Source organism: Nocardioides sp. (assembly GCF_035576065.1).
GTDB lineage: Bacteria > Actinomycetota > Actinomycetes > Propionibacteriales > Nocardioidaceae > Nocardioides.
Map to the genome: position 1 here is coordinate 1 of NZ_DATLWX010000028.1, position 56,439 is coordinate 56,439.

54 protein-coding genes, 2 tRNA genes and 3 riboswitches (1 of these 59 only partly in view) are annotated in these 56,439 nt (G+C 70.3%); of the genes, 21 read left to right on the forward strand and 35 right to left on the reverse strand.

Features of this window, described 5'->3' with window-relative positions:
* Positions 1-603: 603 nt before the first annotated feature.
* Positions 604-1,869, reverse strand: a complete 1,266-nt coding sequence (tyrS, locus tag VNJ48_RS13100) for a tyrosine--tRNA ligase (RefSeq protein WP_325602787.1) — start codon at positions 1,867-1,869, stop codon at positions 604-606.
* A gap of 106 nt (positions 1,870-1,975) precedes the next feature.
* Between tyrS and VNJ48_RS13105 the strand changes: the two genes are divergently transcribed.
* Complete coding sequence (locus VNJ48_RS13105) at positions 1,976-3,469, forward strand: serine/threonine-protein kinase (RefSeq protein WP_325602788.1); 1,494 nt, start codon at positions 1,976-1,978, stop codon at positions 3,467-3,469.
* A 255-nt stretch (positions 3,470-3,724) separates the two neighbouring features.
* Positions 3,725-4,300, forward strand: coding sequence for a response regulator transcription factor (locus tag VNJ48_RS13110; protein WP_325602789.1), 576 nt, complete (start codon positions 3,725-3,727; stop codon positions 4,298-4,300).
* An 8-nt stretch (positions 4,301-4,308) separates the two neighbouring features.
* Here VNJ48_RS13110 and VNJ48_RS13115 read toward each other — a convergent pair.
* The 3 genes from VNJ48_RS13115 to VNJ48_RS13125 all read right to left on the reverse strand — a co-directional run bounded on the left by VNJ48_RS13115 (position 4,309) and on the right by VNJ48_RS13125 (position 5,939).
* A tRNA-Ile gene (locus tag VNJ48_RS13115) sits at positions 4,309-4,382 on the reverse strand.
* 136 nt (positions 4,383-4,518) lie between these two features.
* Positions 4,519-5,229: a GAF and ANTAR domain-containing protein gene (locus VNJ48_RS13120; RefSeq protein WP_325602791.1), complete on the reverse strand. Its 711-nt coding sequence runs from the start codon at positions 5,227-5,229 to the stop codon at positions 4,519-4,521.
* Between the two features lie 77 nt (positions 5,230-5,306).
* Positions 5,307-5,939, reverse strand: coding sequence for a response regulator transcription factor (locus VNJ48_RS13125; RefSeq protein WP_325602793.1), 633 nt, complete (start codon positions 5,937-5,939; stop codon positions 5,307-5,309).
* Positions 5,940-6,077: 138 nt separating this feature from the next.
* On the opposite strand from VNJ48_RS13125, the gene VNJ48_RS13130 reads away from it, so the two are divergent.
* Positions 6,078-6,830: a thermonuclease family protein gene (locus VNJ48_RS13130; protein WP_325602795.1), complete on the forward strand. Its 753-nt coding sequence runs from the start codon at positions 6,078-6,080 to the stop codon at positions 6,828-6,830.
* 9 nt (positions 6,831-6,839) lie between these two features.
* On the opposite strand, the gene VNJ48_RS13135 is transcribed toward VNJ48_RS13130, so the two are convergent.
* Complete coding sequence (locus tag VNJ48_RS13135; protein WP_325602797.1) at positions 6,840-7,814, reverse strand: GNAT family N-acetyltransferase; 975 nt, start codon at positions 7,812-7,814, stop codon at positions 6,840-6,842.
* A 59-nt stretch (positions 7,815-7,873) separates the two neighbouring features.
* On the opposite strand from VNJ48_RS13135, the gene VNJ48_RS13140 reads away from it, so the two are divergent.
* Positions 7,874-8,620 (forward strand): PIG-L deacetylase family protein, encoded by a 747-nt coding sequence (locus VNJ48_RS13140; RefSeq protein WP_325602799.1) that lies wholly within the window; start codon positions 7,874-7,876, stop codon positions 8,618-8,620.
* A 13-nt stretch (positions 8,621-8,633) separates the two neighbouring features.
* Here VNJ48_RS13140 and VNJ48_RS13145 read toward each other — a convergent pair whose 3' ends face one another.
* The gene (locus VNJ48_RS13145) at positions 8,634-9,221 is read right to left on the reverse strand and encodes a histidine phosphatase family protein (RefSeq protein WP_325602801.1); all 588 of its coding nucleotides are present in this window, start codon (positions 9,219-9,221) and stop codon (positions 8,634-8,636) included.
* 17 nt (positions 9,222-9,238) lie between these two features.
* Positions 9,239-9,368, forward strand: a riboswitch (cobalamin riboswitch).
* A 36-nt stretch (positions 9,369-9,404) separates the two neighbouring features.
* On the opposite strand from VNJ48_RS13145, the gene cobN reads away from it, so the two are divergent.
* From cobN to VNJ48_RS13180, 7 genes are read left to right on the forward strand one after another with little or no spacing between them, the layout of a single operon-like run.
* Positions 9,405-13,046: a cobaltochelatase subunit CobN gene (cobN, locus tag VNJ48_RS13150; protein ID WP_325602803.1), complete on the forward strand. Its 3,642-nt coding sequence runs from the start codon at positions 9,405-9,407 to the stop codon at positions 13,044-13,046.
* The gene (cobF, locus tag VNJ48_RS13155) at positions 13,043-13,768 is read left to right on the forward strand and encodes a precorrin-6A synthase (deacetylating) (RefSeq protein WP_325602805.1); all 726 of its coding nucleotides are present in this window, start codon (positions 13,043-13,045) and stop codon (positions 13,766-13,768) included. The genes cobN and cobF overlap by 4 nt, the downstream gene beginning before the upstream one ends.
* Positions 13,765-14,295, forward strand: a complete 531-nt coding sequence (locus VNJ48_RS13160) for a 2'-5' RNA ligase family protein (RefSeq protein ID WP_325602807.1) — start codon at positions 13,765-13,767, stop codon at positions 14,293-14,295. The genes cobF and VNJ48_RS13160 overlap by 4 nt, the downstream gene beginning before the upstream one ends.
* Positions 14,292-15,770, forward strand: coding sequence for a cobyric acid synthase (locus VNJ48_RS13165; protein WP_325602809.1), 1,479 nt, complete (start codon positions 14,292-14,294; stop codon positions 15,768-15,770). Before VNJ48_RS13160 ends, VNJ48_RS13165 begins: the two co-directional genes overlap by 4 nt.
* Positions 15,767-16,489: a cobalt-precorrin-6A reductase gene (locus VNJ48_RS13170; RefSeq protein WP_325602811.1), complete on the forward strand. Its 723-nt coding sequence runs from the start codon at positions 15,767-15,769 to the stop codon at positions 16,487-16,489. The genes VNJ48_RS13165 and VNJ48_RS13170 overlap by 4 nt, the downstream gene beginning before the upstream one ends.
* The gene (locus VNJ48_RS13175; protein ID WP_325602813.1) at positions 16,483-17,007 is read left to right on the forward strand and encodes a bifunctional adenosylcobinamide kinase/adenosylcobinamide-phosphate guanylyltransferase; all 525 of its coding nucleotides are present in this window, start codon (positions 16,483-16,485) and stop codon (positions 17,005-17,007) included. Before VNJ48_RS13170 ends, VNJ48_RS13175 begins: the two co-directional genes overlap by 7 nt.
* Complete coding sequence (locus VNJ48_RS13180) at positions 17,004-17,681, forward strand: (2Fe-2S) ferredoxin domain-containing protein (RefSeq protein WP_325602815.1); 678 nt, start codon at positions 17,004-17,006, stop codon at positions 17,679-17,681. Before VNJ48_RS13175 ends, VNJ48_RS13180 begins: the two co-directional genes overlap by 4 nt.
* 25 nt (positions 17,682-17,706) lie before the next feature.
* Here the strand turns inward: VNJ48_RS13180 and VNJ48_RS13185 are convergent, their stop codons facing one another.
* The 8 genes from VNJ48_RS13185 to VNJ48_RS13220 form a co-directional block, all read right to left on the reverse strand.
* Positions 17,707-18,504 (reverse strand): CbtA family protein, encoded by a 798-nt coding sequence (locus VNJ48_RS13185; RefSeq protein WP_325602817.1) that lies wholly within the window; start codon positions 18,502-18,504, stop codon positions 17,707-17,709.
* 118 nt (positions 18,505-18,622) lie between these two features.
* On the reverse strand, positions 18,623-18,853 hold the full coding sequence (locus VNJ48_RS13190) for a CbtB domain-containing protein (RefSeq protein WP_325602819.1): 231 nt from the start codon (positions 18,851-18,853) through the stop codon (positions 18,623-18,625).
* Positions 18,854-19,003: 150 nt separating this feature from the next.
* Positions 19,004-19,966, reverse strand: coding sequence for a cobalamin biosynthesis protein (locus VNJ48_RS13195; protein ID WP_325602821.1), 963 nt, complete (start codon positions 19,964-19,966; stop codon positions 19,004-19,006).
* Entirely contained in the window at positions 19,963-20,742 is a 780-nt protein-coding gene (locus tag VNJ48_RS13200) for an adenosylcobinamide-GDP ribazoletransferase (protein ID WP_325602823.1), read from the reverse strand. The genes VNJ48_RS13195 and VNJ48_RS13200 overlap by 4 nt, the downstream gene beginning before the upstream one ends.
* Positions 20,742-21,782 carry a nicotinate-nucleotide--dimethylbenzimidazole phosphoribosyltransferase gene (gene cobT / locus VNJ48_RS13205; RefSeq protein WP_325602825.1) on the reverse strand — a complete coding sequence of 347 codons (1,041 nt, stop codon included), beginning with the start codon at positions 21,780-21,782 and terminating at the stop codon, positions 20,742-20,744. The genes VNJ48_RS13200 and cobT overlap by 1 nt, the downstream gene beginning before the upstream one ends.
* A 16-nt stretch (positions 21,783-21,798) precedes the next feature.
* Positions 21,799-24,246, reverse strand: a complete 2,448-nt coding sequence (locus VNJ48_RS13210) for a cobyrinate a,c-diamide synthase (RefSeq protein ID WP_414689952.1) — start codon at positions 24,244-24,246, stop codon at positions 21,799-21,801.
* A gap of 52 nt (positions 24,247-24,298) precedes the next feature.
* Positions 24,299-24,913 (reverse strand): cob(I)yrinic acid a,c-diamide adenosyltransferase, encoded by a 615-nt coding sequence (cobO, locus tag VNJ48_RS13215; RefSeq protein ID WP_325602829.1) that lies wholly within the window; start codon positions 24,911-24,913, stop codon positions 24,299-24,301.
* Positions 24,913-27,003 carry a VWA domain-containing protein gene (locus tag VNJ48_RS13220; protein ID WP_325602831.1) on the reverse strand — a complete coding sequence of 697 codons (2,091 nt, stop codon included), beginning with the start codon at positions 27,001-27,003 and terminating at the stop codon, positions 24,913-24,915. Before VNJ48_RS13220 ends, cobO begins: the two co-directional genes overlap by 1 nt.
* Before the next feature lie 27 nt (positions 27,004-27,030).
* Positions 27,031-27,177, reverse strand: a riboswitch (cobalamin riboswitch).
* Positions 27,178-27,222: 45 nt separating this feature from the next.
* Here VNJ48_RS13220 and cbiE point away from each other — a divergent pair.
* Positions 27,223-28,449 (forward strand): precorrin-6y C5,15-methyltransferase (decarboxylating) subunit CbiE, encoded by a 1,227-nt coding sequence (gene cbiE, locus VNJ48_RS13225; protein WP_325602833.1) that lies wholly within the window; start codon positions 27,223-27,225, stop codon positions 28,447-28,449.
* Here cbiE and bluB read toward each other — a convergent pair.
* The 7 genes from bluB to VNJ48_RS13260 all read right to left on the reverse strand — a co-directional run bounded on the left by bluB (position 28,431) and on the right by VNJ48_RS13260 (position 34,968).
* A complete protein-coding gene (bluB, locus tag VNJ48_RS13230) occupies positions 28,431-29,060 on the reverse strand; it encodes a 5,6-dimethylbenzimidazole synthase (RefSeq protein WP_325602835.1) in 630 nt (209 codons plus the stop codon). The genes cbiE and bluB overlap by 19 nt on opposite strands.
* Positions 29,057-29,809, reverse strand: coding sequence for a precorrin-4 C(11)-methyltransferase (gene cobM / locus VNJ48_RS13235; protein WP_325602837.1), 753 nt, complete (start codon positions 29,807-29,809; stop codon positions 29,057-29,059). The genes bluB and cobM overlap by 4 nt, the downstream gene beginning before the upstream one ends.
* Positions 29,806-31,320 (reverse strand): precorrin-2 C(20)-methyltransferase, encoded by a 1,515-nt coding sequence (locus tag VNJ48_RS13240; RefSeq protein WP_325602839.1) that lies wholly within the window; start codon positions 31,318-31,320, stop codon positions 29,806-29,808. Before VNJ48_RS13240 ends, cobM begins: the two co-directional genes overlap by 4 nt.
* Positions 31,317-31,991 (reverse strand): precorrin-8X methylmutase, encoded by a 675-nt coding sequence (locus tag VNJ48_RS13245; RefSeq protein WP_325602905.1) that lies wholly within the window; start codon positions 31,989-31,991, stop codon positions 31,317-31,319. Before VNJ48_RS13245 ends, VNJ48_RS13240 begins: the two co-directional genes overlap by 4 nt.
* A 35-nt stretch (positions 31,992-32,026) precedes the next feature.
* Positions 32,027-32,869: a nitrite reductase gene (locus tag VNJ48_RS13250; protein ID WP_325602841.1), complete on the reverse strand. Its 843-nt coding sequence runs from the start codon at positions 32,867-32,869 to the stop codon at positions 32,027-32,029.
* Between the two features lie 55 nt (positions 32,870-32,924).
* A riboswitch (cobalamin riboswitch) is annotated at positions 32,925-33,124 on the reverse strand.
* A 52-nt stretch (positions 33,125-33,176) separates the two neighbouring features.
* Positions 33,177-33,932: a class F sortase gene (locus VNJ48_RS13255; protein ID WP_325602843.1), complete on the reverse strand. Its 756-nt coding sequence runs from the start codon at positions 33,930-33,932 to the stop codon at positions 33,177-33,179.
* Between the two features lie 7 nt (positions 33,933-33,939).
* On the reverse strand, positions 33,940-34,968 hold the full coding sequence (locus tag VNJ48_RS13260) for an ice-binding family protein (protein ID WP_325602845.1): 1,029 nt from the start codon (positions 34,966-34,968) through the stop codon (positions 33,940-33,942).
* Between the two features lie 252 nt (positions 34,969-35,220).
* On the opposite strand from VNJ48_RS13260, the gene VNJ48_RS13265 reads away from it, so the two are divergent.
* Positions 35,221-36,084 carry an alpha/beta hydrolase gene (locus VNJ48_RS13265; protein ID WP_325602846.1) on the forward strand — a complete coding sequence of 288 codons (864 nt, stop codon included), beginning with the start codon at positions 35,221-35,223 and terminating at the stop codon, positions 36,082-36,084.
* Between the two features lie 352 nt (positions 36,085-36,436).
* Positions 36,437-36,601, forward strand: a complete 165-nt coding sequence (locus tag VNJ48_RS13270) for a hypothetical protein (RefSeq protein WP_325602848.1) — start codon at positions 36,437-36,439, stop codon at positions 36,599-36,601.
* 37 nt (positions 36,602-36,638) lie between these two features.
* Here VNJ48_RS13270 and VNJ48_RS13275 read toward each other — a convergent pair whose 3' ends face one another.
* The 4 genes from VNJ48_RS13275 to dnaG form a co-directional block, all read right to left on the reverse strand.
* Entirely contained in the window at positions 36,639-38,009 is a 1,371-nt protein-coding gene (locus tag VNJ48_RS13275; RefSeq protein WP_325602850.1) for an amidase, read from the reverse strand.
* 110 nt (positions 38,010-38,119) lie between these two features.
* A tRNA-Asn gene (locus VNJ48_RS13280) sits at positions 38,120-38,192 on the reverse strand.
* Positions 38,193-38,255: 63 nt separating this feature from the next.
* Positions 38,256-38,741, reverse strand: a complete 486-nt coding sequence (locus tag VNJ48_RS13285) for a hypothetical protein (protein ID WP_325602852.1) — start codon at positions 38,739-38,741, stop codon at positions 38,256-38,258.
* Positions 38,738-40,612 carry a DNA primase gene (gene dnaG, locus VNJ48_RS13290; protein ID WP_325602854.1) on the reverse strand — a complete coding sequence of 625 codons (1,875 nt, stop codon included), beginning with the start codon at positions 40,610-40,612 and terminating at the stop codon, positions 38,738-38,740. The genes VNJ48_RS13285 and dnaG overlap by 4 nt, the downstream gene beginning before the upstream one ends.
* 136 nt (positions 40,613-40,748) lie before the next feature.
* Here dnaG and VNJ48_RS13295 point away from each other — a divergent pair, with 136 nt between their 5' ends.
* Positions 40,749-41,105, forward strand: coding sequence for a hypothetical protein (locus VNJ48_RS13295; RefSeq protein WP_325602856.1), 357 nt, complete (start codon positions 40,749-40,751; stop codon positions 41,103-41,105).
* A gap of 14 nt (positions 41,106-41,119) precedes the next feature.
* Here the strand turns inward: VNJ48_RS13295 and VNJ48_RS13300 are convergent, their stop codons facing one another.
* On the reverse strand, positions 41,120-42,385 hold the full coding sequence (locus VNJ48_RS13300; RefSeq protein WP_325602858.1) for a deoxyguanosinetriphosphate triphosphohydrolase: 1,266 nt from the start codon (positions 42,383-42,385) through the stop codon (positions 41,120-41,122).
* Positions 42,386-42,777: 392 nt separating this feature from the next.
* Here VNJ48_RS13300 and VNJ48_RS13305 point away from each other — a divergent pair, with 392 nt between their 5' ends.
* A complete protein-coding gene (locus VNJ48_RS13305; protein WP_325602860.1) occupies positions 42,778-43,611 on the forward strand; it encodes a hypothetical protein in 834 nt (277 codons plus the stop codon).
* A 57-nt stretch (positions 43,612-43,668) separates the two neighbouring features.
* On the opposite strand, the gene VNJ48_RS13310 is transcribed toward VNJ48_RS13305, so the two are convergent.
* From VNJ48_RS13310 to VNJ48_RS13330, 5 genes are all read right to left on the reverse strand, one after another.
* Complete coding sequence (locus tag VNJ48_RS13310; protein ID WP_325602862.1) at positions 43,669-44,607, reverse strand: hypothetical protein; 939 nt, start codon at positions 44,605-44,607, stop codon at positions 43,669-43,671.
* Between the two features lie 201 nt (positions 44,608-44,808).
* On the reverse strand, positions 44,809-45,945 hold the full coding sequence (dusB, locus tag VNJ48_RS13315; protein WP_325602864.1) for a tRNA dihydrouridine synthase DusB: 1,137 nt from the start codon (positions 45,943-45,945) through the stop codon (positions 44,809-44,811).
* Positions 45,946-45,982: 37 nt separating this feature from the next.
* Complete coding sequence (locus VNJ48_RS13320; RefSeq protein ID WP_325602866.1) at positions 45,983-46,621, reverse strand: hypothetical protein; 639 nt, start codon at positions 46,619-46,621, stop codon at positions 45,983-45,985.
* 26 nt (positions 46,622-46,647) lie between these two features.
* Positions 46,648-48,048, reverse strand: coding sequence for a glycine--tRNA ligase (locus VNJ48_RS13325; RefSeq protein ID WP_325602867.1), 1,401 nt, complete (start codon positions 48,046-48,048; stop codon positions 46,648-46,650).
* A 52-nt stretch (positions 48,049-48,100) separates the two neighbouring features.
* On the reverse strand, positions 48,101-48,421 hold the full coding sequence (locus tag VNJ48_RS13330; protein WP_325602869.1) for an antibiotic biosynthesis monooxygenase family protein: 321 nt from the start codon (positions 48,419-48,421) through the stop codon (positions 48,101-48,103).
* A 161-nt stretch (positions 48,422-48,582) separates the two neighbouring features.
* On the opposite strand from VNJ48_RS13330, the gene VNJ48_RS13335 reads away from it, so the two are divergent.
* From VNJ48_RS13335 to VNJ48_RS13350, 4 genes are read left to right on the forward strand one after another with little or no spacing between them, the layout of a single operon-like run.
* Positions 48,583-49,530 carry a metal ABC transporter substrate-binding protein gene (locus VNJ48_RS13335; RefSeq protein WP_325602871.1) on the forward strand — a complete coding sequence of 316 codons (948 nt, stop codon included), beginning with the start codon at positions 48,583-48,585 and terminating at the stop codon, positions 49,528-49,530.
* A complete protein-coding gene (locus tag VNJ48_RS13340; RefSeq protein WP_325602873.1) occupies positions 49,524-50,327 on the forward strand; it encodes an ABC transporter ATP-binding protein in 804 nt (267 codons plus the stop codon). The genes VNJ48_RS13335 and VNJ48_RS13340 overlap by 7 nt, the downstream gene beginning before the upstream one ends.
* Complete coding sequence (locus VNJ48_RS13345; protein ID WP_325602875.1) at positions 50,324-51,355, forward strand: metal ABC transporter permease; 1,032 nt, start codon at positions 50,324-50,326, stop codon at positions 51,353-51,355. The genes VNJ48_RS13340 and VNJ48_RS13345 overlap by 4 nt, the downstream gene beginning before the upstream one ends.
* Before the next feature lie 19 nt (positions 51,356-51,374).
* The gene (locus VNJ48_RS13350; protein ID WP_325602877.1) at positions 51,375-51,773 is read left to right on the forward strand and encodes a Fur family transcriptional regulator; all 399 of its coding nucleotides are present in this window, start codon (positions 51,375-51,377) and stop codon (positions 51,771-51,773) included.
* A gap of 13 nt (positions 51,774-51,786) precedes the next feature.
* On the opposite strand, the gene VNJ48_RS13355 is transcribed toward VNJ48_RS13350, so the two are convergent.
* The 4 genes from VNJ48_RS13355 to leuA form a co-directional block, all read right to left on the reverse strand.
* Positions 51,787-52,563, reverse strand: a complete 777-nt coding sequence (locus tag VNJ48_RS13355; protein WP_325602879.1) for an isoprenyl transferase — start codon at positions 52,561-52,563, stop codon at positions 51,787-51,789.
* An 84-nt stretch (positions 52,564-52,647) separates the two neighbouring features.
* Positions 52,648-53,376: a DNA repair protein RecO gene (recO, locus tag VNJ48_RS13360; protein WP_325602881.1), complete on the reverse strand. Its 729-nt coding sequence runs from the start codon at positions 53,374-53,376 to the stop codon at positions 52,648-52,650.
* A 27-nt stretch (positions 53,377-53,403) separates the two neighbouring features.
* Positions 53,404-54,264: an alpha/beta hydrolase gene (locus VNJ48_RS13365; protein ID WP_325602883.1), complete on the reverse strand. Its 861-nt coding sequence runs from the start codon at positions 54,262-54,264 to the stop codon at positions 53,404-53,406.
* A gap of 46 nt (positions 54,265-54,310) precedes the next feature.
* The gene (gene leuA / locus VNJ48_RS13370; protein WP_325602885.1) at positions 54,311-56,074 is read right to left on the reverse strand and encodes a 2-isopropylmalate synthase; all 1,764 of its coding nucleotides are present in this window, start codon (positions 56,072-56,074) and stop codon (positions 54,311-54,313) included.
* A gap of 170 nt (positions 56,075-56,244) precedes the next feature.
* On the opposite strand from leuA, the gene VNJ48_RS13375 reads away from it, so the two are divergent.
* On the forward strand, positions 56,245-56,439 hold the start of the coding sequence (locus VNJ48_RS13375) for a hypothetical protein (protein WP_325602887.1). Its footprint extends 573 nt past the window's final position; 195 of the gene's 768 nt are visible here — the first part of the coding sequence; it begins with the start codon at positions 56,245-56,247; the stop codon falls past the right edge of the window.

Below are 56,439 nucleotides of genomic sequence, written 5' to 3' on the forward strand. Positions count from 1 at the left end.
ACCCCAAAAAAGAGCCAACACAGGAAAAAGAGAGCCACATCCCCCAACATCAAACAAAACACTGACAAAAAATATTGTCAGAAATTATTGCTCATCATCAAAGAAACCACCACCACAACAACCACCCACCCAACCCAAAAAAGGCCGAACGAGCAAAAGTCACGATGACGGGGCAAAACAAACTAATTCGTCGACTATGACACACTGTTGAGTTCTCAAACATCAGACGCACACCGCGCCGAAGATTCGCATCTGGCTACGGGAGCTGTTCGTACTAAGTTACGAGGTGTGTTTCCCAAGAAGCAAATCCTGGGCCTTTCGCACCTTGCCCCCCTCAGCGTCACGAACCGTGAGGTCCGAAGTGGTGAGGAGGTGGCCGACTCGGGAGCCGGAAGCCCGGCCTTCTGGCCTTGCTTCCCGCCGCATCCCGGCGACGAGGTAGAACATTAGGCATCCCGCGGCGATCATGCAAATCGGATCGACGTGACGGGCGCCACAACCGCCCTCTGGACCCCATCTGTGCAGGTCAGCGCGTTGCCGGGACACTCTGACGCGGACTTGGAGCCGGCGTGTCGGTCCCTCCAGGCCGCCTGACCCGCCCTGTCAGGTCACCTCGACGCCGGCGAAGTTCTTCTTGCCTCGGCGCAGCACCAGCCAGGACCCGCCCACGAGGTCGCTCACGTCCGGGACCATGTCCGGGTCCTCGACCCTGGCGTTGTTGAGGTAGGCGCCGCCCTCCGAAACGGTTCGCCGAGCCTCGCCCTTGCTCTTGGCCAGTCCGGCTCGCACGAGGAGGTCCGCGACGCTGGGCACCTCGTCTCGGCGTACAGAGGCGCCGCCTGCCTCGCTCAGCGCGGACGCGAGCGTGGCTGCAGTGAGCGCGCTGAGGTCACCACTGCCGAAGAGTGCCTGGGCCGCGGCCTTCGCCTGCTCGGTCTCCTCGGACCCGTGCACCAACGTGGTCACCTCGTCGGCCAGCCGCTTCTGAGCAGCACGCAGGAACGGCTTCTCGGCCGTCTGCACCTCGAGATCGGCGATCTCGTCGTGACTCAGGAACGTGAAGATCTTCAGCATCTCCACCACCTTCTCGTCCTCGACATTGAGCCAGAACTGGTGGAAGGCGTACGGCGACATCATCTCGGCGTCGAGCCACAGGGCCCCAGCCTCGGTCTTGCCGTACTTGGTGCCGTCAGCCCTTGTGACGAGGGGCGTGGCGAAGGCGTGCGCCTGCCCACCTCCGGCACGCCGGATCAGCTCGGCACCCCCGGTGATGTTGCCCCACTGGTCGGAACCGCCGAACTGGAGTGTCACCCCGTGCTCGTTGTGCAGAGACAGGAAGTCCATCGACTGCAACAGCACGTAGGAGAACTCGGTGTAGCTGATGCCCGACTCGAGACGGCGCTTGACGGTGTCGCGCCCCAGCATGCGGTTGACCGGGAAGTGCTTGCCGACGTCGCGCAGGAAGTCGATGACCGACATCGAGGCGGTCCAGTCATAGTTGTTGACCACCGTCGCTGCGTTGTCGCCCTCGAAGCTGACGAACCCCGACACCTGGCGGCGTACACGCTCGGTCCAGTCCTTGACCGTCGCGAGACTGTTGAGCGCCCGCTCCCCCGAATCCTTCGGGTCCCCGATCATCCCGGTGGCGCCGCCGACCAGGATGTACGGCGTGTGCCCGGCGTCCTGGAGCCGCCGTGCGGTGACCAGTTGGACGAGGTTGCCCATGTGCAGGCTCGGTGCCGTGGGGTCGAAGCCGACATAGAAGCGCACACTCCCGGCGCCCAAGGCGTCGCGCAGCTCCGCCGGGTCGGTCGAGTGGGCGATGAGCCCGCGCCACTCGAGATCGTCGAGGATGTTCGGGGTGGGCACGCTGGTCCTTCCGGTGGTGGGCCCCCCTTCCTGGGGATGACGCCACAAGACTGCCAGACCCGGCTCCGCCTAACATGTGGGATCCCCGAGTGGAAAGGCACGGACGTTGATCGCTGGCAGGTACACCCTTGGTCGCGAGATCGGCCGCGGAGGCATGGGTGCCGTTCACGTCGCCCGTGACGAGGTCCTCGGCCGCGAGGTCGCGATCAAGAAGATCGGCATGCTGCCGGGCGCGAGCATGCCCGACCTGGCGCGCGCCGAACGCGAAGCCCGACTGGCCGCGACCCTCAACCACCCGCACGTCGTCTCGGTCTTCGACCTCGTCGAGGAGGGCGACCAGAAGTGGCTGGTGATGGAGTACGTCAACGGCAAGTCGCTCGCCGAACGCATCCGTGACTCCGGTCCCCTGGACCACGCCGCGACCGCCAGCATCATGTGGCAGGTCGCCGACGCGCTGGCAGCGGCCCATCGAGCCGGGATCGTGCACCGCGACGTGAAGCCCTCCAACATCATGCTGACCGACGAGGGTCAGGCCAAGCTGACCGACTTCGGGATCGCTCGGGCCCAGGCGGATGCCAGCCTGACCCAGACCGGACTGGTCACCGGTTCGCCGGCCTACCTGGCACCCGAGGTGGCGTCAGGGACAGGCGGGGGTGCTCCCAGTGACGTGTGGGCGCTTGGCGCGACGCTCTTCCACGCGCTGACCGGCAAACCGCCGTACGACGTCAGCGACAACCTCATGGGTGGTCTCTTCAAGATCGTGCACGAGGAGCCGCCGCGAGTCCCTGACGCGGGTGGGTTCGACGACCTGCTCCGCGCGACCATGACGCGAGAGCCCTCGGCCCGGTGGTCGATGGAGCGCGTGCGCGACCGGTTGGCCGAGATCAAGCTGGTTCCGTCGGCTGCCGGCATGACCTCCACGGCCGTCCTCGACGACCCCGAGCACAAGACCGAGGTCATCCCCACCGCGCCGCCGGTCGTGGCTGTCCCGCCGGTCTCCCCCGACCCGTCGCCCGCCGCTCCACCGGTCGCCCCCGTCGCAGCACAGGTGCACGCATACGGCGACACGAACGACTCCGGAGACCGCTCCCGTTGGCCCTGGTTCGCAGCCCTGGCCCTTGCCGCTGTCGCTGCGATCGTCTTCTCGGTGCTGATGTTCACAGCAGACGACGACGATCTGCCCGCTTCGGAGGAGCCGAACTCGCAGACGCCCACGGACGGTGAGGAGGAGCCGACCGACGAGCCCACGACCGAGCCGACCGAGGAAGAGACCACCAAGGCCCCCAACCCCGCAGCCACGACCCGCAAAGAGGTCGCCTCGTTCATCACGACCTATCTCGCCACCGCCCCGAACGACCAGAAGGCGAGCTTCGCGATGCTCACCCCAGGTTTCCAGGCGGCGTCCAATGGGTTCGGGAGCTACAGCGGGTACTGGCGGACCATCGCCTCGGCGACGCCCAGGAACATCGTGGTGAATCCGAAGACGCTCACCGTCACCTATGACGTGGACTACGTCCGGGTGGACGGCAGTGCGGTCAGCGAGTCGGTGACACTGCAGCTTCAACGCAGCGGCGATGGCTACCTCATCGCCGACGAGTGACCCAAGGGCCGACACGCGCCGCATGGTGGGCCCCCGGCCTTGGTCATGACACCGCTCATCTGATTACAATGTAAACGGTTCCGTCGGCGGCTCGGGCTGCTCACGAAGTAGATCGTGTCAAGAATTGGCACGAGCCACCTGTTCTGGCACGAGCCACTTGCCTGGCACGCGCCACCCGTACGGAAGGTCGAGTTCTTGGCCCTGCGCCTTGCCCTCGCACATGCCGACGAGCTGGTAGCGCATGGACTCGCGTCCATGTTGCGCGGCTCCGGCGCTGCACACCAGGTCAGCGACCTGGCGGCCCCAGGTCCCTTCGACATCGCCTTGTACGACGCGTCCGGGAACCAGGACGCGCATGAGCGGATCGGCCGACTTCGGGACGACCCGCGGGTCGCAAAGGTCGTCGTCTACACCTGGAACTTCCAGCCGTGGTCGGCTGGCGAGTGGATCCGGCACGGTGCCAGTGGCTACTTGTCCAAGAGCCTGCCTGCGGGGCCTCTCGTGTCTGCCCTCGAGGCCATCCACGCGGGCCGTGTCATCGTTGCTCCGGGTCAACAGAGCTCGTCAGCGAGTGTCGGCTGGCCCGGCCGGGACGAGGGGCTCACACCCCGGGAGGCCGAGGCGCTGTCCCTGATCGCTGCCGGGTTGTCGAACCGGGACGTCGCCGAGCGGATGATCCTGTCGCCCAACTCGGTCAAGTCCTACATCCGGACCGCCTACCGCAAGATCGACGTCAACAGTCGTAGCCAGGCAGTCCTGTGGGCGATGACGAACGGGCTGGGACCGACCGGCCGACGCCGCGACCAGGCTGTCCCGGTCGTCCAACGCTGACTGCGGAGTGGGGCGGGTGGGGCTCGAACCCACGACCCAAGGATTATGAGTCCTCTGCTCTAACCGACTGAGCTACCGCCCCGCGTGATCTGTCGCGGCCGATCGGAAGGCTCACGCCAGCGGAAGCATCCCCAGACCAGACCGCACGAGACTCTAGCGGCACGCCTCCCGGCCGACCCACCACAGGTATGACCCCCTCGATGAGACTGGGCGCGCGTCTACTCCTCCTCGCGCTCCGCGTAGGCCGAACCGGAGATGATCCGCTCCGCCAAGGCCGCCTCGCTGACCCCCGCCCTCCGCGCCGCCTGGCTCAGCTGCTGTTCAGCCGCTTCGAGGGTGAGGCCCTGGGATTCCACCAGGACGCCTACCGCGACCTTGATCCTGGTCACTTCGCGCAGGATCTGCGGAGCTTGCTGCGCCGTACCCCGGGTCGCGAAACCCAGGTCGGCATTGGCCACTGCCGCCGGCGCCCACGCGTGGAAGATCTCGGCAATGCCTTCGTGGTGACCGGTGAACGCCTGCGGTGAGGCCGCATAGAGGTTCACTGATCCCACGACCTGCGCCTCCTTCAGGATGGGCAGGGTCAGGGTGCTGCTGATGCCTGCGGCGGCCGTGGACAGGGCGAACAGCTGCCAGCTGGACTCCTGGAAGAAGTCGTCAGCGGTGTACTCGAGCACCTGCTCGGCCTTCACGCTCTCCACGCACGGGCCACTGTCGAGGTACTGCGCGCCGTCCAGCGCCGCGATCTCCTCATCCGTGGCAACGACGGTGAACGTCACGCCGTGCTCCCGGGAGGCCAGGCTGAGGCCGACACACGCCGGGACGAGCTCGCGGACGTGGCGTGCCTTGTCCTGGAGCCGTTCGAGCAGATCGGGCTCGAACGGACCGAACTCATCGACGGCTTCGGAGGTCTCGGGAATGGGTTCCACACAAGAAATATAGTGAACGGACCGTGCGGGTTGAAACCTCACAATGGGTGAGCCATGCATCATTGGCGCTCGTCGTGTCACAACGGGGACTTCTTGACCTGAAAGCCGTGCTCGAGACCCCACAGCACGGCCTGAGATCGGCTGGCCACGCCCATCTTGCGGTAGGCGCTGCGGATGTAGCTCTTGACGGAGTTGATGCTGAGGAAGATCCGTTCGGCGATCTCCTGGTTGGACATGCCACACACGATCAGGCAGAGGACCTCGGACTCCCGGGACGTCAGCCCAACCTGCTGCCCGGGCCAGGCCGCCATGGCGCGGTTGTTGCGTGCGGGGGCCGACCAGACCGGGTGTCCGGCAGCAGCGGCCTCCACCGCGATCAGGATCGTCTCCGCGTCGACCGTCTTGGACAGGAAGCCCGCCGCACCACACGCGGATGCGCCGTCGATCTGCTCCTGGCTCTCGGCCCAGGCGAACACCAGGACGGCGGCGTCGGTCGCGGCCACGACCTGGGCGAGGCGCGCCTGCGGGTCAGGGCGGCCGTAGTTGTCCAGCAACAGGACGTCGAAGTGACCTCGGGGAGGGAGATCTCCGACGAACTCCTCGACCTTGACCCGATCGGGGTACGGCGCCAACAGCGTTGCCAGACCGGCGGTGACGATCGGGAAGTCATTGACGACCGCGACCAGGAGCGGACTACGTGCGTCTGTCATGACGAAACCCCTTCACACGAGAGCCGGTCCACGAGGACCAGCGCACCACCAGACAAGTACGCCTGTCGAGAGGTCTTTGAGCCCGCCCAATCCGGCCATTCCCCGGACACCACGGGCGGGGAGGACGACGCTGGGCAGGTGCACCGGTTCCTCTCTCCCCTGGTCCTGCTCGCTGTGCTGATCGCCGGCCTCGTCGCAAGCCCGTCCTCGGCCGCTGCTGTGACGGACATGGACTGCGGCGACTTCGCCACGCAGGCCGCAGCTCAGACGTTCTTCCTCAACGCAGGTCCCGGCGATCCGCACCGCCTCGATGCGGAGGGGGACGGGCTGGCGTGCGAGTCGAACCCGTGTCCGTGCATCACCGACCTGGGTCCGGTCCCGCTCGTGGGCCAGACGACACCACCGCCGAGGCCGACTCCCTCGGGCGGCACCGAGACCAGCGGCACCGAGACAGAGGGCTCCGGGAGCAGCGGCCCGGTGCGCCGCCACTGGGGCAACGTCGTGAGGGTCACCGACGGCGACACCCTGTCGGTGCGCATCGCCGGCGTCGGTGTGCGCTCCGTGCGGATCCTGGGTATCGACACTCCGGAGGTGTACGGGGGTGCGGAGTGTGGCGGCGACACCGCATCGGCACAGATGGGGCGGCTGGCTCCTGTCGGCTCGCGGGTCCGGTTGCAGTCCGACCCCTCCCAGGCTGACCGGGACCGCTACGGCCGGTGGCTGCGCTACGTCTCGCGCCACGACCTCGACGTCGGGCGGGCGCAGATCAGCCGCGGCTTCGCCCGGACCTACGTCTACCGCAACGACCCGTTCCTCCGGACCAGCTCCTACCAGCGGGCCGAGCGGGCCGCCCGCCGCCAGCTGCGCGGATCCTGGGACCTGTGCTGGTGAGCGCCCGGGTCAGTCCTTGACCTGCACCTCGTGCATCCGTTCGACCGGGCGGTAGCCGAACGCCGTGTTGGTGGCATGCATGGCACGGTTCTCCGGGGCGGTCCACGTGTGGAACCTGGTGCGCTCCGGGTGCTCGGTCGCGATGGCGGCGTACGTCGCAAGCTTGAGCGCCAGCCCCAGTCGGTGACCGCGGTGGCCGGGCATCACGAGCGTGTCGTCCTGGAGGGCATGGTCGCGGCCGAGAGGCAGATAGACCAGCGAGTAGCCGCCCAGCACGCCGTCGGCCCGACGAGCCACGGCCACGCAGATGTCGTAGGACTTGGCCAGGCGCTCCTCCCCGGACCGGATCCGCTCGGGTGTCATCACGACGGCTTCGTGGTCGAGCTCGCCGGTGGGGACGTCCTGGTTCATCTGCGTGCGCATCGCGGCGTAGGCGTCGATCAGGTCGTCGGGGCAGCGACCCTGCCAGCGGACGATCTCGTAGTCTCCGGCAGCCCGTGCCTCCAACCGGCGGAGGTGCTCCGCGTCCATCGGCAGGTCGAGGACCAGGTGGTCCTCCTCGTGGACCGACTCCGCCCCCATGGCGCGGGCGAAGGCCAGCGGTCCTTCGTCGTCGACCACGTTGAGCTCACCGCACGCGCTGGTGCGGCCCGCAGCCCGGCGGCGGGCCGTCGCGTCGGCGTACAACGAGCGACCGATCCCGCGCCGGCGGCAGTCGGGAACGACGGTGATCTCCAGGTCTGCCAGGTGCGTGTTGTCCTTCAGCGCATAGCCCAGGTCGGCGGTGCCGACGATCCGCTCTCCGTCGAAGGCCGCGAGCAGCACCGGCTGGTAGTAGTCACTGGGGACGGTGACCTGGTTGACGAGCGCGTCGAAGGTCCGGCGTACGGCGAACGGCCGGTCCTGGTCGATCGCGGCACCCTCGGCGGCGTACCACTCGCGGAGCTGAGCCTGGTCGTGGACGTCGATCTCACGGATCTGCATGCGCCCATCCGATCAGGTCGACACTGGCCGCCGCCATCGGATTAGGAGATGCTCGCTGCATGAGCGAGAACCGAGCGACCTTCGAACCGTTGCCCGAGGACTGGGATCGGGCGCTGTGCATCGTGGCGCACCCCGACGACCTGGAGTTCGGCGCGGCTGCCGCCGTGGCGCGCTGGACCGGCCAGGGCAAGGACGTCCTCTATTGCATGGCCACGAGCGGGGAGGCCGGCATCGACGGCATGCACCCGGACGAGTGCCGCACGGTCCGGGAGGCCGAGCAGGTCGAGTCCGCACGGGTGGTCGGCGTGAGCACGGTGGAGTTCCTGGGCCAGCCGGACGGGATCGTGGAGTACGGCGTCCCGCTGCGCCGACTGCTGGCCGAGGTGATCCGCCGCCACCGGCCCGAGGTCGTCATCACCGGCAACTTCCGCGACACCTGGGGCGGGGCGTCCCTCAACCAGGCCGATCACATCGCGGTCGGGCGGGCAGTCCTGGATGCGGCCAGGGACGCGGGCAACAGGTGGATCTTCCCCGAGCAGCTGTCGTCGAGCCTGGAACCCTGGGGCGGGGTGCGGGCGGTCTGGGCGGCCGGATCGCCGGAGTCGCGGCACGCCGTCGACACGACCGAGACGTTCGACCGCGGCGTGGAGTCGCTCGAGGCGCACCGCGCCTACATCGACGGTCTCGGGTGGGAGAACTGGGATCCTCGGGAGTTCCTCGAGGGGATGGCACGGCAGGCGGGGCAGTCACTCGGGACATCGTTCGCGGCGCCGTTCGAGGTCTACTCGCTCGGCTGGGGCGAATGACCGCGCGCGCCCGTCACGGGGGTTGAAGGTCCAGCCACCGAATCTCGCCGACGAACCTCGAGACCGAGCCGTTGGGGACCTCGACCCAGGGCGCGTCCGTCATGGACCGCCCCTCCAGGTGAGCGATGGCACAGCGGATCGCGTCGCCGTGGCTGACAAGCACCGTGGGCACCCGGGGGTCGACCTCCGCCAGGACGGCGGCCACGCGTCGGCGTACCTGCCCCACCGACTCCCCACCGGCGATCGGCAGCTCCGGATCCGACCAGTCGTGCAGCTCGGCCTGCGCCCACGAGTCCTCATGACTCCTGCCCTCGAGCGACCCCAGGTGCTGCTCCCGGAGGCGGGCGTCCGGCTGGGGGACGAGCCCGATCCTGCTGCCGATGATCCTGGCTGTCTCCGTGGCGCGGACCAGGTCGCTGGTCAGGAGTCGCGCTGAGACCAGACCGCCCCGAGCCAGGTCCGTGGCGATGGCCTCGGCCGCCCGCGACGCCTGCTCGCGACCCAGGCCGGTGAGCGCGGGGTGCTTCGTCTGGCCCTGTGTCAGCCGCCGCAGGTTCCACTCCGACTGCCCGTGCCTGACGAGGTAGACCGGCGCGTGCACGGGACACAGTCTCCACTACGCTCGCACTGCCCATTGGTGCAGGAACCCGGTGCGACTCCGGGGCGGTTCCGCCACTGTGACATCTCGACTCCTCCGTTCTTCGGGAGCCGGATGCAGCCAGACACTGGCCAGGGGTATCCCACCGATGAACGGGGCGAGAACCCCGGAGGAGGAACATCCGCTGTGCGCATCGCTCTGCTCTCGACGTCCGACACCGACCTGCTCAGCGCTCGGGCCTCCGGCGCCGACTACGTCCTCGCCAACCCAGCGCGACCCGGCCACCAGTCCATGGCCGAGCTGATCGAGGACTGCGACCTCGTCGTCGGCCGGCTGCTCGGCTCTCCGCAGGACCTGTGCTCGGGGTTCACCCGCATCGCTGCGACGGGCATGCCGGTCGTGGTCCTGGGCGGCGAGCAGCAGCCCAGCGCCGAGCTCATGGAGCGGTCGTCGGTCCCGATCGGGATCGCCGCGGAGGCGCACCGCTACCTCGCCGAGGGCGGCCCGGAGAACCTCCGCCAACTCCACGCCTTCCTCTCCGACACGGTTCTGCTGACCGGTGAGGGTTTCGACGCGCCTGCCGCCCTCCCCGTCTGGGGGTACGCCGCACGGCCGGCCAACGACGCGTCGCTCCCGCGCATCGGGGTGCTCTACTACCGAGCCCACGAGGCGAGCGGCAACACGGCCTTCGCACACGCCCTGGCCGACGCCGTCGACGCGACCGGTCAGGCCATCGGCGTCCCGATCTTCGCCGGGTCGCTGCGTGCGGCACCCGATGAGCTCTTCACCGAGCTCGCCACCCTCGACGCCCTCGTGGTGACCGTCCTGGCGGCGGGAGGCAGTGTGCCGTCGACCGCGAGCGCCGGCGGCGACGACGAGGCCTGGGACGTCACCCGGATGGCAGCCCTGGACATCCCGGTGCTCCAAGGCCTCTGCCTGACGAGCAGTCGCGCCGAGTGGGAGGCCTCCGACGACGGCGTCAGCCCACTCGACTCCGCGACCCAGATCGCGATCCCGGAGTTCGACGGCCGGATCATCACGGCGCCCTTCTCCTTCAAGGAGATCGATGCCGACGGTCTCCCCCACTACGTCGCCGACCCCGAGCGCTGCGCCCGCGTCGCCGGCATTGCGGTGAGGCACGCCCGGTTGCGTTCGATACCCAACGCCGAGAAGAAGCTCGCGCTGGTGCTGTCGGCCTACCCGACCAAGCACGCCCGCATCGGCAACGCCGTCGGCCTCGACACCCCCGTGTCCGCCATCCGGCTCCTTCGACGCCTGCGTGACGACGGCTACGACCTCGGCAACGACAACCGCGTCGTCGAGATCCTCGACCACCAGGACAACGGGGACGGGACGGACGCTGCCGCTGACGCTGCCGCCGACACCCGGGCCGGCGACGCGCTCATCCACGCGCTGATCGCGGCTGGCGGCCAGGACGAGGAGTGGCTGACCTCGGGGCAGCTGACCGACGCCCACGTGCGGATCAGCGCTGCGTCATACGACGCGTGGACGCAGCACCTTCCTGCCGACCTGCGTGAGGCCATGATCGAGGCGTGGGGACCGGCGCCGGGCAACCTCTTCGTCAACGAGTCCAACGAACTCGTCCTGGCGAGCCTGCAGGCGGGCAACATAGTGCTGCTGATCCAGCCGCCGCGCGGCTTCGGGGAGAACCCCGTCGCGATCTACCACGACCCGGACCTCGCCCCGAGCCACCACTACATCGGCGCCTACCGCTGGCTGGAGAACACTGTCGAGGACGGCGGCTTCGGCGCCGACGCGGTCGTCCATCTCGGCAAGCACGGCTCACTGGAGTGGCTGCCCGGCAAGAACGCCGCCCTGTCGGCCTCGTGTGGAACCGACGCGGCGCTCGGCAGCCTGCCCCTGATCTACCCCTTCCTCGTCAACGACCCCGGCGAGGGCGCGCAGGCCAAGCGCCGTGCACACGCCACCATCGTCGACCACCTCGTGCCGCCGATGGCCCGCGCCGAGGCGTACGGCGACATCGCGCGTCTCGAGCAACTGCTGGACGAATACGGCAACATCGCGGCGATGGACCCGGCCAAGCTTCCTGCTGTCCGGGGCGAGATCTGGACCCTGATGCAGGCGGCCCAGCTGCACCGCGACCTCGGCCTCGAGGAGCGCCCCGACGACGACGACTTCGACGACTTCATCCTGCACGTCGACGGCTGGCTCTGCGAGATCAAGGATGCGCAGATCCGCGACGGCCTGCACATCCTCGGCGAGGCGCCGACCGGTGAGCCCCGGGTCAACCTGGTGCTGGGCATCCTGCGCGCCTCCCAGGTGTGGGGCGGGGTCGGCAACGCCGTCCCGGGCCTGCGCACTGCCCTGGGTCTGGTCGATGTCGAAGCCGCCACCAGTGCAGCCGTCGACGTCTTCGAGGCCGAGGCCCGAGGTCTGGTCGAGCAGATGGAGAAGTCGGGCTGGGACCCGGCCGTGGCTCCCGATCTGCACGACGACCTCGACGTGCAGCGGGTGCTGGCCTTTGCCGCCACCGAGGTCGTGCCCCGACTCGCCGGCACGGCCGACGAGCTGACCGCGGTGCTGCACGCCCTCGACGGCGGCTTCGTGCCGGCCGGTCCGAGCGGCTCGCCGCTGCGTGGTCTGGTCAACGTGCTGCCGACCGGACGCAACTTCTACACCGTCGACCCGCGCGCGGTCCCGTCGCGGCTGGCCTGGCAGACCGGCCAGGCCATGGCCGACTCGCTCATCCAGCGCTACCTCGACGAGACCGGCTCCTACCCCGCGTCGGTGGGACTGTCCGTGTGGGGCACCTCCGCGATGCGCACCTCTGGCGACGACATCGCCGAGGTGCTCGCGCTGCTCGGCGTCCGCCCAGAGTGGGATGCCGAGTCCCGACGCGTGCGCGAGCTCCTCGTCGTGCCGCTCGAGGAGCTCGGTCGGCCCCGCATCGACGTCACCGTCCGGATCTCGGGCTTCTTCCGCGACGCGTTCCCGCACGTGGTGGCGATGCTCGACGACGCCGTGCGAATGGTGGCCGAGCTCGACGAGCCGGACGAGGACAACTACGTCCGTGCCCACGCCCGCGCCGACCTCGCCGAGCACGGCGACGAGCGCCGCGCGACGACGCGCATCTTCGGGTCCAAGCCCGGGTCCTACGGCGCCGGCATCCTGCAGGTCGTCGAGTCGGGCTCGTGGCGTGACGACAAGGACCTCGCCGAGGTCTACACCGCCTGGGGCGGCTTCGCCTACGGCCGCGACCTCGACGGGGCGCCTGCCGCCGACGACATGCGCGCCAACTACCGGCGGATCAAGGTGGCGGCCAAGAACATCGACAGCGTCGAGCACGACATCGCCGACTCCGACGACTACTTCCAGTACCACGGCGGGATGATCGCGACCGTCCGTGCGCTCACTGGTTCCGACCCGAAGGCCTACGTCGGTGACTCGACCTCACCCGACGCCGTCCGCACCCGAACCCTGGCCGAGGAGACGGCACGGGTCTTCCGCTCCCGGGTGGTCAACCCACGCTGGATCGCCGCCATGCAGCGCCACGGCTACAAGGGTGCCTTCGAGCTGGCAGCGACCGTCGACTACCTCTTCGGCTTCGACGCCACGGCGGGTGTGGTGCACGACTGGATGTACGAGAAGCTGGCAACCGAGTACGTCCTCGACGAGACCAACCAGGCCTTCCTACGCACCTCGAACCCGTGGGCGTTGCGCGGCATCGTCGAGCGGCTGCACGAAGCCGCCGAACGCGGCCTCTGGGCGGAGCCGGACCCTGACGTGATGGCCGCGATGCAGCAGGTCTACCTCGAGGTGGAGGGCGATCTGGAGGACCGGGAGTGAAGGTCCGACTGCTCGGTGTCGGGATGGGCCCGCAGCACGTGACGGCAGAGGTGGCCCACGCCCTGCGCTCCTGCGACTACGTGGTCGCATCGCGCAAGGCCCACGACGACGAGCTGTTCGCGATCAGGCAGGCGATCTGCGATGAGCACGGCGTCGAGCTGGTCGCCGTCACGGACCCGGTGCGCGACCGGGAACCGGTCGACTATCCGGCCACGGTCTCCGCCTGGCACGACGCGCGGGCTGCGGCGTACGCCGAGGTGATCGGTGCGCGCCGTGGCACGGCCGCGTTCCTGGTCTGGGGCGACCCCTCCCTCTACGACTCGACGATCCGGGTCGTCGACCGCGTCGCCGCGTCCCTAGAGGCCGAATGGGACGTCCTGCCGGGTGTCAGCACCCCCTCCGTCCTTGCCGCCCGGCACCGCATCGTGCTCCACGAGGTGGGCCATCCCGTCCACATCACCTCCGCGCGGCGCCTCCCGGAGGCCCTCGTCGCCGGTCAGACCAACATCGTGGTGATGCTCGGCAACGCCGACGACCTGGCGACCCTCGACAGCCTCGGAGACTGGTGGATCTGGTGGGGCGCCAATCTGGGCACGGTCGCCGAGGAGCTCGTCTCCGGCCGCGTGGCCGACGTGCTGCCCGAGCTCCAGGATGCGCGTGCGCGGGCCAAGCAGTCCGCCGGCTGGGTGATGGACGCCTATCTCCTGCGCGGCCCGCGGTGAACCCGCGAGCTGGTCACTCCGTCATCGCGGTGCCGGTGCCGGACCTCGACGACGTCGTCCGTGACCGGACGATCCGCTACGACTCGTCCTACCTGTCGACGGACCCGGCTTTCGTGCACGCCCACATCACGCTGCTCGGTCCCTGGCTCGACGCCCCCACCGAGGAGGACCTGCAGACAGTGGCCGGAGTGCTCGCGACCGAGCCGACGTTCGCCTTCGTGCTGGCTGAGGTCCGCGAGTTCGCCGACGGGATCGTGCACCTGGTGCCGGAGCCCAGGGACCCGTTCGCCCGGCTGACCGCACGCCTGGCCGAGTCGTTCCCCCAGACCCCGCCCTACTCCGGGCGCTACCTCGAGCTCGTCCCGCACCTCACCCTCGAGCACCGCATCACGGGCGCGACCGCAGCCGGCCTGCGCGCCGAGCTCGGCAGCCTGCTGCCCCTGCGGGCGCAGGCGGACCGGGTCGACCTGCAGTGGTGGGCCAACGATGACTGCCATGTGCGGCACACCTGGCGGTTGGGGCGGTGAGCGGCCTTCTCGTCGCCGGCACGACCTCCGACGCCGGCAAGAGCGTCGTCGCCACCGGGTTGTGCCGTGCGCTGGTCCGTCGCGGGGTCCGCGTGGCGCCGTACAAGGCGCAGAACATGTCCAACAACTCCATGGTCTGCACAGCGGACGACAGATCGACCGCCGAGATCGGGCGCGCCCAGTGGATCCAGGCGATCGCCGCCCGGGTGACGCCGGAGCCGGCGATGAATCCGGTGCTGCTGAAGCCAGGGTCCGACCGGCGCAGCCACGTCGTGTTGATGGGACAACCGGCCGGCGAGGTCTCCTCCAGCGACTGGCAGGCCGGACGGCGCCACCTGGCCCAGGCGGCACATGCGGCGTACGACGACCTGTCGACCCGCTTCGAGGTGGTCGTCGCCGAGGGGGCGGGCAGCCCCGCCGAGATCAACCTGCGCGCCGGGGACTACGTCAACATGGGGCTCGCTCGCCACGCCGGCCTGCCGACCGTTGTCGTGGGTGACATCGACCGCGGGGGCGTCTTCGCGGCGATGTTCGGCACGGTGGCACTGCTCGAGCCTGCCGACCAGCGACTCGTGGCGGGTTTCGTCGTGAACAAGTTCCGCGGCGACGTCGCCCTCCTGGCGCCGGGACTGGACTCCCTCGAGACGCTGACTGGTCGGCGCGTCTTCGGCGTGCTGCCCTGGGACTCCTCGCTCTGGCTGGACTCCGAGGACGCCCTCGACCTCGACGGTCGCAGCTCGGGCAGCCACGCCGCCCACCGGGTGGTAGTCGTCCGGCTGCCGCGGATCAGCAACTTCACCGACGTCGACGCACTCGGACTGGAGCCGGACCTCGACGTGGTCTTTGCGACGAGCCCGCGCGATCTCGCCGACGCCGACCTGGTCGTGCTCCCCGGCACTCGCGCCACGCTTGACGACCTCGCCTGGCTGCGCTCCCGTGGGCTCGACCGGGCCATTGTGGAGCACGCCCGCTCCGGTCGACCGGTGCTGGGCATCTGCGGCGGGTTCCAGATGCTCGGCCGAGCGATCACCGACCCGCACGGTGTCGAGGGGCGTCCGGGCGTCGAGGTCGCCGGCCTCGGGCTGCTGGACGTGCGCACCAACTTCGACGCCGACAAGGTCTTGCGCCAACCGGTCGGAGAGGCGCTGGGCGTGCAGGCGAGCGGCTACGAGATCCACCACGGGCGAGTCGCTGTCGGTTCCGGTGACTCCTTCCTCGGCGGGACCCGCGACGGTCTCGTCTTCGGCACGATGTGGCACGGCAGCCTGGAAGGTGACGACCTGCGCCGGGCATTCCTGGTGGAGACGCTGGGACTCGCTCCCTCGACCGTCTCCTTCCCCGCCGCGCGCGAACGCCGACTCGACCTGCTGGGCGACCTGGTCGAGCAGCACCTTGACGTCGATGCGCTCCTCGCACTGGCGCGCGCAGGAGCACCGTCCGAGCTGCCCGTCCTGCCCCCCGGAGCTGTGCGGTGAGGCTGCTCCTGCTGGGCGGCACCAGCGAGGCTCGCGACCTGGCCACTCACCTCGTCGAGGCGGGTGTCGACGTCACGTCGTCGCTGGCCGGTCGCGTGGCGCGACCCCGGCTGCCCGTCGGCAAGGTCCGGATCGGGGGCTTCGGCGGGGTGCGGGGTCTGCGGGCGGCGCTGGCCGACTACGACGCCGTGGTCGACGCCACCCACCCGTTTGCCCTGGGCATGACCACCAACGCGGCCGCAGCGTGCGCCGACATCCCGCTCCTGCGGCTCGAGCGACCGGCGTGGACGCCCGACCCGAGGTGGCACTACGTCGACACCCACGAAGACGCGGCCACCGTCGGCCGCGGTCTCGGCCAGCGCCCGGTCCTGACCGTCGGGCGACAGGAGCTCGCGCGGTTCGTGCCGGCGCTCGGCACCCGAGCCGTGCTGGCGCGGGTCGTTGACACACCTGATCTCGCGCTGCCTCCGACCTGGGAGCTGGTCAACAGCAGAGGTCCCTACACCCTGTCCTCCGAGCTCTCGCTGCTGAGCGGGCACCGCGCCGACGTCCTCGTCACCAAGGACTCCGGCGGCACCCACACCTGGCCCAAGCTGGAGGCAGCCGCCACACTCGGTGTCGAGGTCGTGGTCGTGCGCCGCCCGCCCGGACCCGCCGGAATCCCCACCGTCCACCACGTCGCCGAGGCAGTCGCCTGGGTCAAGGAGCTGACATGTTGATCCTCGTCACGGGTGGGGTGCGCTCCGGCAAGTCCTGGCATGCCGAGAGCATGCTCACCACGGCTCCCTCCGTCTCCTACGTCGCCCCGGGCCCCACCGTGGCCGAGGACCCGGACCCCGATTGGGCATCGAGGATCGCGGCACACCAACAGCGACGACCCGCCACCTGGACGACGGTGGAGACGCGGGACCTCGCTTCGGCCCTGCGGCTCGAGGGGCCGGTGCTGGTCGACTGCCTCGGGACCTGGCTGACCGCGACGATCGATGCGCACGCCATGTGGGAGGCCCCCTCCGTCGAGGTCACGGCGATGGTCGGCGACCTGATCGCTGGGGTCGTCGAGGTCCTCGCCGAGCGCGACGACGTCATCCTGGTCACGAACGAGGTCGGCTGGGGTGTCGTGCCCGCCCACCGCTCCGGTCGCTTGTTCCGCGACCTGCTCGGTCTGGTCAACCAGCGCGTCGCCACTGCCTGCGACGAGGTGCACCTCGTCGTCGCCGGTCGGGTGCTCCGGCTGTGATCGACCTGGTGCTCGTCGGCATGTCGATCACCGACGTCGACCGCCGCGCCGACCTGGTGGCCGCAGCACGCAGCCGGGGTGGCAGCGTCGCCTTCCTGCAGATGGGCGACCCGTCGCTCTCCCTCGAGCTCACCCGCCTTGCTGATGCGGGAGCCGAAGCCATCACCCTCGTCGGCGTCGACCTCGGGCCGCTCGCGCCCGCCCACTCGTGGTTGCGGCGGATCGCGGGTCACTGGTGGCGCGAGCGTGCGGGGTCGCGTCCGATCCTCGACGTCGCCACCCGTCTGGTCAGCTCACTGGAGGATCTCGACGACGCGCTGGCCACGTGCAGGCCTGTCCTCGGCACCGAGCCCGGGTTGACGTCGGCGGCTTGGGAGGACGTGACCGGCCACCGGCACCAGGTGTTGATCTGTCGTGGACCCCGATGCACCGCCCGGGGCTCCGAGGAATCCATGCGGGCGTTGATCATCGGACTGGTGGAGGCCGGACTGGGCGACAAGGACGTGCTCGTCACCCACACCGGCTGCCAGTTCCCGTGCAACCAGGCACCCGTCGTGAGCGTGCAGCCCGACGATGTCTGGTACGGCGACGTCGACCCCGAGGTGAGCCGCGAGATCGTCACCCGCCACCTCGTGGGCGGCACGCCGGTCGAGGGACATCGACTCCCCCGCTGAGTCCGATCCGTCCCCCGGGGCCGGATCACAGACTGGCGGCCAGCTCTCGGCGCGCGAGGACCGCCCGCTGCTGGTCGTGGAGACGCGAGACCAGTCCGACCAGCACGACTCCCAGCACACCCCACATGACCGTCAGAGCGACGAGCGAAGAGATGCGGAACGACCACAGGAGGTCGCCCGGGAAGTCGCTCACCTCGTTGACCGTGGCGAACACCTGCCCGGCGACGACCACGATCACGAGGTATGCCGTAGCGCTCCCGACCACGCAGGCGTAGGTCCCGAGCCGGTCGCGCAGCTTGCAGGCGGCATACGTCGCAAGCACGGCGGCTGCGATCGAGATCATCAGGAAGACGAAGTAGAGGACCGTCCGGTCTCCGATCGTCTCGCCGCTGCCCACCCCCGGCGGGTTGGCGGGATATTTCAGGAACGGGACCAGCGCCACTGAGACGAAGCCGATCAACGAGACCAGCGCGGTCGATTGCCCCGGCAGCAGCGGCCCGATCCGCCCGAGCGTCCCTGCGGCGACCAGCGCCACCAGCCCGCCCAGTGCGACGCCGACGGCCAAGGACCCCGTCAGCAGCCCCCAGGTGCTCTGGTTGTCGCGAGAGACCACGACAGCCGAGCCCTCCTCGTGCGCGTGGGTGGACTCGCCTTCAGTGGACTCGGCATGCGAGTGCGACCCCGATGTTGCAGCCCCCGCCTCCTCGAGGGCAATGGCTCGCTCGAGGTGGGGTTCGCCCACCAGCTGGGCGACGCCGAAGGTGGCCAGGCCGGCAACAAGGCCAGCAAGCAGGCCGCGGACAAGGAAAGCACGTGGGGTCATCGACATTCCGTTCACGGGTCGCCGCGATCACCGCCGGCCTGCAGCACGCCGGTGGTCAGCGACGAGAGATCAGACCGCCCCGCGGAGTCCGGGACGGTCGGTGACAGGTCAGGAACTGTCAGTGACAGGGGTAACCGAGCAGGTGCCGCGCGTCATGGACCCACTCGTGGATCGCGGTCCCTGCGGGGACCGAGACAGCACCCTGGTCGGCGCTCACGAAGAAGATCACCAGCACCCCGAGCAGTCCGAAGAAGAGCGCCCAAGGGGCCAGCTCGCGGAGCGGGATGGTGGGAAGTGCGGGGGCGCCGGAGATGGGCCCGGTGAAAGGGCTGGCAACAGCATGCGACATGTGTCCTCCTCAGGGATACGTGCGTCCCTGGTTGATGGGTGTGGACGGACACGCGGGTCTGACTTCACCGCACTGCCTGGTCGGGCTGAGCGATGTCACAGTAGCGCGACTGTGCCGGAATCCCACCGGCTTCCTTGTGACCGTTGACGCTCACCCTAGCGGACCGCGAGGGCATTCACGCCACCCCCCGCGGACCGAAATCAGGGCCGCTGCGCTCGCCGCTGCGATCGCCGCTGCGAGGCCGATGCGGCGCGCCAGGACCGTGGACCGAGCGATGTCGTCAGGCCGCGCAGCGCGTCCGTCTCCCAGCACCGCTCGGTGTTCGACACGGTGACCGTAGTAGCTGTTCGTCCCGCCCAGCCGGACCCCGAGCGCACCGGCGAATGCAGCCTCGACCACTCCTCCGTTGGGGCTCGGGTGAGCGGCCGCGTCCCTGCGCCAGGTCTGCCACGTCTCCGTCGATCGCGACGGCATCGCGAACAGGGTGAGGAGCCCGGCGAGTCGAGAGCCCGGCAGGTTGGCGAGGTCGTCCAGTCGCGCCGCTGCCCACCCGTAGCGCTCGTAGCGCGCGTTGTGGTGCCCCACCATCGCATCGAGGGTGTTGACCGCCCGATAGCCGAGAAGTCCGGGTATACCGCACCACGCCCCCCACACCAGCGGCGCGACGACGGCGTCGGAGGAGTTCTCGGCGACCGACTCCACGACCGCGCGCGAGACCTCCGACCCGTCAAGGGCCGCGGTGTCACGACCGACGAGGTGGGTGAGGCGCTGACGCGCGCCGGCGAGGTCGTCGGCTTCGAGGTGAGCCAGCACGGCGCTCGCCTCACCTTCGAGGGAACGCCCTCCGAGCACAGCCCACGTGGCTGCCGCAGTGGCAGCAGCACGGGCGACCGGCCGCGGCGTGAGACGTTCGGCAGCGACGCCGACCGCGACCACGCCACCGACCAGGAGCAGGGTGTGCGTCAGTCCTCGCGTCCGCGAGTCGGCGTACGAGATGCGCTCCAGTGTCGTGGCCAGGGTGCCGAACCCGGCGACGGGGTGAAAGCGCTGTGGGTCCCCCAGCACGCGGTCTGCGGCGTAGCCGATCAGCAGCCCGACAGCGCGGGCGCTCATACGCTCCCCAGTGACAGGGCCACCAGGATCGCGGCCAGCGCCATCTCGATGGCCGCGCCGAAGACGTCACCCGTCACACCGCCGAAGCGCCGCGTCGCACGAACGAGGACGGCAACGATGGTCACCAGTGCGACGGCCGCCGCCAGCACCCCCTGCCACCAGGGCATGCCTGCCCCGGCAGCACCGGCAGCGAGAGCGAGGCCGGCGAGGATCCAGACGATGACCGCGACGGGGCGCGGAACGGTCTGGGTGTAGGTGCGACCGAGCCCGTCGGAGCGGGCTGGCTGCAGGCCGCGCACGCAGCAGACCGCGAGGGCTGCGCGAGAACAGCACACCGCAACGCCCGCGAGGATCGCGGCCTGCCACCAGTCGGGCAGAGAGAACACGGCAGCGAGACCGGCTGTCTGGAGCCCGATCACCAGGACCACGGCCACGACCCCGGCCGGGCCGGACGTGCCGGACTTCATGACGGTCAGGGACCGTTCGCGGTCGTAGGACGCCGCCAGCCCGTCGACGGTGTCGGAGAGCCCGTCGAGGTGGAGGGCGCGAGTACCGAGGATCGCGCCGCCGAGGGCGACCAGTGCGGTGATGACTGGCGGCACCGCCAGCCAGTGGCCGGCCATCCCGACCCCGGTGACGACGAGACCGAGAGGCAGCACCGCGACGGGCGCAAGCAGCATCGCCACGCCTGCCCGGCGCCGGTCCACCGTCGCGGGCGGCCGCACCGGGATCGCCGTGAGCGTCCCGACGGCGAGCCGTGCGGCGTCGAGCAGCATCAGGGCGCGAGCTCGCTGAGCAGTGCCACGTCACGCAGGATCGCGGCGGCGCTGCGGACCACCGGCACGGCCGCGACCGCGCCCGATCCCTCGCCCAAGCGAAGTCCGAGGTCGAGCAGCGGCTCGAGTCCCATCTTGTCCAGCGCCAGCGACTGGGCGGGCTCGGTGGAGCGGTGGCCTGCGGCATACCAACCGGCAGCCCCCGACTCGAAGCGGTCCGCGGTGAGCGCGCAGGCGACGCTCATCAACCCGTCCAGCAGCACCGGCGTGCCCTCCTCCGCGGCGGCGAGCAGGAAGCCGGTGCTGGCCGCGAGGTCGGCACTGCCGAGGGCAGCGAGCGTCTCGAACGGGTCGGTGGTGCGGGCGCCGACACGGGACAGGGCGGCGTCGATCACGTGGGTCTTGTGGCGCAGCGCCTCGTCATCGATCCCTGTCCCCCGCCCCACGACCTCGGCGGCAGGCAGCCCGAGCCCGGCGGCGACCATGGCTGCGGCCGGGGTGGTGTTGCCGATCCCCATGTCGCCGCTGATCAGCAGCTGGGCGCCGGCGGCGATCTCCTCGCGTGCCACGCGGGCGCCGGCCGCCAGCGCTGCTCTCGCCTGCTCGGGGGTGAGGGCGTCCTCCAGGTGGATGGCGCCACTGCCCCGGCGGATCTTGTGCGCCGTCAGCAGCGCGCGCACCTGCTCGTCGAGATCACCGAAGTCCTCGTCGACCGCGAGGTCGAGGACCCGCACCGACACGTCGTGCGCGCGGGCGAGGGCGCTGACCCCGGCCTTCCCGAGCAGAAAGGTGCGGACCATCGCCCCCGTGATCGCCGGGGGAAATGCGGACACGCCATGCGCGGCGACGCCATGGTCACCGGCGAAGATGACGAGCCGGACGTCGTTGACGGGCGTCGGCGGCACCTGTCCCTGGCAGGCCGCCAGCCAGACGGCCAAGTCACCGAGTCGGCCCAGGGCGCCCGGTGGCGTGGCGAGGGCGGCCAGACGTTCGGTTGCCTGGCGGCGGGCGATGGCGGAGGGTGCGGCGACGGGGGGCATGGCGGTGTCCTTCAGATCAGTGTGCGGGCTGGCGGCGCGAGACGGACAGATGGTCGAGGGCGGTGAAGAGGTGCTCCGTCGTGGGCTCGGGTCGCACGGCGATCCTCGCCCACGTGGAGTCGAGTCCGGGAAACGTGTCTGCGCGGCGTACGGCGATGCCTGCGTCTCGCAGCATCAGGCGGTCAGCTCCGAGGCGGGTCAGGACGAAGGGAGCCACCGACGAGACGTGCTCGATCTCCCGGTCTTGCAGACCATCGACGAGGTGGTCACGCCACCGGTCGATCTCATGCGCGCGCGCGGTGGCTTCCACGTCTGCGCGGTCACTGGCACAGGCGACGAGAGCGGCCACTGCCGGGCCGGCCACCGACCACGGCGTCTGCATCCTGGCGAGCTCGCCGACAGCGCGAGGGTCGCCAGCGACGTAGCCGGCTCGGATCCCGGGAATGGACCAGTGCTTGGTGAGGCTTCGGATGACGATCACGCCCTCGAGGGTCGACCGGACGAGAGACTCGCTCTCACCGGGGACGGCGTCCATGAAGGCCTCGTCGACGACCACGAGCCGACCCGGCCGCCGCAGGCTGCGGAGGAGCGCAGCGGGGTGCAGGACGCCGGTCGGGTTGGTGGGGTTGCCGATCATGACGAGGTCGGCGTCCTCGGGCACGACCGCGGGATCCAGGGTGAAGTCGGGCCGGCAGAGCACGGTGTCGACCCGGTGACCCGCCTGCTCCAGCGCGGCGTGCGGTTCGGTGAACTGCGGGTGCACCACCACGGGGTGCTGCCACGACCGCGACCGCGCGATCAGGGTGAACGCCTCCGCCGCGCCGGCGGTCGGGAGCACTTCCTCCTGGGGCCGTCGCAGGTGGTGGGCGATGGCAGCCCGCGCCGGTGCCGCGTCCGGGTAGACGGTGGTGTCGACCGCTGCGTGGAGTGCGCGATCGAGCCACGCGGGCCGCTGCCCCACATAGACGTTGACGGCGAAGTCCAACAGCCCCGTGCTTGCTTCGACGTCGCCGTGGTGGCGGAGTGGCTCGGCCAGCCCAGCGTCCTTGGGTTCACAGTGCGGAGCCGGCTCAAGACCCCCGACGGCCACCGGCTCCTCGACGAGGACGGACGGTTCGTGTGGCAGGGCGCCGTGTGCGGCATCGGCGAAGCGCTGGGCCAGCAGCGGGTGCCCGGCCCAGTGCACGTGCAGGTAGGACGCGTGCCACGTGTCCGTCGCGAAGCCGGCCGCCGCCCCGTCGATCTCCCATCCCGGCTTCGTCCCGCTGGGGAGCGAGGTCTGCGTGCGATGGAACTCGTGACCGGTGACCTGCTCCCCGGCCCGGGTCAGCAGCGAGTCGGTGGGCGCCGTGGCCGTCGGGTAGCGCAGCGTCAGCACGTCGGTCATGGCGGCCGTGACGGGCACGACACCGGCCATCGCGACCCCGTCGAGGGTCTCGGCGAGATAGAGCAGCCCGGCGCACTCAGCCACCGTGGGGACACCCGCACGGACCGCGCGTGCCAGGTCGTCGAGCAGGCTCCGGTTGGCGGCCAGGTCTGCGGCGTACACCTCGGGGAAGCCGCCGCCGAGGTAGATGCCTCGCGTGCCCGCCGGCAGCGCGCGATCCACCAGCGGGTCGAAGACCACGACCTCACAACCCGCCGCGCGCAGCAGTTCCTCGGTCTCGGCGTAGCGGAACGTGAAAGCGCGGCCGCCGGCGACTGCGACGACGGCACGTCCCGGCCCCTGACAGATCTCCTGACCAGGATCCCAGGGCATCGCGTCGAGCTCGGGGGCCGAGCGCGCGACGTCCATCAGGACATCGAGGTCGAGGTGGTGAGCCACCTGCTCACCGAGCCTCTGCACCATCCGCACGGAATCCTGCCGCTCGACGGCGGGGACCAGACCCAGGTGCCGCGAGGGCGTGGCGAGCTCCTGGTCGCGCGGCAGCACCCCGAGCACGGGCAGCGACACCCTCTCGAGGGCGCGACGGATCTCGGCGACGTTCCGCGGCGAACCAGCACGATTGAGGACAACCCCGACCACGCAGACTTCTGAGTCGTACGCCGCCATGCCGGCCGCGACCGCTGCCGCCGACCGGGACTGCCGGGCGATGTCAAGCACCAGCACGACCGGAGACTGCGTCAGAGAGGCGACGTGCGCCGTCGAGGCGAACCCGTCGGTGCCGAGCCGCCCGTCGTGCAGCCCCATCACACCCTCGATGATCGCGACGTCCGCCCCCGCTGCCCCGTGGAGCAACAGCGGGACGATTCGTTCCACGCCCACGAGGTGAGGATCGAGATTGCGGCCCGGGCGCCCGGAGGCCAGGGCGTGATAGCCGGGATCGATGTAGTCGGGTCCGACCTTGTGTCCGCTGACCTCGTGGCCGTCCGCACGCAGGGCGGCGAGCAACCCGGTGGCGACCGTGGTCTTGCCCTGCCCCGTCGACGGTGCCGCGACCACGAGTCGCGGCAATCTCACCATTCCTGTCTCGGCAGGCTCGGTCGCTCGCTCGTCCCTCGCTCGTCTCGCTCGCCTACCATTCGATGCCCTTCTGACCCTTCTGACCGGCGTCCATCGGGTGCTTGATCTTGGTCATCTCGGTGACCAGGTCTGCAACCTCGATCAGCCGGGGGTCGGCGGTGCGGCCGGTGATGATGACGTGCTGGAAGCCCGGACGGGCGCTCAGTGTGGCGACCACGTCGTCGACGTCCACCCAGCCCCACTTCATCGGATAGGTGAACTCGTCGAGGATGAGGAGGTCGTGGGCCTCGGCAGCGAGACGACGCTTGATCTCCTGCCAACCCTCGATCGCTGCGGTGGCATGGTCGTCGGCATCTCCCTGCTTGCGGGTCCAGGACCAGCCCGCGCCCATCTTGTGCCACTCGACCGGCCCTCCTTCGCCGGTCTCCTCGTGCAGCCGGCCGAGCCGCTCGAGCACGGTCTGTTCCCCGATGCGCCACTTCGCGGACTTCACGAACTGGAAGACGCCGATCCGCCAGCCCTGGTTCCAGCCGCGCAGACCAAGCCCGAAGGCTGCCGTCGACTTCCCCTTGCCGTCGCCGGTGTGGACCATCACCAACGGCCGGTTGCGGCGCTGCTTGGTCGTCAGGCCGTCGTCCGGCACCACGACCGGCTGTCCCTGGGGCATCAGGCCACCACCTTTCGAGTCCCGACAACACCGGTCAGGGCCTCAGCGCTGACCTCCGCGACGGGCAAGTGCTCTGCTCGGAGCACCTCGGCCAGCCGGCGGGCGAGGCCCAGACGGAGCGGACCGACCTCGGAGTCGATGACGACCGTGGTGACGCGAAGGCCGGCGACGTGTTCCGCGGCCCGCATGGAGCGGGCCATCGCGTCGGCGCCGTCGGTCGCACGACCGTCGGTCACCACGACGAGCAGAGGTCGCAGGCGGGGGTCGCGCAGCCGCTCCCGGCGCAACACCGTCGCCGCCTCGAGCAGGCCGGCCTCCAGGGGTGTCCGACCTCCGGCGGCGAGCTGGTCGAGGCGGGCCGCCGCGATCTCCACCGAGTGCGTCGGCGGCAGCACGAGCTCCGCTCCCCCGCCACGGAAGGTGACGAGTCCGACCTTGTCGCGGCGTCGGTAGGCGTCCATCAGGAGCGAGAGGATCGCGGTCTTGACCTGGCCCATCCGCTTGCGGGCCGCCATCGACCCGGATGCGTCGACGCAGAAGAGCACGAGATTCGCCTCGCGTCCTTCGCGGACGGCGACCCGCAGGTCCTCTGTCCGCAGCTCGACCCGACCGCCTGCCTGCTTGCGCCCCGGTTGCTGACCGGCAGCGGCGAGGAGGGTCTCGACCAGGTGCAGCGATCCGTTGGTGCCCCGGGTTGCTCCGGTGCGGCGACCTGATCGTGCCAGCGCTCGGCTGCGTCGCCCCGCTGCACCGTCGCCGAGCCCCTGGACGGTCAGAAGCTTGGGGCGGTATGCCGCACTCGCGCTCACGACCGTGCCTGTCGCGGCGTCCGCCCCCGACCGCTGGGGTGCGTCCGGGAGATGCATCCCGGGCTCACTCGGACCTGAGTCTTCTGAGGACTCAGGACCGAGCGGACGGTCTCTTGGACCTGAGTCTTCTCGAGACTCAGGTCCAAGAGAAGCGTCGCTGTCGCCGGGAGAGAGGTCGCCAGCTGGGCCCGAGGGCCCGCCGTCGGCATCAGGGCCTGACCCATCCGAGGCCGGCACGTCGGGGGGCTCGGGGGGCAGCTCGTCCCCCAGGAGCTGGTCGAGCAGGTCTTCGTCGAGGCCGGGCGCGTCGAACGGATTGCGACGTCGACGGTGCGGCAACGACAGCAGCGCGGCACGACGGATGTCCGCCCGTGAGACCTCGTCGCGTCCCTCCCACGCGGCGTGGGCGACGGCGGTGCGGGCCGTGACGATGTCCGCACGCAGACCGTCCACGTCGAAGGCGGCGCAGATCTCGGCGATCTTGAGCAGGGCGGCGTCGCCCAGCCGCACCTTGGCGAGGTGGTCGCGTGCCGACTCGATGCGTTCGGTCAGCAGGCGGTCGAGCGCGCGGTAGCGGTCCGTGAAGGCAACCGGCTCGGCGTCGTAGGCCATCCGGCGCCGTACGACGTCGGCACGTTGGGTGGGGTCTCGCGGCGCAGAGACCTCGACGGTCAGTCCGAAGCGGTCCAGCAGCTGGGGCCGGAGCTCTCCCTCCTCGGGATTCATGGTGCCGATCAGCACGAATCGCGCCGCGTGCTCCACCGAGACGCCGTCGCGCTCGACGGTGACCTGACCCATCGCCGCGGCGTCGAGCAGCAGGTCGACGAGGTGGTCGTGGAGCAGGTTCACCTCGTCGACATACAGGATCCCCCGGTGGGCGCGGGCCAGGAGGCCGGGCTCGTATTCCACCTTGCCCTGGGACAGGGCGCGCTCCAGGTGCAGCGACCCGAGAACACGGTCCTCCGTGGCCCCCACAGGCAGTTCGACCAGGCGGACCGGGCGGGCCAGCACCTCGGCATCGGCGGCGAACGGGCCATCGGGAGACGTGGCGGCGGGATTGCCGGGATCGATGGAGAACCTGTCGCCCGCGTAGACGGTGACGGGGGGCAGCACGGCCGCGAGTGCCCGAACGGCAGTCGACTTGGCCGTCCCCTTCTCGCCCCGGACGAGCACACCGCCGATCTCCGGCGCGATGGTGGTCAGGACGAGGGCGAGGCCCATGTCGTCGAGGGCGTCGGCTTCGCACCCGAGGACGGCAGAAAAGGGGTACTGCAGTGGCATGTGAGGCTCCCGCTCGCTTCGCCATTCGGAAATGTCGGACGCGAGGCCGGTCTTCGGACTTGTCAGGTCCCCTCGCGAGAGAGGCCTGATTCACCGCAGCGGGCCTGTGCCGGACTTTCACCGGCTTCCCAGATTCTCCCCTCCGACCCTGGCTCACCGTCTCCGATGTGCAGGCCGTTGGGGCACCTCGTGCCTGCGGTGACGATAGCGTGCCACCTCGTGCCCGACTCGCCACACCCCGCACCCCTCCCGCTGGTCACCGTCGTGGGCATCGCGGCCGGTGGACTGGGCGACCTGTCCGACGCTCTTCGCGACCTCGTGCTGCGTGCACCGGTCGTGCTCGGCGGAGCACGCCACCTGGACCTCCTGCCCGACGTCCCGGGGCAGCGACGGTTGCCGTGGCCGACACCGCTGCGTGCGGGTCTCCCCGCGCTCCTGGCATCACTCGGGGAGAGGTCGGTCGTCGCCCTCGCCTCGGGCGATCCCCTGCTCTCCGGCGTCGGCACGACCCTGATCGACGTCCTTGGCGGCGACCGCGTCGTGATCCACCCCGGAGTCTCGTCGGTGGCGCTGGCGCGGGCCAGGCTCGGCTGGGCGGACGAGTCGTGCGCGGTCGTCAGCCTGGTCGGTCGCCACCCTGCGCTCGTGCTGCGCGAGCTGGCCCCCGGACGCCGGTTGCTGGTCCTGTCCTCCGACGAGCACACTCCCGGCGCGGTCGCTGGCCTGCTGACGCAGGTGGGGTACGCCGCAAGCCTGCTCCACGTCCTGGGGAACCTGGGATCGTCCGCCGAGTCACACGTCTCGGGCGGGGCGGCGGACTGGTCGCACGGCTCCCCGCGCCTCAACGTGCTGGGGCTGGAGCTGAGGGGCCCACGACTCCACGGGTGGACGCCGGGGCTGCCCGATGACGCCTTCGAGCACGACGGACAGCTGACCAAGCGCGACCTGCGTGCCTCCGCCCTGTCCCGGCTGGCCCCCGTGCCGGGCGACCATCTGTGGGACGTCGGCGCCGGCGCCGGGTCGGTCGGCATCGAGTGGATGCGCGCCCATCCGACGTGCACCGCGACCGCCGTGGAGGCCGACACCAGCCGTGCCGACCGCATCTCCCGCAACGCCACCCGCCTCGGGGTGCCCGGGCTGGACGTGGTCACCGGCACGGCCCCCGGAGCACTGGCCGGGCTCCGCCGGCCCGACGCCGTCTTCGTCGGCGGCGGCAGCACCACCCCCGGACTGCTCGACACCTGCCGATCTGCGCTGCCGCCCGGAGGCCGGTTGGTCACGCACGGCGTCACTCTGGAGACCGAGCAGCTGCTCGCGCAGGCCCACGGGGAGCATGGTGGCGAGCTGACTCGGATCGCGGTGGAGACCGCTGCGCCCGTCGGCTCCTTCACCGGCTGGACACCCGCGCGCACCGTCACCCAGTGGGTCTACACGCGGGGTGCGTAACGCTCCTCGTGCAACACCTCCGCGAGCGGAGACCGGTGTCGCCAGCCGAACCGTTCGAGGTCGGGCACGTCAGGCAACGCCGAGACCGGCCCGACACAGAGCCACGCGACCGGGCGGACGTGCGCCGGGAAACCGACCAGGTCCCGGAGGAACTCTTCGCGGTAGAAGCTGACCCACCCCACGCCCAGCCCCTCGGCGGTCGAGGCCAGCCACAGGTTCTGGATGGCGCAGACGACCGAGTAGAGGCCCGTATCCGCGATCGCGTGCCGGCCCAACACGTCCGGCCCGCCGCGGCTCGGGTCGTAGCCGACGACGATGCCGAGCCCGGACTCCACGATACCCTCGACCTTGATCGTGTCGAACGTCTCCCCGCGCTCGCCGTCCAGGGAGGCCGCGAAGACCTCGCGTTCCCCCGCCACGTGCGAGCGGAACGACTCGAGCGTCTGCGGAGAGCGGACGAGCACGAAGTCCCACGGCTGGCTCATCCCGACGCTGGGCGCGCAGTGCGCCGCCGCGAGCACCCGCTGGAGAGAGGCGGGTGGGATCGGCTGCCCGGTGAACTCCCGACGCGTGTCTCGGCGCCGGTTGATGACGTCGTAGAGGTCGTTCACCGCTGGATGGTCCGGTCACGGGCAGGGTCATAGAGGTGGGACTCGCCGCCGGCGGACGGCTCCAGGGCTCGCCCGACGAGGATCACGGCGGCGAGCCTCAGCCCCGCAGCGTCCACCTCGTCGGCGATCGTCCCGACGGTTCCCCGCAGCACCTGCTCGTCCGGCTGGCTGGCCCGGTGGACCACGACAACAGGGCAGTCGACGCCGTAGTGAGGCTCGAGCTCGGTCATCAGCTCACGTGTCCGGGTGATCGCCAGGTGGAGCACGAGCGTCGCCCCGGTCACCGCGAAGGCCGCCAGGGACTCCCCGTCCGGCATCGGGGTCGAGCGGGCCTGAGCACGCGTGAGGATGACCGACTGCGCAAGCATCGGGACGGTGAGCTCTCGGCCCACCAGGGCTGCGGCGGCGGCATATGCCGGGACGCCGGGGGTCACGTCCCACGGCACCGCGGCGGCGTCGAGGCGCCGGGTCTGCTCAGCGAGGGCGGAGTAGATCGACGGGTCGCCCGAGGTGAGCCGGACGACCTCCCAGCCGTCTCGGTGGGCGGCGACGAGGCGCTCGACGATCTGGTCGAGGTCGAGGTCCTGGGTGTCCACCAGAGTGGCGTCCTCGTTGACGTGGCCGAGCACGTCGGGGTCGAGGTAGGTGCCGGGGAACAGCACCAGCTGGGCGCGTGCAAGCAGCCTCGTCGCGCGCACGGTCAGCAGGTCGGCTGCCCCGGGACCGGCGCCGACGAAGTGGACGGTCATTCGCCCTCCACGTAGCGCGGCGTCCAGACCCCGGCCGGGCTGAGGCGGGTGCTCTCGGCGCCGACGATGAGCAGGCACTTCATGTCGATGCTGGCCGGGTCGAGCTCGGCCAGCGTGGTGACCCTCAACGACTCCTCCGCCCTGCCGACGTCCCGGCCGACGATGACCACGGTGTCTGGCTTGCGGTGCTCCAGCAGGACTCGCTGCGCTGTCGCCACCTGCTCGGTGCGGGAACGAGATGCCGGGTTGTAGATGGCGAGCACCAGGTCGGCCTCGGCGATCGCGCGCAGCCGGCGCTCGACCACCGCCCACGGCTTGAGCCGGTCCGACAGCGAGACGACTGCGAAGTCGGCACCGATCGGGGCACCGGCTCGCGCTGCCACCGCCTGCACGGCGCTGACTCCCGGCAGGACGCGGATCGACACGTCGGCGTACGCCGCGTCCTCGGCCGCCTCGAAGACGGCAGCGGCCATCCCGAAGACTCCGGCGTCGCCGCCGGACACCACAGCCACCTTGTTGCCGGCCCTTGCCAGGTCGAGGGCGAACCGAGCCCGGTCGACCTCGACCGTGTTGCCGGAGGAGTGCCGGGTCAGGCCCGCGCGCTGGGGCACGCGAGCGACGTAGGGCCCGTACCCGACGACGTGCTCCACCTCGGCGAGCGCCTTCGTGACCTCCGGTGTCGTCCAACCGGCCGGTCCCGGTCCGAGCCCGACGACGAAGAGCTCTGGCGCCGACGCGGCAACCTCGGTGACCACCTCGGCCGCGACGTCAACGCTGCGTGACCGCAGACCGTTCCGCGAGTCGCCGGTGACCACGATCAGCGAGAAGTAGGGCACCGAGCCGGCCTCGACGTCCGCCGCGGGTAGCCAACGCTCCTCAGGCATCGAGGCGCGTTCGACGTACACCGCATGGTCGAGGCGACCGGCAGCGGCGAGCGCCCGTCGGACCGCGGGGAAGGTGCGCCCCAGCTTCATGATGATCGCCGCGTCGGTGTCGGCGAGGCGACGCGCCAGCTCGGACTCGGGCATGGTGCCCGGCAGCACGGTCAGCACGTCGGTCTGCCGGACCAGCGGACGGGCTGCTGCTGCGGTCGCGGCTACGAAGGCGGGTACACCCGGGACCACCTCGGTCGGGAAGCGATCGGCGAGGCGGTCGTGCATGTACATGAAGGACCCGTAGAACAGCGGGTCACCCTCGGCGAGCAGCACGACGTCGCGCCCCGCGTCGAGGTGCACGGCCAGTCGCGCCGCCGATTCCTCGTAGAACTCCGCCAGGGCGCCGGCATAGCCACCGGGGTGCTGCGTGGCTCCGGTCGTGACGGGATAGGTGAGCTGCTCCTCGATCACGTCGGCGGGGAACAGCTCAGCAGCGATCCTGCGGGCGTTGGACGCCTTCCCGACCCCGGCATGGAAGGCGACCACGTCAGCCTGCTCGATCAGTCGGGCAGCCTTGCGGGTGATCAGCTCGGGATCGCCGGGCCCCACCCCGACGCCGTAGAAGCGGCCTGTCATTCCTGCTCCTGGGCCAGTGCGTTGAGGGCGGACGAGGTCATCGCCGAGCCACCGCGGCGACCCCGGACCGTGACGAAGGGGATGTCGATGCCGTGGTCGGAGTGGAAGCTGGCCAACGCCTCCTTGGACTCCGCGGCGCCGATGAAACCGACGGGGCAGCCGACGATGGCGGCCGGCCGCGGACCGCCCGCCAGGATGAGCTCAAGCAGGTGGAACAGCGCGGTGGGGGCGTTTCCGATGGCCACCACGGCGCCCTCCAGGTGCGGCTCCCAGAGCGACACCGCGGCCGCCGTCCGAGTCGTGCGCCAGGCGTCAGCGAGCACCGGGACTCGCTCGTCATTGAGGAAGCACAGGACCGGGTTGTGCGCCGGCAGCCGGCTCCGTGTCACCCCCGTCGCCACCATCGTGGCATCGCACAACATCGGTGCCCCGGCCTCCAGCGCAGACCGAGCCGCCGCCATCAGGCGGGGATGGATGACGAGATCGGCGGCGAGATCGACCTGGCCGCTGCCATGGATCATCCGGACGGCGAGCTTGTCGGCCTCGGGGGGCACGGCACCCAGGTCGGCCTCGCGGCGGATCGTGGCGAAGGAGTCGAGATAGATCGCGGGTCCGAGGTCGACGTAGTCATAGCGCCGGGGCGGCCGTCGAAGGCCCGACACGGGCTCCATCGCGGGGTCGGTCAGCGGGTCAGTCAGCGGGTCGGTCACAGTGTCTCCTCGGGGACGAGAACGCCGTGCCACGGGGTGATCACGACGTGTGCGACAGCGGCAGTCAGCGCGGACACCGTGCCTCGGTCCAGGCCCTCACGGGCGACTTCCGCGTGCCACCCTCCCGGCACCTGGCCGAAGGGCAGTGGGGACGTGGGCTCGGGCAGCCGAGGGTCCGGGAGCGCGGAACCTACGAGGGGGTCGGTCATCTCGACGACGTGCCACGGCGCCGACGGTGCCGCCCCGCGGCGTACGGCGAACTCGCGGGCCAGCTGGGTGAGGTGCTCCGCGGCGCAGCCGATCGAGACCACCGGGCCCATCTCGTCGCCCACCCGCAGCTGGACCGACTCCGCATCGAGGGCCACCAGCCCGAGGTCGCAGCTGCGGCTCACCAGATCTCCGCGACCGTCGTCCAGGACGATGAGGAAGCGACCGGGAAGACCCGTGAGCTCGGGTGCCGCACACAACCGGGTGTCGAGGTCGACGGCCACCGGACGGAGGTCGACCCTCCCGCCGGCGAGCCCCGTCTGCGGCGAGACCATGACGTTGCGCACCAGCTCGTGGGTGCGGGTCGGTAGGAGTCCCGTCGACTCGATGGCGGTCAGCACCGCGGCGTCCAGCTCCCCCCGCGCGCCGGGTAGGGCGCGGACCTGGAGGTTGGCGCGTGAGGTGAGGTGCACCCGCCCGTCCCCGAAATGCTCCGCCACCTCGAGCAGTGCGAGGAGGGAAGCGGACGACACCCGGCCGCCGATGAGCCGGAGACGGACCAGCATCCCGTCGGCGGCCGGCCAGGGTCGGAGCACACCGGGGCAGAGGTCGCCACGGTTGCGTTGAGTCACCACTGGTGGGCCAATCTGGTCAGGCCCGTGCGCGGGGCCGCGTGTGACCTGGCGGCGATCACCGCTAGGGCCAGCAGGTCTTCGGACTCGGGATCGACCGGGTCGGTGCACCTTCCCGGAGACCAGCTCCAGTGGCTGCCCCCTCGTGTGAGGTGGCGTGCTCCGCCCGTCACCCTCACCGCTGCGCGTCAGTCCCGGATTCACACCGGGTTCCCTGACTCCTGATGGAGTACGACTGGCTCCACGAGCCTATCGCGAGAGCGACACGACAGCACCCCGACCCCGGTCGTTCCCCCTCGCCACCGGCTCAGGCAGGCGGGTCCGTGCTCACGTGCTCGGTGTAGGCGATGACGTTGGACTGGTAGCCACCGCGGCTCGAGTCGTAGTCCCCACCGCAGGTGACGATGTTGAGCGTCGGGCGGTCCGGCGTGCCTGCATAGACGCGCTCGGCGGGGAACTCGTCGTTCGGGATCGTCTCGAGGCGCGACACCTCGAAGGTCTCGACCGTTCCGTCACCGAGGGTGACGAGCACCCGGGACCCCGGCACCAGCTCACGCAGGCGGTAGAACACCGCCGGTCCCTCCGCCGAGTCGACGTGCCCCAGGATCACGGCCGATCCGAGCTGACCGGGGCTGGTCCCCAGCTCGTACCACCCCGCCTGCTCTGCGTTCTCCGGCACCTCGACCGTGCGGTCCTCCTCGAGCCCCAGCCTGACCAGCTCGGACGAGACGGCCACCGAGGGGATCGAGATGGCCACGGGGTCGGTTGGCAGCGTCCCCTCGGGAGTCGCGAGCGGGGCGGCTGTGGTCGTCTCCGGAGCGGTGATCCTCGGAGCCGGGGTCCTGCTGGCGGCGGGCGCCTTGGTCCTGACCGGGGTGGACGTGCTCAGCGGCGACGAGGCGGTTGCTCCGGGCTCCGCCGAGGTGGTCGGGGTCGCGGGGTCGTTGCTGAGGATCGCGGCGATGGCCAGCACCGCGCCGAGGGCGGCGAGGCACGCGGCAAGCACCCACCGGCGACCAAGGAGAGTCCTGGTGCCGGTGGAGGTGCTTGTCGGGTCGGACACGTGCGGGTCAGAGCTGGCGAGAGGAGCGGTTCCTCAGTGTGGGTACAAGGACGGCACCGGCAGCCGCGAGCCCCGCCAGGAGGAACAGGACGGCCGGGGTGCTGCCACCCTCCTGAGCGCCGCCGAGACCCGTCGGCGGGTTGCCGGCCGGGATGACGGGGCCGTCGTCATCGGTGGGAGTCCCAGTGGGGCCGGAGCTCTCCGAGGGGCTCGGGGAGGGCGACGGCGTCGTGGTCGTGGTGGGTGTCGCTGTCGGCGACGGGGACGGGGACGGGGACGGGGACGGCGCTGCGGCACACGCCGGCGTCGTGATGACATTGGTGTCGAGCGTGACCGCCCCGTTGCGGGCCAGGATGCGCCCGTTGACGTTGGCGCCGGTCGTGAGCGTCGCCGAGGTGAGCGCGAGGACCGTGCCGACGAATTGCGTGCCGGTGCCGAGCGTCGCGGAGCTGCCCACCTGCCAGAAGACGTTGCAGGGTGACGCGCCGTTCGTGAGGACGACTGAGCTGTTCGACCCGGTGGTGAGGGTCGAGGCTGCCTTGAAGACGAAGACGGCGTTCGGGTCACCCTGGGCGTCCAGCGTCAAGGCGCCGCTCAGCCCCAGGGAGGTCGCAGACGAGTAGACGCCCGGCGTCAGCGTCTGGCCAGCCAGGTCGGCGGTGACGGTCGCCGTGGTCGAGCGGCCGGCGGCATCGTTGTAGGCGGTGGTGAGGTCGATCTGCGCCTGGGTGGCGACGGCGTCCGCGACGTGGACGGTGCCCAGGACGGTGCCGGGCGGGAAGCCGGTGACGGCGGAGCCGGGCGCGAGGCCGAGATCCGCGCTGAGGACTGACGGGCCCGTGTTGGTGACCGCGCTGCCTGCCAGGACGGAGTACGACGCGGCGGTCCCGAGAGTCACCCGGGCTTCAGCAGCGTGGGCGGGGGCCGTGCCGACAGAAGCGACACCGGCGACGAGCAGGCCGGCGGCCGCAAGACCGAGCCCTGTCGAGAAGCGTCTGGTGCTGCGCACCCGAGGGGAGGCGATGGACTGATTCATGGGGGTCTCTTCACGTGCGGAGTCATCCGCGTCGGGCGACCCGACGAGCGGGTCGGTTCTGCTCGGTTGCCGCGAACCAGTCGTGTGGCGGCGTCGCGCACGGTCTCGCGCGCGGAGGTTGAGGCGGTTCCGTGCGCTTGTCCACTTCGGAACCTACACGTCCGCGGCCCGCTGGGGATCATCTCGGACTAGTCCGGGGTCGCGGCGTCCGGGTCCGACCGTCACCCTCGGCCCCGGGGCATGATGGCCGCCGTGACCCGCGATCCCTCGGCTCCCGGACCGTCGGCTGCCGTCCGCGACGTCACCCTCGGGTCCCTCATCTTCCGCGTCACCGACACCGGACCCCCTCGCGGCCGGCCGGTCCTGCTGCTGCACGGTTTTCCCCAGACGTCCTGGTGCTGGCGGCATGTCGTCCCGGCGCTGGCCACCGCCGGGCACCGCGTGCTGACCCTCGATCAGCGCGGCTACTCCCCCGGAGCCTGTCCGGAAGCCGTGGAGGACTATGCCGGGGAGCATCTCGTGAGCGACGTGACCGGCATCCTTGATGTGCTCGGCATCGAGTCCGTCGACCTGGTGGGCCACGACTGGGGAGCTGCCGTGGCCTGGCAGGTCGCCGGCTACCACCCCGAGCGGGTCACGACCCTCACCGCGATCTCGGTGCCGCACCCCGGCGCCTTCATGGAGGCACTCGCCTCCGACCCGGATCAACAGGCTCGCTCCGCCTACCTGGCTGACTTCGCCACCCCCGGCTACGAACGCGCGCTGCTTGCTGACGACGCCGCCGGTCTGCGATCGCTCTTCGGAGACGAGACAGCCGTTGACGTGGACCACGTGCTGAGCCGGCTCGGCACCGAGACGCAGCTCCGCCCAGCACTCAACTGGTACGCCGCACAGTCGGCTCGACGTGCCCTGGCGACGCCCCACAGCTCCGTGCCCACCCTGCACATCTGGTCGGACGCGGATCCAGCGCTCGGGGCGTACGGTGCCCGCACCACCCATCGCTACGTCACCGGGCCCTACCGGCTGGTCACGCTCCGGGATGTGGGCCACTGGATCCCCGAAGCAGCTCCCCAACAGACCGCCGACCTCGTCTCGGCGCACCTTACGCAGCACTGAGCCGTGCAACGTGTCACCCCGACAGCTTGTGCCTCATGACTTGCACCGGACCTGTCGTCTGTGCGTGACCCTGGACCCCGGTCGCTGACCCATCGATCCGATGTCCGCGCCGGCGACGCCCCGCCCACGGGTTGAGCGATCCCCAACTCTGCCGCGCGTGGCGGACGACCACGATGGCGCTGCGCCACGCCGCAGGCTTCCGCGCCTGGCTCGATGACGGCCAGGGTGACGACGAGGCGCCCGAGGGCTTCCTCGTCTGCGACGAGCGCGCCTGACACCTGCGCAGGGTCGGAGGGGGTCGTCGCGGGGTTCAACGAGCTAGGCTCATGAGGAGCAGAGATGAGGAGAGCAGATGCCGTACGTAGTTCTGGGCCTGTTCCTGCTCGTGGTGGTGGCTGCCTCGTGGCACGCGGCCCGCCGCGGCCAGGGCGGGCAGGGCTGTTGCGCGCCGGCCGACCCGCGTGCCGACCTGCGCATGCGCGGGGCCTTCGAGGATGAGACCGGCGGCGACAACTAGGACGTGGTGGGCCCGCGCCGTACGGCGCTCCTTTCCCTCAAGGACTCGCCTGGAGCGCGGCCAGCCGTGCCCACGGGCGCAGGTGCTCGAGCTGTGCGGCGACCTGCAGCAGCAGCTGTTCGCCCCCGGGGCGCGCCACGAGCTGGACTGACAGTGGCAGGCCCGACGCGTGCGTGCCCGCGGGGACAACCGCCGCGGGCCAACCCGCCAGGTTCCATGGCGCGGCGAACGGCGCGTACCTACTGTTCGCAACGACGTTGGACAGCCACCCGCGTTGACCCCATTGCGCTGACGAGATCGGGAGCTGCGCGAGGGCCGGGGTCACGAGCACGTCGTGGTCGGCGAAGAAACGGTCCGCGACCTCCTGCCAGTGCCGGCGTCCCGATTCCTTCGGAAATCCTGCCTTCAGGACCGCGCGTCCGAGCGTCGCGTGCACCTTGACCCGCCGCTCCACGCGGGAGCGGTCCTCGAGCCACTGGGCGTCCAGCTCAGCGCCAGCGAACCAGCGCCCGAGCGCCGCGAGCGCGGTGCGTGTCGGGTATCGCGGGTCGGAGCGCACCACGGTGTGGCCGGCCCCGGACAGCTCATCCGCGGTCCGCAGAGCGGCATCGACGTACGCTCGATCGACTGTCGCGCCGACCACGGGGCTGCTGGTGGAGACCGCGATCCGCAACCCGGACGCCGGCAGCTGCACCGACGCGAGCTCGGGCCGCCCGGCCATCACCGACAGCACGAGAGCAGCATCGGCGACGGTCGTCGAGAGCGGACCGTTCTCTGCCATGTCGAACCAGGATCCGTTCCCGAGCTGGGCCGGCACGACCCCGAGGCCGGGCTTGAGGCCGAACAGGCCGCAGCACGCGGCGGGGATCCGGATCGAGCCCATGCCGTCGTTGCCGTGCGCCACGGCCACCGTCCCGCTGGCCACCGCGGCCGCGCTGCCTCCGGATGACCCGCCGGGCGTGCGGCTCAGGTCCCACGGATTGCGCGTCGTGCCGAACACGGAGTCGGTGGCCCCGAAGACGCACAGCTCGGGGACGCGAGTCAGCCCGACGACGACGGCGCCTGCCTCCCGCAGCCGTCGCACCACCTCGTGGTCACGAACCTGGGCGGTGGGGTCCGACGCTGCGGAGCCGTTGCGCATCGGCTCGCCTGTCACCGCAACGTTGTCCTTGACGGCGATCGGCAACCCTGCGAGCGGGAGGTCCTGCAGACCGGCCCGCTGATCGAGCTCGTCCGCCTCAGCAAGCGCACGGTCGCCACGGACCACCTGGTAGGCCCCCAGCATGCTGTCAACGACGTCAATGCGGGCCAGCGCTGCTTCGGTTGCCGCCCTGGCCGTCGTCGTCCCGGCGTGCACCGCGGCGATCGTCTCGAGGGCTGTGGGCACGGGGGGCACGGTGACTCTCATCCAGTGACCTTCGCACAGCAGCACCCGAAGCATCACCGCTTCGGTCGTGCCACCCAACGAACGCGAATGGCCCCTGACCTACGTCCGCAGGTCAGGGGCCTCTCTCACTGCTCCCCCGATTGGACTCGAACCAATAACCCTCCGGTTAACAGCCGAATGCTCTGCCAGTTGAGCTACAGGGGATCGCTTGTGCAGCGGTAGGGAACCTTAGCAAGCCCAGTCGGGTGGAGGAAATCAGGACGGCTGCTACAGCCCGACGTCGGCCCGGGCAGCCGCCAGGGCCGAGGCCGAGGCCGCACGGACGACCGGATCCGCAGGGTCCACACCTTCGTCGTACTCGAAGAACCACTCGATCGCGGCGGTGCGACGAGGTGGCCGACGGCCGATCACCCGGACACCACGTCGGCCACGCAGCGAGACGTGGCGCTGCAGCACGACACTCGCCGTCACCCGCTCGCGGACGAGCTCGAGGAACCGGCCGGGCACCAACAGGTCGTAGGAGTGCGTCGTCTTCTCGTGGCCCCACGACCCGACGAGGGAGACGCGGAAGGCATCGGTGTCACGGTCCCAGTCGGCCGCCTCGACCTGCTCCCACGGGATGCGGGTCGAGCCGAGGTAGAGGGCGTCGCGAGTCCCGGCCAGCACGACGCCGTCCACGCTCTCGCACGACGCCAGCACGCGTTCGCCGGGCCCGACAGCCACCACCGGCGACGAGCGCCTCAGCGACCTCACTGCGACTTCACCTGCTGGTCGCGCAGGTTGCGGCGGTGTTGCTCGAGGGCGACGAGCTCACCGAACATCTTGTTGTACGGCGCAGCGTGCTCGACCGGGTTGGTCCGCTGCAGCCGCGACTTGAGCTCGGCGATCCTGCGCATCGTGGTCAGCTCCTGCAGCCGGTAGACGTGCATGGCGACATAGGTCGGCGTGGGCTCGGCGGGCGTCAGCACGGGCTCGACGCCGAGCTCGCTGATCGCCGACGAGACGGCGGGATCGGCCGCCGAGGAGCGCACGCGGGCGCTCCACCCGTTGTCCTTCGCACCGGCAGCGGGGCCGCCGGCCGCGGCGACGGCCTCCCAGACACCTCGGTAGGTCGGGTGGCTGAAGTCGTGGGGTCCCACACCTTCGATGACGCGGCCCACCGCACCAGGGTGCTGGATCACGATCTTGAGCGTCTCGCGCTCGGTGCTGAAGCGGGGGTCGCGCAGGCTGGGCACCTGCGGACGCGACGGCTCCGCTGCGGTCGCCGGGGCGGCTCGTCGCTCGTCCGGGCGCTCGGCGCGGGCGGCCGCGCGGCGCACCTCCCGGCGAGCGTCGTCGACGTCGACCCCGATCATCCCAGCGATCTCGCGGGCGAACGCGTCGACCTTCGACCTGTCGCGGATGCTCGAGACGAGCCCTGCCGCCTCGCGCATGGCGTCGATCCGGCCGTCCGCCCGGTCGAGGTCGTACTTCGTGACGACGTTGGCGAGCACGAAGCGATACAGGGGCTGCCGCTTCGCGACGAGCTCGCGCACGGCGGCGTCCCCCTTCTGGATCCGCAGGTCGCAGGGGTCGAGCCCGTCGGGCTCGATGGCGACGTAGGTCTGGGAGACGAAGTTCTGGTCACCTCCGAAGGCCTTGAGCGCCGCCTTCTGGCCCGCGGCGTCGCCGTCGAAGGTGAAGATCACCTCGCCCCGGAACTCCTCGTGGTCGTGCAGGAAGCGCCGCAGCACGCGGGCGTGGTCGTCACCGAAGGCGGTGCCGCACGTCGCCACGGCCGTCGGCACGCCTGAGAGGTGGCAGGCCATCACGTCGGTGTAGCCCTCGACCACGACGGCCTGGGACGACCGGGCCATGTCGCGGCGCGCGAGGTCGATGCCGTAGAGCACCTGGCTCTTCTTGTAGAGCACGGTCTCGGAGGTGTTGAGGTATTTGGCCTCGATCTTGTCGTCGTCGAAGATGCGACGGGCCCCGAACCCGATCGTGTCGCCGCTGGCGTCGCGGATCGGCCACAGCAGACGGCCCCGGAAGCGGTCGTATGCCGACCGGCCCATCGCCACCAGCCCGGCTGCGATCGCGTCCTCGTCGCTGAAGCTGCGCCCGCGCAGGTGCCGGGCCAGCGCCTCCCCGTCGCGGGGCGCGAAGCCGATGCCGAAAGTGGCCGCTGCGTCCTGGTCGAAGCCCCGGCTCGTGAGGAACTCGCGGGCCGCCACGGCCTCCACGGTCTCGAGCTGCCCGGCGTAGAACTCCTGCGCGACCTTGTTGGCCTCGATCAACCGGCCGCGAGCCGGTCCACGGGGCCGCTCGGGCGCGTCGCCGTCCTCGCGTCGCAGCTGAACGCCGTATTTGTCGGCAAGCCGCTCGACGGTCTCGGCGAAGCTGAGTCCGTCGATCTTCATCAGGAAGTTGATGACGTCGCCACCTTCCTGGCAGCCAAAACAGTGGAAGTATCCGCGAGACGGGTTGACGTTGAACGACGGGGACTTCTCGTCGTGGAAGGGGCACAGACCCTTGAGGGAACCGCCGCCCGCCTTGCGGAGCGTGACGTAGGACGAGACGACCTCGTCGATGCGCGCCTTCTCCCGCACCTCTGCGATGTCGTCCTCGCGGATCCTCCCTGCCACGGGCCGGAGTCTACGTCCGCGTGCCGACACCGGTCTGGACACCCGTTCGGGTGCCGCGGCTTTCGCTCCGTGGCCGTCTTTGACAGGTTGGAGGCATGAGCCGTCCCTTTCAGGGCGAGGACCAGAGGAGATCATCATGATGAAGAAGTTGTTGCTGTTGACGGCCGGCGGGATCGGCTACGTCCTGGGCGCTCGCGCCGGACGTGAGCGCTACGACCAGATCGCCGGGATGGCCACCAAGGTCAAGAACGACCCACGTGTCCAGGACGCCGCCCAGCAGGCGGCCGAGACCGCCAAGGCGCAAGCGCCTGTCGTCAAGGACAAGGTCACCTCCGCCGCCAGCACCGCTGCGGACAAGGTGAAGCCCGGTGGCTCCACGGGCTCCTCGGCGTCAGCCACCTCGGGTCCCACGCACTCCGACTTGGAGTCGCAGCTCAACCCCGACAGCACCGCGCTGCAGGACAACCCCTACCCGCAGGGCAACCTGCCCTGAGCCTGCGCCATGTCTCAGGCCATCAGCTCGGCATGACGGCTGATGGCGCGCGCATCGGTGTACGACGCCACCTGGTCGACGATGACTCGTTGCCGGGTGGCGTCGTCATGTGCGGACTCCCAGTCCTCGACGAACGAGGGGTCCAGCCCATCGGGACCCAGCGCCCAGAGTCCCTCGAAGAGCTCGGCCATCAGGCTCCGCTGGCGCTCCATCAGGTCGACCCGGTCCTGGGCCTGCATGACGTAGTGGGCGGCGATCCCCTTGAGGATGCCGATCTCGACCTCGGTCTTCCGTGGCACCACCAGGTCGGCGCGGTGCCGGACGAAGGGACCGTCCGACGCGGCGAACGTGGCCGTCTGGACACTCCCGCAGAACCGTCCCACGAGGTCACTGGTGAGGTTCTTGATCGCGGCCAGCGAGCGCCTGCTTCCGTCGTACGCCGCACGCGGCCAGCTCTCCTGCGCCTGCATCGACGCGAGCGCGTCCGTCAGCTCGGCGTCACCGCACTCGGGGAGGTACCACGCGCGGACCGTCTCCCACAGCGCGTCGAGGTCGAGCCTGGTCAGGTCGAGCCGGTCGGCCACGATCCCGTCCTCGACGTCATGCACCGAGTAGGCGACGTCGTCCGCCAGGTCCATCACCTGCGCCTCGAGGCACTTGCGCGTCCCCTCGACCCCCTGGCGCAACCAGGAGAAGACGTCGACGTCGTCGTCGTAGACGCCGAACTTCACCACGAAGCGCGGTGTGCCATCGGAGTGCACTCCGCGTGGGTCGGTGGCGAAGGCGCGGGTCCACGGATATTTCGTGCAGGCGTCCAGGGTGGCGCGCGTCAGGTTCAGCCCGACCGAGCCGGTCTCGGAGAACGTCTTGGCCTCCAGCCGGGTGAGCAGCCGCAGCGTCTGCGCGTTGCCCTCGAAGCCCCCGCAGTCCTGGCTCAGTGCGGCCAGGGCACGCTCGCCGTTGTGGCCGAACGGCGGATGGCCCAGGTCGTGGGCCAACGCCGCCGTCTCGGTGACGTCGGCATGGCAGCCGAGGGCCCGCGCCAGGTCACGGGCCACCTGGGCGACCTCAAGGCTGTGGGTGAGTCGGTTGCGGACGAAGTCGTCCGACTGCGGGCCGACGACCTGCGTCTTGGCCGCGAGCCGGCGCGAGGCCGCCGCGTGCACCACCCGCGCGCGGTCGCGCTCGAAGGCCGTCCGCTCGGGAGCGTCGACCCGCTTCGGGGGCTCGGCGACGATCCGCTCGCGGTCGGCGTCGCCGTACAACTGCTCGATGTCCATCGATGAGCGAGCCTAGTGGGGCGCGTGGACCGTGGGCCGTTCGGCCGAGGTTGGAGAGCGGCGGGACGCGGACCTCCTGCCGAGTTGGGCACTCCGCCACTTTTGCGTGTCCCCATGACAGCCTTCCGCGACTCCCACATCGTTGTCACAGGAGGAGGTCATGGATGGGTGAGGCTGTGGTGACGGAGGCGGCACCCACGGTCGAGGCTCGTAGAGTCCCTCGACACCGACTACCCGCACCAAGGGCGCCAGAGAGACGCCAAGAGACTGAACTCACCGCTTCGCGGACCGCACCCGGAAGTTCGACGCCATCACTGGCCGACGGCAACCGCATCGCGAGTCGCGGCGTGTAACGTCACAGAGTGAGACCGACCCCTGGAAGGTGGGCCACCGTGGGGCGCAGGCGTATCAGCGGATTGCTGGTCGTACTTCTACTAGGGGCCGCGTGCTCGGCCGACCGTGACAGCGGAACGTCCACGCCTCCAGTCGCGTCGAGCAGCCTCAGCGGGCCGAGCGACCCGAGCGACGTCCCCTCAAGCGCCGAACCAGCAACAGCTGCCCCCGAGCGTGCTGTCGAGGTCACTCGTTGTGACGAGGTCAGGCTTCCCGAGGGCGGAGTCGGTGGGGCCGACTTCAACCTCGACGCCGCCGAGGGGCTGCTGGACATCAACTTCAGCGATACCCGCCGAGGCGTACACCGGAACATCTCCTACACGGTGGAGTACCTGAAGGACCCCACGTGTCGCGAGACGGCCGAGGTGGCCCAGCTGATCGCCCGAGTGGGGCCGCCCGATTGGCCGCCCGTCGTCCTCGGTCCGCAGGGAGCAGGCCCGCTCCATCTGGGCATGACCTACCAGGAGATCGGCGACTCCGGGGCCGCGTCGACAGTGCTGGGATCACGTCATGACGGCTGGCCCGCAGGCTGCCGGATTCTGCACTATCGTGCGTCACGCTTCGGACGGGTTCCCGGTGCCACCTTGAACGGAACCGTGTCCCCTGAGCGGGGCCTCGAGCAGCTCTACGCGACGTCACGGATGATCACCCCACAGGGGGTCCGAATCGGCTCCTCAGCCGACGATGTCGCAGCGGCGTACGACCTTGCCGGCGTGAGCCCGGGCGAGAGCGTCACCGTTCCTGCCTCCGCCCGAGCTGTCTACCGCATCCAGCTCACTCAAGTCGTCACCTCGATCTCGCTCGAGCTGCGGCAGCTCGGCTGCATGAGGTAGAGCCCACTCGCTGTCGTGGCGCTTGGGACGTGGCGGCAGACGTCGCCTCAGACGCGATCAGTACGTCGTGACGTGCACGTGGTCGTAGTGGTTGGCCGTGGTCGAGCCGCGGTCCGACATGGACCGCCACCCCTCGCCGCCACGATCCAGCGACCAGATGTTCTGGGAGTAGATGATGTAGGAGACGCCGAGGGCGGAGTAGTTGGCCCGCACGAACTCGGCGACCTCCCAGCCCCGGCTGCCGCTCACCATGATGTCGATCGCGATGCCCCGCGCGTGGTCGCCGTCGCCGCGGTAGGTGCCGTAGGACGTGATGTCCGGGAATGCGGCACACACGGCTCGGTGGACCTCGATCACGTTGGCCTGGCCCGCGACCGATGAGCCGTTGGTGCAGGATCCGCCGAGCGTCGGCTCGTCCGACGGCTTCTCGTCGGCCAGGTAACCCGCGCTGACCCACCGGGACTTGTCGTTGATGACGATCTCGACGCGATCGTTGGCGGCCCGGCCGGTGACCAGCACCTTCTCGAGCTCGTCGAGGACGCCGAGCATGGCGGCGTCGCTCTCGGGACCCGACCACAGGTTGAGCTCGGTGGTGGTCCACATCTTGGTGGCGGCGCGGCTGACGGCCTGGACCGTCGCCTTCCGCTCCTGCTTCACCTGGAGCTGGGCCTTGCGTGCTGACTGCTGCTCGGCCTGCTGCCGGGTCTGGCGCTTCTCCACCTTCAGGGACTTCAGACGCGACTCCGACCGGGAGACGACGTCCTCACGCAGGGAGCCACCAGCCGCGGCGCGGGACACGGCGCCCGAGACGCCAACCGAGTCGGCGGCGGAGCCGATGCTCGCCGAGGAGGCGAGGAACTCGTCGGTCTGGGGAGGGGCGAGCAGGACTCCGAGGCTGACGGCGGAGAACGTTGCCATGATGGCGATGGGCCCCGCGACCTGGATGGCCTTGGGACGGCGGGCATTGGTTTCCCGCTTGTGGCGATGCTGAGCCACAGCGTTGGTCCTTTGCTGATTGCGTGCAGGGGAATGTCCAGCGCTCAAGCGGGGAAGCTCGGGGCGAGCGCCGGACGTGAGAGCGAGTCAAACACACGATCTCGGGCCTGTCTCAATTCTCGGGGCGAGTGTTCCGCTTCTTTCCCCTCCCGTGCCCAGGACTTTCCCCGGTGGTGGACCTGGGCAGCCCGTCGGCCGCACTCAGCCCCCCGTGAGCTCCGTGGTGTCCTCACGCACGTGCAGATCACGGCCATCGGTGTCGTCCAGCCAGCCCTCGGGCAGCACGACCCGCTTGCGGGGGGCTCCCTGGCGCCCGCGCGGGGTGCCCAGCTCCGAGGTGGGGAAGGGCTCGTCGGGGTCCAGATCGGCCAGCAGGGTGTCGAGGGTGGCGAGCGATTCGACCAGGGCCAGCGAGTGGCGGAGCTCGCCCCCGGCGCGGAACCCCTTGAGGTACCACCCGACGTGCTTGCGGAACTCCTTGCACCCGCGCTCCTCCCCCATGTGCTCGCTCAGCAGCTCCGCGTGGCGTCGCATCATGTGGGCGACCTCACCCAGGTTCGGCAGCGTCGCCACGTCGTCCCCACGGAACGCGGCAGCCAGGTCGCGGAAGAGCCACGGCCGGCCCAGGCAGCCGCGGCCGACGACCACTCCGTCGACGCCGGTCTCCGCGACCATGCGGAGCGCGTCGGAGGCCTCCCAGATGTCGCCGTTGCCGAGGACGGGGATGTCGACCGACTCCACGAGCTGGCCGATGGCATCCCAGTCCGCCTGCCCCGAGTAGGCCTGCTCGACGGTGCGTCCGTGCAGCGCGATCGCGGCAGCGCCCGACTCCTGGGCGATCCTGCCGGCGTCGAGGTAGGTGAGGTGGTCGTCGTCGAGCCCCTTGCGGGTCTTCATGGTCACGGGCACGTCGTACGCCGCAGCGGCACCCACCGCGGCCGCGAGGATGTCGGCGAGCAGCCCGCGCTTCCACGGCAGGGCTCCTCCGCCGCCCTTGCGCGTCACCTTCGGGACCGGGCAGCCGAAGTTGAGGTCGACGTGCGCGACGCCGTAGTCGGCGCACAGGATCTCGACGGCCTTGCCGACGTAGACCGGGTCGGTGCCGTACAGCTGGACCGAGCGGACCGTCTCGAGATCGTCGAAGACGAGCATCTTCCTGGTCGTCTCGTCACCCTCGACGAGACCGCGCGAGGTGATCATCTCGCAGACGTAGAGGCCCGCTCCCTGCTCGGCACAGAGTCGGCGGTAGGCCGCGTTCGTGATGCCGGCCATCGGCGCCAGCACGACGGGGGTCTCGATCGTCAGGGACCCGAGAGTCAGCGGAGCGGAACCGGCCATGGCGCCATTCTCGCCGGTGAGCCTGCCAGACCGCGATTCAGCGCCGCTTGCTCTTCCGGTCCTTGCCGGGCCTCGGCTTCGCGGTCGGCTTCGCGGTCGGTACGTCGACCTCGCCGGTCCAGCTGACGGCCGTGACCTCCACGTCGGGCTGGAAGGTGATGGACTGGAACGTCGCACTGGGTGAGCTGAAGAAGACCAGGCACATCTCCGCCTCCTCCCCTGCGCCGAACGAGGTCGGCAGCGGACCCGACGGGCACGGCTCGAAGGGGGCCGCGAACTTCGAGGGTGGTGTCAGCGTCTGCTGGGAGTCGACGAGGTAGAGCGGGACGTCGAGGCCCCCGATCTCGGCATCCCCCTCGTTGGCGATGACCACGTCGACGTAGTAGGGCTGGTTGGCCTCCGTGATACCCGGAGCCACGAGCCCGTCGAAGTCGGCGAAGCGGCCCTCGCGCACCCGCTCGACCTGGATGGCGAGGTCGCTCGTCAGGTTGTTCGTGGGCTCCCAGGACACGGACTCGGTGTCACCGAACGCCAGCTCGGTGGGTGCCGCCGACGGCGTCTCGGACGCGGAGGGTGTGGCCGGCGCGTCCGGGTCCTGCTCCCGGCCGGCGCACGCCGAGAGCGCGCCGCCGAGAGCGACCGTCAGGGCGAGCAGGACCACAGAACTGCGCAGCATGGGGGCATTGTGCACCCCGGGGCGCCTCAGCAGCCGACGAACCGCTCCGCGAACCAGCGAGTGATCCCATCGAGGCTGATCCGCTCCTGCGCCATCGTGTCGCGCTCGCGCACGGTGACGGCGTTGTCGTCGAGCGTCTCGAAGTCGACGGTGACGCAGTAGGGCGTCCCGATCTCGTCCTGGCGGCGGTAGCGACGCCCGATGGCACCCGCGTCGTCGAACTCGACGTTCCAGCTCTCCCGCAGGTCGGCCGCCAGGGCCTTCGCCTTGGGCGTGAGATCGACATTGCGGGACAGCGGGAGCACCGCGACCTTCACCGGCGCCAGCTTCGGGTGGAGCTTGAGCACGGTGCGCTTGTCGACACCGCCCTTGGTGTTGGGCGCCTCGTCCTCGGTGTAGGCGTCGACGAGGAAGGCCATCATCGCGCGGTTGGGGCCGGCCGCGGGCTCGATGACGTAGGGCACGAAGCGCTCGTTGTTCGCCTGGTCGAAGTAGGACAGGTCCTTGCCGGAGGCCTCGCCGTGCTGGGTGAGGTCGAAGTCGGTGCGGTTGGCGATGCCCTCGAGCTCGCCCCACTCGCTGCCGGCGAAGCCGAAGCGGTATTCGATGTCGACCGTACGCTTGGCGTAGTGCGACAGCTTCTCCTGCGCGTGCTCGTAGTGGCGCAGGTTGTCGGGGTTGATGCCGAGGTCGGCGTACCAGCGCGTGCGCTCGTCGATCCAGTACTGGTGCCATTCCTCGTCCTCGCCGGGCTTGACGAAGAACTCCATCTCCATCTGCTCGAACTCGCGGGTCCGGAAGATGAAGTTGCCCGGCGTGATCTCGTTGCGGAAGGACTTCCCCATCTGGGCGATGCCGAAGGGGGGCTTGGAGCGGCTGGTCGTCACCACGTTGGCGAAGTTGAGGAAGATGCCCTGGGCGGTCTCGGGGCGCAGGTAGTGCACCCCGGACTCGTCCTCGATCACACCGAGGTTGGTCTTGAGCATCATGTTGAAGTTGCGCGGCGGGGTCCACGACGAGCGCGTACCGCAGTTGGGGCAAGCGACGACGTCGTTGATGTTGACGTCATCGGGGTTGTCCAGACCCTTCTTCGCCGCGTATTCCTCCTGCAGGTGGTCCTCACGGAACCTCTTGTGGCAGGACTGGCACTCGACCAGCGGGTCGGTGAAGGTCGCGAGGTGACCGGAGGCCTCCCACGTGCGGGTGGGCAGGATGACGCTGGAGTCCAGGCCGACGACGTCGTCGCGGCGGGTGACCATGGCCTTCCACCACTGGCGCTTGATGTTCTCCTTGAGCTCCACCCCGAGCGGGCCGTAGTCCCAGGCAGAGCGGGTGCCGCCGTAGATCTCACCGCAGGGGTAGACGAAACCGCGTCGCTTCGCGAGCGAGACGACGTTGTCGAGGGCGGTGGGGGCGGGCTTGGCCACGAGGATTCCTTGCAGGTGAAGATGGCCGGCTGGCTGCCGGTCAGGCGAGCGCTCAGCCTAGTGCGCGCGCCGAGGCGACATTGAGGTCGGTGCCGGGCTCAGCCACTTCGTAGGCGCTGGGCTCGTCGATGGCACGGCTCAGCAGCGGCACCGCGTGCAACTTGACGTCGTACGCCGACAGCGCGCGACGGTAGGCGCCGACGTTCTCCCACCGCGTGGAGAGGACCCACAGCTCGGGATCGTCGACGTTGCGACCGAGGGTGCCGTCGAGATAACCCGGCCGCTCCGCCAGCGCGGCGTGCGCGACCTCCATGTCGCTGCGGAACGCCGATGCATCGGAGGCTGGGACACGGAAGCGGGAGACGACGAGCACGATCGAACAGTACCTATGCCGCCAGGTGACCGGCGTGTCGAACGTGTCGAAGTCGCCGTACGCCGCACCGCAACGCTCAGGCGGACGAGCCCCCGGACTTTCTCACGTCCGACGCGCCGCGTACTTTGACAATCATTCTCAACAAGCCGAGAATCATTCTCATGTCGACGTTCGCCACCCGTTCCCGTGCCCTGCCTCTCGTCACTGCCTCCCTCCTCCTCGCGGGGTGCGGAGCGTCGAGCGGGGCGTCCAGCTCAGACAAGCAGGCCGTCGCCGGATTCTTCCCCCTGGCGTGGGTCACGGAGCGGGTGGCGGGCGATGGCTGGGAGGTCACCAACCTGACCCAGCCGGGCGGTGAGCCGCACGACCTCGGACTCAGCATCGCTGCGACCGCCGACCTCGACGAGGCCGACGTGATCGTCTTCGAGCACGAGTTCCAGCCCGCCGTCGACGACGCCATCGAGAACATCTCCGACGCCACCCTCGTCGATGCCGCCGAGGCGGTCGAGCTGCGGTCGCTCGAGGAGAGCCACGAGGACGGTCACGAGGGCGAGGGCGCCGAGGAGGGCCACGAGGAGGAGCACGGCGACAGCGGCACCGACCCACACTTCTGGCAGGACCCGCTGCTGATGGCCGACCTCGCCGACGAGGTGGCGGACGCACTGGCCGAGGCCGACGCCGACGGTGCGGCGACGTACCGCGACAACGCACAGGAGCTGCGCACGGAGCTCGAGCAGCTCGACGCCGACTTCACCGAGGGTCTGGCCGACTGCGAGCGCGACACCGTGGTCGTCAGCCACGAGGCGTTCGGTTATCTCGAGCGCTACGGGCTGCACTTCGAGGGCATCGCCGGGCTGACCCCCGATGCCGAGCCCACGCCCGCCGTGCTGGCCGAGCTGGAGGACCTGATCGCCGCCGAGGGCATCACCACCGTCTTCTCCGAGCGCCTCGCCTCCCCGGCGATGGCGGAGAGCCTGGCTTCGGACACGGGCGTCGAGACCGCGGTGCTCGACCCGATCGAAGGACCGGGCGAGGGTGACGACGCCAGCGACTACGTTGCTCTCATGCAGCAGAACCTCGCGGCCCTCCAGCGAGCCAACGGATGCTGAACGCCGCCGGCACCCCCGTCGTCGAGGCGCGTGACGTCACTGTCGCCCTCGGCGGACGGCCGGTGCTGCGCGGCAACAACCTGATCGTCCGCGAGGGCGAGTTCGTCGCCCTGATGGGGGCCAACGGCTCGGGCAAGAGCACCCTGGTGCGGGCCCTCACCGGCCTGCTCCCCCTCACGCAGGGCTCCGTGCTCCTCTTCGGGACCCCGGTCGGCGACTTCAAGGCCCGTCACCGGGTCGGTTTCGTGCCACAACGCGGTACGGCCGCCGGCGGCGTACCCGCCAACGTGCGCGAGGTCGTGTCGTCCGGTCGACTGACCCGCCGTGGCCTCCTGCGGCCCACCAGCCGCGCCGACCGCGCCGCCATCGACGACGCCCTTGGGGTCGTCGGACTCAGTGACAAGGCAGGCGACAGCGTCTCCACGCTCTCCGGTGGCCAGCAGCAGCGGGTGCTGATCGCCCGCGCCCTGGCGGGCGAGCCCGATCTCTTCTTCCTCGACGAGCCGGCCGCGGGTGTGGACCTGCCCAGCCAGCTCGCGCTGGCGGAGGCTCTGCGCATCCTGTCGGGCCGAGGCGCGAGCATCGTCCTCGTCGCCCACGAGCTCGGACCGCTCGAGCCGCTCGTCGACCGGGCGGTCGTCCTGCGAGGCGGGCGGGTCGCCTACGACGGACCCCCGCTCCCGCAGGACGACGTCCATGGCCACCACCATCCCGGGGGCGCCGCGCACGACCACGCGCCCCACGTCGGCTCCCCCTTCGACACGTTGCAGTCGCGCGCGCGTGAGGGCGGCCGATGAGCCTCGCAGAGCTTTCCGACCTGCTCGGACGCGAATTCATGCAGCGCGCCCTGCTCGCCGCACTTCTGACCGGCCTCGCTGCACCCGCGATCGGCACCTTCCTCGTCCAGCGCCGGCTCGCGCTGCTCGGCGACGGCATCGGCCACGTGGCGGTCACCGGTGTGGCGCTCGGACTGCTCACCGGGACCTCCCCGACGTGGACGGCCGTGGTCGTGGCGATCCTGGGCGCCGTCCTCATCGAGGTCATCCGCGAACAGGGCCACACCAACGGCGACGTCGCCCTGGCGCTGCTCTTCTACGGGGGCCTCGCGGGTGGTGTGCTCATCACCGGCTTGGCTGGACAGGGCGCCAACAAGCTGCAGGCCTACCTCTTCGGGTCCATCACCAGCCTGTCCGACGCGGATGTCTGGTTCACCCTCGCGCTCGCCGTCGTGATCCTGACGGTGACCCTCGGGCTGCTCCCCCAGCTGTTTGCGGTCGCCTCCGACCCGGAGTTCGCCAAGGTGGCCGGTCTTCGCGTGCGGTTCTACAACCTGCTCCTCGCCGTGCTCGCCGCCATCACCGTCACGGTGGCGATGCGCACTGTCGGCCTGCTGCTCGTCTCGGCGCTGATGATCGTCCCGGTGGCGACGTCACAACAGTTGGCCCGCTCGTTCCGGACGACGCTCGCGGGCGCGATGGCCGTCGGTGGGGTGGCCGCCGTCGGTGGTCTGCTGATCGCTGCGTCGTTCCCAGCAGACACCACTGTGGCGCCCGGTCCGACCATCGTGCTGCTGGCCCTCGCGATGTTCGCCGCGACGTGGCCAGTGGGAGCGTGGTTGCGCCGTCGCCGGCGACTGGCCGAGCCGTTCCCGATCCTCACCGACGACTCACCCGACGAGCACGAGGTCGGGCACGCCGACGGCGAGCACCCCCACCAGCACGGCGACGACTGCGGGCACCCGGCGGTGGAGCACGGCGACCACGTCGACTACGTGCACGACGGCCACCGGCACGCACCGCACGGAGAGCACTATGACGAGCACTGAAAAGTTGGGCACTGAACGCATGAACACCGAACGCACTCCCCTGCGCCCGACCCGCCAGCGCACCGCCGTCGCCCAGGCCCTGGCGTCCGTCGACGACTTCAGGTCGGCCCAGGACATCCACGACCTGCTCAGCCGCGCCGAGACGCCGGTCGGCCTGGCCACGGTCTATCGGACGCTCAACGCGCTGGTCGAGGCCGGCGAGGTCGACATGCTCCGCACCGAGGACGGCGAGGCGATCTATCGCCGCTGCTCGGAGACCCATCACCATCACCTCGTCTGCCGCTCCTGCGGGGCGACGATCGAGGTCGAGGGACCGGCAGTCGAGCGGTGGACCACGGCCATCGCGGCCGAGCACGGCTATTCCGAGGTGTCCCACGCGTTGGAGATCTTCGGCACCTGCGGCTCGTGCCGGAGCTGATTCAGAAGTTCGGCTAGAAGTTCGGCTGCGCTCCGCCGTACCGCCGGTCGCGCCCGGCATAGGTCTCGATCGCGCGCCACAGGTCGCGGCGGTCGACGTCGGGCCAGAGCACGTCGGAGAAGACGAACTCGCTGTACGCCGCCTGCCAGAGCATGAAGTTGGAGAGCCGCTGCTCGCCGGAGGTGCGCCAGATCAGGTCGGCGTCGGCCAGCTCCGGGACGTAGAGGTGCCGGGCGATCGCCCGCTCGTCGATCTTGTCGGGCCGAATCTTCCCGGCGGCCACGTCGTGGGCGACGCCCCGGACTGCGTCCACGAGCTCGGAGCGCCCGCCGTAGTTGACGCACATCGTCAGCGTGCAGACGTCGTTGTCCTTCGTGAGCTCCTCGGCGATCTTGAGCTCCTTGATCACCGACTTCCACAGCCGTGGGGCTCGCCCTGCCCAGCGGACCCGGACCCCGAGCTCGTGCATCTCGTCGCGGCGCCGTCTGATCACGTCACGGTTGAAGCCCATCAGGAAGCGGACCTCGTCGGGCGAGCGCGACCAGTTCTCGGTCGAGAAGGCGTAGGCGGAGATCGCCTTCACCCCGATCTCGATGGCGCCCTCGACGACGTCGAAGAGGGAGCTCTCGCCCTGCTCGTGACCGGCCGTCCGCGGCAGGCCCTTGTCCTTGGCCCACCGCCCGTTGCCGTCCATGACGATCGCCACGTGCCTGGGCACGAGATCGGCGGGTACGCCGGGGGGCCGGGCGCCGCTGGGATGGGGGGTCGGCGGGCGGACTGGTCGGGGCACGGCGGCAGCGTAGCCGCCAAGGCCGGGACGTCATGAGAATCCGGCGTTCGGACGAGCACGCCTCATGACGTCAGCCTGCCCGGGTCAGCGTTCGACGTATGCCATCGAACGCAGGCCGCGCTCGAGGTGCCAGGCAAGGTAGGCGGCCACCAGGGTGCTGGCCTCGCGCAGATGGCGGGGATCGGTGACCCGCAGGCTCGCCCAGTCGCCCGTCAGCAGCGCGGACAGGGTGCTGACGGTCTCCTGCGCGGGACTGGCCGAGCCGGGGATCTTGCACGTCGTGCACATCACGCCACCCGCGGAGGGGTTGAAGTAGCGGTGCGGCCCCTCGACGCCGCAGCTGGTGCAGTGGTCGAACGACGGCGCATATCCGGCCACCGCCAGCGAACGGAGGAGGTAGGAGTCGAGGATCTGGCTGGCTGCGTGCTCCTCCGCCGCCATGGCTCGAAGTCCACCCACGAGCAGCAGGAAGTGCTGGACGGAGGGCTCCTTCTCCTCGGTGACCAGGCGCTCGGCCGTCTCGAGCATCGCGGTGCCTGCGGTGTAGCGCTCGTAGTCGAGGCCCAGCCGCGCGTGGAAGGGGTCGAGGGTCTCGGCCTGCGTGATCGTGTCGAGGTTGCGACCCTCCGCGAGCTGCAGGTCGACGTGGGTGAACGGTTCGAGGCGCGACCCCCATCGGGAGGTCGTCCGCCGGACCCCCTTGGCCACCGCTCGCACGCGCCCGTGCTGACGGGTCAGGAGGGTGATGATGCGATCGGCCTCGCCCAGCTTGTGGGTGCGGAGCACGATCGCCTCGTCGCGATAGAGGGGCACCCCCTCATTGTGCCTCGCTGATGGTCCTCAGGTGGCCGTGCGACGCGTGCGCCGCGGGGTTTCCCAGCAGGACTGGGCGAAGTCGGCCGCCAGCGCGTTGAGGCGCTCGGGGGACGAGCGCCACTCCAGGATGCTGCGGGCACGGACGAAGGTGGCGTTCGGCATCTCCCCCGCCACCATCGCCGCGTCGGCGGCCGGGTGGATCGGGTCAGCCGGGTGCCCGATCACCAGTGCTGGCGCCGTGATCGCGCGGCGCAGGCGCGACGAGGGGGCGATGCGGCCGAAGAAGATGCCGTGGACGGTCGCGGCCACGGCGGCAGGTTGCTGGTTGCAGGTGTCGAGACCGATCCCGACCCAGAAGGGCACGAGGCCACGCGGGATGGGTCGGGTGACCCAGCGCAGCGCCGAGATCGTGACCGGCAGGAATCGGGCGGCGAAGAGCAGCGGCCCGAACGCCATGATCCCGGCCTCGAGACCGTTGTCCAGCACCGGCATCTCCAGCAGGAGTCCGCGGACCCGGTCGGGAGCGATGACGGCGAGCTCGAGGGAGACGTTGGCCCCCAGGCTGGTGCCGCCCACGACCGCCTGCTCGGCGCCCACGTGGTCGAGCAGCGCCTCCACCTGCTCGGCGAAGGCCGTCATCGAGTAGACCAGCGGGTCCGCGGGCCGGTCGGAGCGACCGTGCCCGAGCAGGTCCAGGGTCACCACGTGCAGCCCCTGGGCCGCCAGAGCGCGCGCCAGCGGCTGATGCATCCGGCGCGGCATGAGCTGCCCGTGCAGCAGCACCACCCAGGAGCTGCCGGCGCCGTACTCGGTGTATTCGAGGCGATCGCGGCCGCTCTCGGGTGACTCGATGAAGAACTGACCGATGCGCTCACTGACCAGCATGGGGAGAACCTAGGCCAACCTGCGGCGATCCGCCCGACGAATCCACCTATCGGTCGGCGTGCCCCTCAGCGCGGTTCACCGCGCTGATGACCGCCTTGAGAGACGCGGTGACGATGTTGGCGTCCAACCCGACGCCCCACAGCACCTGGTCACCGACCGCGCACTCGACGTAGGCCGCCGCGATCGCGTCACCGCCCGAGCTGAGGGCGTGCTCGTGGTAGTCGAGGACGCGGACGTCGAAGCCGCCTCCAGGTCGCTCGATCTCGTTGATCGCGCTCACGAACGCAGCGATCGGGCCGTTGCCCTCACCGGAGAGAGACCTGGGCTCACCGTCGACCTGGATGCTGACGCTGAGCTGGTCGCGCTCTCCCGCCGCACTCGAGGTGTGCACGGAGTCGAGGCCGAGCGGGGTGTCGCGTTCGAGGTAAACGGCTGAGAACGTGCGCCAGATCTGCTCGGGGCTCACCTCGCCGCCCTCCGCGTCGGTGTGAGCCTGGATGACCCGGGAGAACTCGATCTGCGCACGCCGTGGGAGGTCGAGCTTGTGGTCGTTCTTGAGGATGTATGCCACCCCGCCCTTGCCGGACTGGCTGTTGACGCGGATCACCGCCTCGTAGGAACGACCGACGTCCTTGGGGTCGATGGGCAGGTAGGGAACGGCCCAGGGGTGTTCCTCGACCGGCACGCCCGCCTGGGCCGCGTCGCGCTCGAGCGCGTCGAATCCCTTCTTGATCGCGTCCTGGTGGGAGCCGGAGAAGGCGGTGTAGACGAGGTCTCCGCCGTACGGGTGCCGCTCGGCCACGGGGAGCTGGTTGCAGTACTCCACCGTCCGGCGGATCTCGTCGATCCCGCCGTCGCCGGGGTTGAAGTCGATCTGGGGGTCGATGCCCTGGGTGAGGAGGTTGAGCCCCAGCGTCACCAGGCACACGTTGCCGGTGCGTTCGCCGTTGCCGAAGAGGCAGCCCTCGATCCGGTCCGCCCCGGCGAGGTAGCCCAGCTCGGCGGCCGCGACGGCCGTACCGCGATCGTTGTGGGGGTGCAGCGAGAGGATGATGTGCTCGCGGCTGCGCAGGTGGCGACCCATCCACTCGATGGAGTCGGCATAGACGTTGGGGGTCGTCATCTCGACCGTTGCCGGCAGGTTGATGATGACCGGCTTGTCGGCGGTCGGCTTCCAGACGTCGATGACCGCGTTGCAGACGCGGACGGCGAACTCGAGCTCGGTGCCGGTGTAGGACTCGGGCGAGTACTCGTAGTAGACGTCCGTGCCGGGGATGAGCTCCTCGTACTTCTTGCAGATCTCCGCGCCGCGCACGGCGATGTCGAGGATGCCGTCCTCGTCGAGCCCGAAGACGACCCGACGCTGCAGGGTCGAGGTGGAGTTGTAGAGGTGCACGATGGCCTGCTTGGCCCCTCGCAGGGACTCGTAGGTCCGCTCGATCAGGTCCTCACGGGCCTGGGTCAGCACCTGGATCACCACGTCGTCGGGGACCAGGTCCTCCTCGATCAGCATCCGCACGAAGTCGAAGTCGGTCTGGCTGGCGGCGGGGAACCCGACCTCGATCTCCTTGTAGCCCATCGTGACGAGGAGCTGGAACATCTTCTTCTTGCGGGCCGGGCTCATCGGGTCGATGAGTGCCTGGTTGCCGTCGCGGAGGTCCACCGCGCACCAGCGCGGCGCCTGCGTCATGCGCTGGGTGGGCCAGGTGCGGTCGGTCAGGTCGACCGGGATGAACGGCTCGTAGCGATGGTGGGGCATGCCGCTCGGCTGCTGCGGGTTGCGGTCGTGCGCTGGGCTGCTGGAGATCATGATGAGGTCCTCGGGGTGGGTTCGGCGATGCCGGCGCGCACACCCTCCGCAGCGAGGGGTCCGGCTGGTCAGGCCCCGCTGCGGCAGCGAAGAAGGAGGCTGCGCATCATGATGGGACAACGATAGCGCGCGGCGGGCTCGAGGCCGCCCTGCGTTCATATGCTGGCGCGGTGATCTCGCCTCCGGCCGTACGACGCGTGCTTGCCCTGGGTGCGCTGCTGCTGGCCGGCGCCGGGTGCGGCGACAAGACCGGTCCGTCCGATCGCGTCAACGGTGTCGACACCCCGGTCACGATCGTCGACGGTGAGGTCCAGGTCTCGTGCGGTCCCCGCCCCGGTTGGTTGCCCTCGCAGATGACCGACGGG

Bases quoted from the DNA above. Each gene is read 5' to 3' on its own strand.
- VNJ48_RS13110 (WP_325602789.1), top strand. From the start codon at position 3,725: ATGTTGCGCGGCTCCGGCGCTGCACACCAGGTCAGCGACCTGGCGGCC.
- VNJ48_RS13125 (WP_325602793.1), bottom strand. From the start codon at position 5,939: ATGACAGACGCACGTAGTCCGCTCCTGGTCGCGGTCGTCAATGACTTC.
- VNJ48_RS13135 (WP_325602797.1), bottom strand. From the start codon at position 7,814: ATGCAGATCCGTGAGATCGACGTCCACGACCAGGCTCAGCTCCGCGAG.
- VNJ48_RS13140 (WP_325602799.1), top strand. From the start codon at position 7,874: ATGAGCGAGAACCGAGCGACCTTCGAACCGTTGCCCGAGGACTGGGAT.
- VNJ48_RS13175 (WP_325602813.1), top strand. From the start codon at position 16,483: ATGTTGATCCTCGTCACGGGTGGGGTGCGCTCCGGCAAGTCCTGGCAT.
- VNJ48_RS13185 (WP_325602817.1), bottom strand. From the start codon at position 18,504: ATGACCCCACGTGCTTTCCTTGTCCGCGGCCTGCTTGCTGGCCTTGTT.
- VNJ48_RS13190 (WP_325602819.1), bottom strand. From the start codon at position 18,853: ATGTCGCATGCTGTTGCCAGCCCTTTCACCGGGCCCATCTCCGGCGCC.
- VNJ48_RS13195 (WP_325602821.1), bottom strand. From the start codon at position 19,966: ATGAGCGCCCGCGCTGTCGGGCTGCTGATCGGCTACGCCGCAGACCGC.
- VNJ48_RS13200 (WP_325602823.1), bottom strand. From the start codon at position 20,742: ATGCTGCTCGACGCCGCACGGCTCGCCGTCGGGACGCTCACGGCGATC.
- cobT (WP_325602825.1), bottom strand. From the start codon at position 21,782: ATGCCCCCCGTCGCCGCACCCTCCGCCATCGCCCGCCGCCAGGCAACC.
- VNJ48_RS13210 (WP_414689952.1), bottom strand. From the start codon at position 24,246: ATGGTGAGATTGCCGCGACTCGTGGTCGCGGCACCGTCGACGGGGCAG.
- cobO (WP_325602829.1), bottom strand. From the start codon at position 24,913: ATGCCCCAGGGACAGCCGGTCGTGGTGCCGGACGACGGCCTGACGACC.
- VNJ48_RS13220 (WP_325602831.1), bottom strand. From the start codon at position 27,003: ATGCCACTGCAGTACCCCTTTTCTGCCGTCCTCGGGTGCGAAGCCGAC.
- cobM (WP_325602837.1), bottom strand. From the start codon at position 29,809: ATGACCGTCCACTTCGTCGGCGCCGGTCCCGGGGCAGCCGACCTGCTG.
- VNJ48_RS13240 (WP_325602839.1), bottom strand. From the start codon at position 31,320: ATGACAGGCCGCTTCTACGGCGTCGGGGTGGGGCCCGGCGATCCCGAG.
- VNJ48_RS13245 (WP_325602905.1), bottom strand. From the start codon at position 31,991: ATGGAGCCCGTGTCGGGCCTTCGACGGCCGCCCCGGCGCTATGACTAC.
- VNJ48_RS13260 (WP_325602845.1), bottom strand. From the start codon at position 34,968: ATGAATCAGTCCATCGCCTCCCCTCGGGTGCGCAGCACCAGACGCTTC.
- VNJ48_RS13270 (WP_325602848.1), top strand. From the start codon at position 36,437: ATGCCGTACGTAGTTCTGGGCCTGTTCCTGCTCGTGGTGGTGGCTGCC.
- VNJ48_RS13275 (WP_325602850.1), bottom strand. From the start codon at position 38,009: ATGAGAGTCACCGTGCCCCCCGTGCCCACAGCCCTCGAGACGATCGCC.
- VNJ48_RS13295 (WP_325602856.1), top strand. From the start codon at position 40,749: ATGATGAAGAAGTTGTTGCTGTTGACGGCCGGCGGGATCGGCTACGTC.
- VNJ48_RS13300 (WP_325602858.1), bottom strand. From the start codon at position 42,385: ATGGACATCGAGCAGTTGTACGGCGACGCCGACCGCGAGCGGATCGTC.
- dusB (WP_325602864.1), bottom strand. From the start codon at position 45,945: ATGGCCGGTTCCGCTCCGCTGACTCTCGGGTCCCTGACGATCGAGACC.
- VNJ48_RS13320 (WP_325602866.1), bottom strand. From the start codon at position 46,621: ATGCTGCGCAGTTCTGTGGTCCTGCTCGCCCTGACGGTCGCTCTCGGC.
- VNJ48_RS13335 (WP_325602871.1), top strand. From the start codon at position 48,583: ATGTCGACGTTCGCCACCCGTTCCCGTGCCCTGCCTCTCGTCACTGCC.
- VNJ48_RS13340 (WP_325602873.1), top strand. From the start codon at position 49,524: ATGCTGAACGCCGCCGGCACCCCCGTCGTCGAGGCGCGTGACGTCACT.
- VNJ48_RS13345 (WP_325602875.1), top strand. From the start codon at position 50,324: ATGAGCCTCGCAGAGCTTTCCGACCTGCTCGGACGCGAATTCATGCAG.
- VNJ48_RS13350 (WP_325602877.1), top strand. From the start codon at position 51,375: ATGAACACCGAACGCACTCCCCTGCGCCCGACCCGCCAGCGCACCGCC.
- VNJ48_RS13365 (WP_325602883.1), bottom strand. From the start codon at position 54,264: ATGCTGGTCAGTGAGCGCATCGGTCAGTTCTTCATCGAGTCACCCGAG.
- leuA (WP_325602885.1), bottom strand. From the start codon at position 56,074: ATGATCTCCAGCAGCCCAGCGCACGACCGCAACCCGCAGCAGCCGAGC.